The organism is Clavibacter sp. (genome assembly GCF_014802555.1).
Lineage (GTDB): Bacteria > Actinomycetota > Actinomycetes > Actinomycetales > Microbacteriaceae > Clavibacter > Clavibacter sepedonicus.
Map to the genome: position 1 here is coordinate 1 of NZ_JAAVCB010000062.1, position 56,026 is coordinate 56,026.

Sequence of the window (56,026 nt, forward strand, 5' to 3'; positions counted from 1 at the left end):
CACCGCGCCGACGCGCTTGACCCCTTCATCGAGCACTACAACACTGAACGAATCCACTCAAGCCACGGGCTCACGCCCGCGGCCCGAGTGTCACCAACGTCATGACCCAGTACAGCTAGGTGAGCGGAGGCGCCCGGATTCTTTGCTACGCTTTCCAGGTTGCTCCACGTGATCCTCGATAGCTCAATTGGCAGAGCAGCCGGCTGTTAACCGGCAGGTTGTTGGTTCGAGTCCAACTCGGGGAGCGAAGGCCTCGCGGCTCCACCCGCGGGGCCTTTTACTTTGCCCGGCGCGCGGTGCGCGCGTCCCAGCCGGCGCAGTCTCCCGTGCGCGGCCCGGTGCCCCCGCCCTCAGTCCTCGAGGTGGTCGCGCCCCGGCAGCCAGGAGTTCCCGGGCACGCCCCAGCCGCTCTTGCGGATCACCTTCGCCACCGGCTTCCGGTGCTCGTGCGCGAGCCGGTCGGTGTAGAGCAGCCCGTCGAGGTGGTCGTACTCGTGCTGCAGGATCCGCGCGAACCAGCCGGCGGCCTCGATCTCGTACGGGCGGCCGTCGAGGTCGACCGCGCGGAGGATCGCCCGGTCGGCGCGCACCAGCGGGAAGCGCTCGCCCGGGAAGGACAGGCAGCCCTCCTCCTCGGTGTCCTCGTCGGCCTCGCGCACGGCGACGGGCGTGATGAAGAGGTCGGGGTTCACGGCGACGCCCCGCAGCGGCTCGCCGTCGTCGGTCTCGTAGGAGTACACGAACACGCGGAGCGGCACACCCACCTGCGGAGCCGCGAGGCCCACCCCGGGCGCCTCGTCCATGGTCTCGTACATGTCGGCCACGAGGCTGCGCAGGTCGTCGTCGAACGCCTGCACATCGCGGGCCGGGGCGTGCAGGACGGGGTCTCCGGTGATCCGGATGGGGAGGACGGCCATGCTGCCGATGATAGGCGGGCCGCCGGGTAGGGTCGGGGCGTGCCCTTCGACGCCAGCCCCGTTCTCCAGGCCGCTTCGTTGACCCCGTACCAGGCGCTCGGCATCCCCATCGCGCTCGTGGGCGCCGTGTTCCTGTCCCTGGGCGCGCAGCTGCAGTCGCAGGGCGTCGCGAAGATGGAGGCGCGCGGGAAGAAGAGCACGTCGGGCCTCAGCCTCCGCCAGCTCGGCGCGCTGCTCGGCCGCCCGTCGTGGGTCGCCGGCACCGTGATGCTCGGCCTCGCCATCGTGTTCCAGCTCGCGAGCCTGCGCCTCGCGCCGCTCATCGTCGTCCAGCCGCTCGGCGCGGTGGCGCTCGTGGTGACGGCGATCCTCAACTCCCGCGCCACGGGCAAGCGGCTCGACCTCAAGGCCAAGCGGGCGGTCGCCCTCTGCATCGGCGGCGTGGGCCTCTTCGTGGTCTTCGCGGCCGTCTTCGCCAAGGAGACGCCCATCCGCACGCCCGAGCTCATCACCATCCTGGTGATCCTCGCGATCGTGCTCGCGCTGCTGGGCGGCCTCTTCCTCTACTTCCGCCGGCACGTGCGCGCGATCTTCTACATCATCAGCGCGGGCGTGCTCTACGGCTTCGTGGCGACGCTCGCCAAGGTCGTCATCAACCGCCTGACGACGGGCGACTTCGATGTGCTGACCGCGGTCTGCATCGTGGCCCTCGTCGCCGCGACGCTGCTCGGCGCGTACTTCGTGCAGACGGCCTACTCGTCCGGCCCGCCCGACCTCGTCATCGCGGGCCTCACGGTGGTCGACCCGCTCGTGGCCGTCTGCATCGGCGTGACCGTCCTCGGCGAGGCCGCGGACGCGCCGCTGTACGCCGGCGTGGCCTTCCTCGTCGCGGGCGCGGTCGCCGTCACCGGGGTGTTCCAGCTCGCAAAGCACCACCCGCACGCCTCCTGACCCGGCCGACGACCGAGCAGCCGGCCGCCCGGCGGCGGCTGCCGTGACCCCGGTGCGCCGTCGGCCCGCCGCCGGGCCCGTGCGATACGTTGCTCTGCGACACCCGGCCCGCGCCGCACGGATCCACGTGACGCGCGCCGGACGCCGACACCACTGGAGAGACACTTCTTGCCGAACACCTCAGGGCAGACCCCGCGCGAGCCGATGACCTCCGGTCGCCCCCTGCGCATCCTCATCGGCGCGGACACCTTCCCGCCGGACGTAAATGGGGCCGCGCGCTTCGCCGAGCGGCTCGCGGGCGGCCTCGTCCGACGCGGCCACGAGGTGCACATCGTGGCCCCGGCGGCCAGCCGCAAGCACGGCACGTGGACCGAGATCCACGACGGCCAGGAGATGACGGCGCACCGCCTCCGCAGCTACCGCTGGTACCCGCACGACTGGCTGCGCTTCGCCCAGCCCTGGTCGGTCAACCGCGACTCCGCCCGCATCCTCGACGCGGTCCAGCCCGACGTGGTGCACTTCCAGTCGCACATCCTCACGGGCCGCGGCCTCAGCATCGAGGCCGAGAAGCGCGGCATCCGCATCATCGGCACCAACCACTTCATGCCGGAGAACATGCTCCAGCACACGCTGCTGCCGGTCGCGTGGCAGGACAAGGCCATCTCCATGGCGTGGAAGGCCGCGCGTCGGACGTTCGGCCGGGCCGAGGCCGTGACTACGCCCACGCGTCGCGCCGCGCAGTTCCTGGAGAAGTACACGGGCCTCCAGGGCGTCATCGCCATCTCCTGCGGCATCGACGCCGGCAACTACACGCCCGACTTCTCGCCGCGCACCCGGAACCGCATCGTGTTCGTCGGCCGGGTGACGGGGGAGAAGCACATCGACGTGCTGCTGCGCGCCTTCGCGATCCTGCCTGCATCGCTCGATGCCGAGCTCGAGATCGTCGGCGGCGGAGACCAGAAGACGGCGCTCGAGAAGCTCGCCGTCGATCTCCGCATCGCCGACCGCACGACCTTCGCGGGATACGTCACGGACGAGGAGCTGCGCCGCGCCTACACGCGCGCGACCGTGCTCGCGATGCCGAGCATCGCCGAGCTGCAGTCCATAGTGACGATGGAGGCGATGGCCTCCGCGCTGCCCGTCGTCGCCGCCGACGCCATGGCCCTCCCGCACCTCGTGCACGACGGCGAGAACGGCTACCTCTTCCGCCCCGGCGACGTCGACGACCTCGCGACGAAGCTGCAGCGGGTGCTCGAGCTGCCCGAGGAGGAGCTCCAGCGCATGAAGCGCGAGAGCCTCGCGGTGGTCGCCACGCACGACATCGAGCGCACGATCTCGACGTTCGAGAGCCTGTATCGTGGCGAGTCCGTAGACGCGCCGGTCACGGACGAGGCACGCGGACACGCGGACGGCTCCGGCTCCGTCTAGTCCGCTCGCCGCGGGGCGGTAGCTCAGCTGGTCAGAGCAGCGGACTCATAATCCGTCGGTCATGGGTTCAAGTCCCATCCGCCCTACTCCCGCATGGTCCCGCGTCCCGCGACGGCGTCGCGGGACCACGGCACCGAGCGCACCCCTCGGACTGGGGTCCGCCGTCGCCATAGCACGACGCCGTGCGGACCGCCACGGCGATGTCCCCTCGATTACCATGGGTATCGAAATCACCCCGGTCGCGGGGGCCCCGAGGGCGACCGACGACCGCCACCGGCCACCCGCCGACGAGGCGCCAGTGCGCGCGTCGGGCCCGCCGCCACCCGCGAGGACCTGATGACGAGCACGCGACCCACACGCACGAGCCGATCCACGACCGTCGCGCCGGAGGGATCCAGCACGAAGTCGTTCCGCGGCGACATCCAGGGCCTCCGCGCCCTCGCCGTCATCTCGGTCATCCTCGACCACCTGCTCGCCTGGCCGTCCGGCGGCTTCCTCGGCGTCGACGTTTTCTTCGTGATCTCGGGCTTCATCATCACGTCGCTCCTGCTGCGCCAGCACGACAAGCTCGGCCGCATCTCGTTCGCCGACTTCTACCGCAAGCGCGTCAAGCGCATCCTGCCGGCCTCGACGGCCGTCCTCCTCGTCACGGTGCTCGCGAGCTGGATGGTCTTCCTCTCCGGCCGCGCCTCGGCGATCGCGTGGGACAGCGTCGCCGCGTTCTTCTTCGTCGCCAACTGGCGCTTCGCCGCGACGGACACCGACTACTGGGCCGCGGACAGCGCCGTCTCGCCCGTCCAGCACTACTGGTCGCTCGGCGTGGAGGAGCAGTTCTACGTCGTCTGGCCGATCCTCCTCACGCTCGGCCTCGCGCTTTCGCTGCGCTTCCGGGGGCCGGGCCGATACCGCGGGATCCTCACCGCCATCCTCCTGATCGTCACCATCGGATCGTTCGCCTGGGCCATGGCCGACACCGCGGGCAACGCCGCCATCGCCTACTTCTCCACGCTCTCCCGCGCCTGGGAGCTAGGGATCGGGGCGCTCCTCGCCGTCGCCACGCCGCTGCTGCGCCGCATCCCGGACGCCGCGCGGCCGGTCATCGCGTGGGCCGGCCTCGCCGTCATCGCCTACGGGCTCTTCGCGCTGAGCAGCGCGTCGCCCATCCCCGCGCCCGGATCCGCGATCCCCGTCGTCGGCGCCGCGCTCGTGATCGCGGGCGGCACGGGCGGCGCGCAGCGCTTCCTCTGGCCGCTGACGAACCCGGTGTCGCGCTACCTCGGCGACATCTCGTACTCGCTCTACCTCTGGCACTTCCCCGTCATCGTGATCCTCGCGGCCGTCGCCGACACCGCGGACCTCGGCTACCCGGTGATCGTGCTCGTGCTCACCCTGGGCCTCTCGGTGCTCTCGTACCACGGCCTCGAGGACCCGATCCGCCGCTCGCACTGGCTGGAGCCGGGTGCCGCCGCACGCCGGAAGAAGCGGCGCGCGCGCCGCCGCCCGGGGTTGGGCGCGTCGACGGGCACGAAGGTCGCGGCCCTCGGCACGGCCGCGCTGCTGACGGTCACCTTCATCAGCCTCGCCGTCGTCCGGCAGCAGGAGATCCAGGAGGCGTCGCGCCTCGCGCCGGGTCCCGCCGCGTCCGGCGAGGAGGACCCGACAGACCCCGCCGTGCTCGCCGCCGGCGACCTCGGCGCGCTGCAGGGCCAGATCCGCGACGCCCTCGCCGCGACGAGCTGGCCCGCGCTCGACCCCGCGATCGACGGCCTCGAGAAGTCCGCCGTCCCCGTGGAGGACGGCCAGGGCTGCGGCCGCACCGACGTGGACAACCCCCGCTCCTGCTCCTTCGGCGACAGCCGGAAGCCCACGATCATGGTGCTCGGCGACTCGACGAGCATCACGCTGCTGCCCACCGTGCGCGCCATGTTCGAGGCGACGCACCACATCCGCGGCCTCACCTTCGCGGGCTGCGCCGTCATGGACGTCGAGTGGGACTTCCCGGACGCCTCCACCAAGAGCGGATGCCTGGACTTCCGCACGCAGGCCATCGCCGCCATCCAGGAGGAGAAGCCCGAGATCCTGTTCGTGAGCAACAGCTACGGACAGATCCTCAAGCTCGCGTCGAAGGCGACCGGCGACGACGCCGTGGCGGAGTGGTCCGAGGGCGTGCAGAGCACGGTCGGCCAGGTGCGCGACAGCGTCGGCAAGGTCGTGCTCGTCTCCTCTCCGCCCACCGGCCAGCCGCTCGAGACCTGCGCCACGAAGGTCTCGACGCCCGCCGACTGCCAGGCGTCGATCCCCGGCGCCTGGAAGGTGGGGGACCGCGCGCAGCAGGACGCGGCCACCGCGCTCGGCATCGCCTACCTCGACACCTCGTCTCTGTTCTGTTGGGAGGAGACCTGCCCGTCGTTCGTCGGCAGCACGCCGACGAAGCGCGACAGCGTGCACACCACCCCGCAGTACGCGGCCGTCATCACGCCGGCGTTCCGGCAGATGCTCGACGAGGCGCTGGCGGGCGTCCCGGCCTGATCCGCGACCGCCCGCGGGACGCATCCGCGGGACGCATCCGCGAGGCGGCGCACGACGACGGCCGCCGCGCGGATGCGCGACGGCCGTCGGTCCGAGCGGGAGCGCCTACTCCCGGAGCGTCTCGATGTGCTCCCGGTACCACGCGACCGTGGAGCGCAGGCCCTCGTCGAGGCCGATGGACGACGTCCACCCGGCGTCGGCGAGCTTCGACACGTCGAGCAGCTTCTGCGGCGTCCCGTCCGGCTTCGAGGTGTCCCACTCGGTGCGGCCCTCGTAGCCGACGACGCGCGCGATGGTCTCCGCGATCTCGCGGATCGTCACGTCGGTGCCCGTGCCCACGTTGACCTGCTCGGGCCCGTCGTAGTGCTCCAGCAGGTGGAGGCACGCGGCGGCCATGTCGTCGACGTGCAGGAACTCGCGGCGCGGCGTGCCCGTGCCCCAGTTCGTCACCGACTCCGCGCCGGACGCGCGCGCTTCGTCGTAGCGGCGGATGAGCGCCGGCAGCACGTGCGAGCCCTGCGGCGAGAAGTTGTCGCCCGGGCCGTACAGGTTCGTCGGCATGGCCGAGAGCCACGGCAGCCCGTACTGGCGCCGCACGGCCTGGATCTGCATGATGCCCGCGATCTTCGCGATCGCGTAGGCGTCGTTGGTGGGCTCGAGGTGACCCGTGAGCAGGCTGTCCTCGGTGATCGGCTGCGGCGCGAGCTTCGGGTAGATGCACGAGGAGCCGAGGAACAGCAGGCGGTCCACGCCGTGCGCGAGCGCGGCGTCGAGCACGTTGACCTGGATCCTCAGGTTGTCGCTGAGGAAGTCGACCGGGTAGGTGCTGTTGGCGAGGATCCCACCCACCTTCGCGGCCGCGAGCACCACGTGCACGGGCTCCTCGGCGGCGAAGAACGCGAACACGGCGTCGCGGTCCTTGAGGTCGAGCTCGGCCGAGGTGCGGCCGACGACGTCGGTGAAGCCCTCCGCCTCCAGCCTGCGGACGATCGCCGAGCCGACGAGGCCGCGGTGGCCGGCCACGTAGACGCGCGCCGATCGGTCGAGCGGCGCGGGCGTGAACGCGACGGCGTCGCGTTCGTCGGCGGCAGACGCGGGGGCCGCGCTCACGCCTCGACCGCGGTCGCGTCGGCCGTGCCCCAGCTCGCGAGCCGCACGGTGTCGATCCACGGACGCCCCTCGGCCTCGAGCGCGGCGATGTCCGCGTCGACCATGATCCGGGCGAGCATCGTGGTGTCGACCGTGGCCTTCCAGCCCAGCTTCTCGTGCGCCTTCGTGGCGTCGCCGACGAGCGCGTCCACCTCGGTGGGGCGGAGGTACCGCGGGTCGAACCGCACGTGGTCGGACCAGTCGAGGCCCGCGTGCGAGAACGCGGTCTCGAGGAAGTCGCGGACGGTGAAGTTGCCGCCGGTGGCGAGCACGAAGTCGTCGGGCTCGTCGGCCTGCAGCATCCGCCACATGCCCTCGACGTACTCGGCCGCGTAGCCCCAGTCGCGGATGCTGTCGAGGTTGCCGAGGTAGACGTGGTCCTGCTTGCCCGCCTTGATGGCGGCGACCGCGCGCGTGATCTTGCGCGTCACGAACGTCTCGCCGCGGCGCGGGGACTCGTGGTTGAACAGGATCCCGTTGACGGCGAACATGTCGTACGCCTCGCGGTAGTTCTTCGTGATCCAGAAGCTGTAGAGCTTCGCGGCGCCGTACGGCGAGCGCGGGTAGAACGGCGTGGTCTCGCTCTGCGGCGGGGGAGTGGCCCCGTACAGCTCGCTCGAGGAGGCCTGGTAGAAGCGGGTCTCGATGCCCGACAGGCGCACGGCCTCGAGCAGGCGGATCGTGCCGGTGCCTGTCGTGTCGGCGGTGTGCTCGGGCTCGTCGAACGAGACGCGCACGTGCGACTGGGCGGCGAGGTTGTAGACCTCGTCGGGCTGGATCTGCATCATCAGCGTCGTGAGGCGCGAGCCGTCGCTCAGGTCGCCGTAGTGGAGGAAGAGCTTCGCGCCGTCCTCGTGCGGGTCCTGGTACAGGTGGTCGATGCGCGACGTGTTGAACGTCGACGAGCGGCGGATGAGGCCGTGGACCTCGTAGCCCTTGGCGAGCAGAAGCTCCGCCAGGTACGAGCCGTCCTGCCCGGTGATGCCGGTGATGAAAGCCTTCTTGGCCATGGATCCCCCCAGATTCTCATGCGATGCGACGCGATGGCGGCGGGGCAGTCGCCCGGCGCGGCCGTCCGTCCGGTCGAATCTAACGTGACCGCGGCTCCCGGAGGCAATCGGGGTACGACGCCGCGCGGTCCGTTAACGACATCGAAACCTCGAGGCACCAGAATGGGCCCATGGGGGAATTGAGCACGACCGACGCTGCGCGCACGCAGACGGCGGACCTGGGGGGCCTCACGGTCTGCCTGGTCGGCATCAACTACTGGCCGGAGACCACGGGCATCGCGCCGTACACGACCGCGATGGCCGAGGCGCTCACCGACGCGGGGGCGTCGGTGCACGTGGTCACCGGGATACCGCACTACCCGCAGTGGAAGCTGCAGGACGAGCGGTACGCCGAGGGCAGGCGCTGGGAGGAGATGCGCGACGGCGTCCGCATCACCCGCGTCCGCCACACCATCCCGGAGACGCCGGACCTCGCGGGCCGGGCCAAGCTCGAGGCGAGCTTCCTGCGGGGCGCCCTCCGCGAGGTGCGCCGGGACACGAGCGAGGTCGTCATCGCGGTCACGCCGTCGCTCGCGGGGCTCGCCGCCGGCGCGCTCGGGCGGGGCCGCCGTCCGTTCGGCGTGCTGGTGCAGGACCTCACGGGCAACGCCGCGGGCGAGTCCGGAACAACAGGAGGCCGCGCCTCGCGCCTGATCGCGACGGGGGAGTACGCGCTCCTCCGCCGGGCCGACCGCATCGGCGTCATCACGCCCCGCTTCGGCGACCTGCTGATCCAGCAAGGCCTGCCCGACGCGGCCATCTCCGGGCTCCCGAACTTCACGCACATCAGGCCGGTGGACGTCTCCACCGCAGCGGCCCGCACCCGGCTCGGCTGGACGCGGGACGCGTTCACCGTCGTCCACACCGGCAACATGGGCATGAAGCAGGGGCTGGAGTCGGTCGTCGAGGCCGCCCGCCTCTCGGACGCGCGCGACCTCGGCATCGAGTTCGTGCTCGTGGGCGACGGCAACCAGCGGGCCGCCCTCGAGGCGCAGGGCGCGGGGATCCGCTCGCTCCGCTTCGTCCCGCCGCTCGACGGCGACGACTACCCGTACGCCCTGGCCGCGGCCGACGCGCTGCTGCTCAACGAGAAGCCCGGCGTGCGCGAGATGAGCATGCCGTCGAAGCTCACGTCGTACACGAGCAGCCGGCGCCCGATCATCGCCGCGGTGGAGGACGGCGGCATCACGGAGAGCGTCGTGCGCGAGCACGGGGCGGCCGCCATCATCCCGCCGGGCGATCCGGAGCGGCTGCTGCAGGCGGCGCAGGACCTCCGCTGCGACACCGACGCCGCCGAGGTCCTCACCACGGCTGCCCAGCGGATGTACCAGAACCGCTACTCGCCCGTCAGCGCCCACGCGAGGTACGTCCGCTTCGCGCAGTCGCTCTCCACCCTGGGGGCCGGGGTGCGCGCGTGACGGCGGCACCCGATCACTCGACCGACGTCCCGGTGATCGACCTGTCCCTCGCCCCCGGCGAGCACCAGGCGTGGGACCGCCCGAAGCGCACCGTCTACCTCTGGGCCGTGGTCGAGCTGCTCCTCGTCACGAACCCGTGGCAGATCAGCTCGTCGCTGCGCGTCCGCGCGCTCCGGGCGTTCGGCGCCGAGATCGGCGACGGCGTGGTGTTCCGGCCGCGCACGCGGGTGAAGTTCCCGTGGAAGCTGCGCATCGGCGACCGCTCCTGGATCGGCGAGGGCGTCTGGTTCCACAACCAGGACCACATCACGGTGGGCCACGACGTCGTCCTCTCGCAGGAGACGATGCTTACAACGGGCAGCCACGCGCACCGGCGCGACATGGCCCTCATCACGCGCCCCATCGTCATCGAGCCGGGCGCGTGGATCACGTCGCGCTGCCTGGTCCTCGGCGGCGCGCACGTGGGCCGCTCGGCGCTCGCCCGGCCGATGACCGTGGTCGCGGGTGACGTCCCCGCCGACGCGATCGTCTCGGGCGCGGACTGCGCCGTCGTCGGCTCGCGGTTCCGCGCATCGTGACCCGCCGACTGCGCATCGCCCACGTACTTCCCTTCGTCTCGGAGGACGGCGCGTTCGGCGGCCCGGTGGCCGTGGCCGTGGAGCAGTGCCGGGAGCTCGCGCGCCAGGGGCACGGTGTCGTGCTCGTCGTGGGGTGGGACGGCGAGGTGGACCTCGGGGTGGACGGCGTGGACGTTCGCCTCTTCCGCGCGCACGCGATCCCCGGCCTCGGGTTCAGCGGGCTGGTCTCCCCGGCGATGATCGCCGGGCTGCGCCGCCACGTACGTGAGTTCGACGTCGTCCACATCCACCTCGGCCGGCACCTGCTGGCCCTCGCCGCCGCCGAGGTCTGTCGACGCGCGGGCGTCCCCTACGTGCTGCAGACGCACGGAATGGTGACGGCCGACGCTCGCCCGAAGTCGCGGATCCTGGACGCCGTCGCGGTCCGCCGTGTGCTCGCGGGGGCTCGGGCCGTGCTGGCCCTCACGGATGCCGAGGAGGAGGCGCTCGGCGTCGTATCCCGGTCCGGCGCGCACGTCGTGCGGATCCGCAACGGCGTGGCGCCGGTGTCGGTCGAGCGGCATCGCGACCCCGACGCTGTCCCCGAGGTCTTGTTCCTCGCGCGGCTGCATCCCCGGAAGCGCGTGCTCGCGTTCGCCGAGATGGCGGCGCTCCTCCACGAACGAGGCTTGCGGGCGCGCTTCACCGTGATCGGCCCCGACGAGGGCGACCTCCCCGCGCTGACGGACTTCATCGCCGCGCGTCCTGGCCTGCCTCTGGTCCACGAGGGGAGCATCGCCCCCGGTGCCTCCAGCGAACGGCTCGCAGCGGCGGACGTCTACGTGCTCCCGAGCGTCCGCGAGGTGTTCCCGATGACGGTCCTCGAGTCCCTGGCCGTGGGGACGCCCGTCGTCCTCACCGACGACTGCGGCATATCGACGGAGCTCCGCGACGCGGGCGCGGCCCTCGTCACCGCCGGCGCACCGTCCGACCTCTCGGACGCGGTCGAGGCGATCCTCGGCGCGTCGACCCTCCGACGCTCGCTCTCCGAGGGCATGCGACGGAGCCTGGACCACGACTTCGGTATCGCGGCCGTCGTCTCGACCCTGCTGCCCGCCTATGCCGATCGGAGCACCCCATGACCGAGACGCCCTCACGTCGACCCGCCGTCGCACCTCCCCGGTCCTCCACCTCCGGGCCGATGGTGGCCGGCAGCGCGGCGTCGACGGCCAGCAGCCTCACCGCCACATTGCTGATCATCGCGTTCTGCGGCTTCGTTCCCCTCGCCGTGTTCGCCACCGTGCCGTACCCGACCGACCGTGCGGTCCCCCTCGAGGTGGCCGGGGCGCTGCTCATCCTGCTGATCAGCGGAACCCGCCTCGCGATCGTGATCGGCTCCGGTAGGCAGACGCTCTTCACCTTCGCGTTCTGGCTCTTCGCCTATGCGTTCATCGCCGTGCCCGCATTCGCGCAGATGCTCACCCGGCGTTTTCCGGGGACGACGCCGAACATCGAGGTCGAATACGACCTGACGGCGCTGGGGGTCGTCCTGGTGGGTCTCGGGGCCGCCATGTTCGGCGCGCTCATCGCGCGGAGGGTGCGTCCGCACCGGAGCGACCAGCAGATGCGCGCGGCCGCATTGCCACGATGGTCCTTATCCCGGAACCGCATCGTCATCCTTGCCGTGATCGGTTTCGCTGCCTGGGCATACTTCGTCGGACGGCTCGGCCCCGCGACGTTCTTCTCGAGCAGAGACGAGATGGCCGCAGCACGCAGCATGGCGTTCTCCGACCCGGCGACGTCCACCATCGTCGCCTCGGTCGCCACGCTTCCGCTCCTCGTCTGCGTGCACGCCATGACGCGCTTCCGTCGGGCTCAGCCTCGTGCGACGGGCACGGCCCGCGACTTCACCCTCATGCTGCCTGCTGCCCTCCTCGCGGTGCTCTTCGCCATCAACGTCGTCACATCATCGAGGTACCTGTTCGGAACGATGGCCTTCAGCCTGCTGGTCCTCTTCGGGGGCTTCGCCACCCGTCGGCGCGCGAGGCTCTCCATGGGCGCTCTCGTGTTCCTCCTCCTTGCGGCGTTCCCCCTCTTCTCGATCTTCCGACGTGCGACCGCGAGCACCACTTCCCAGCTCGGCGCCGCCGCGTTCGTCAACAGCGGGGACTATGACTCCTTCGCCCAGATCATCAACTCCGTTAACTACGTCGCCGACGAGGGGGTCCTCTGGGGCACGCAGCTGCTCGGGCCCTTCGTGTTCTGGGTGCCGCGCGCGGTGTGGCCGGACAAGCCCATCGACACCGGCGTGATGCTCGCCCAGTTCCGCGGGTACAACTTCGAGAACCTGTCCGCTCCGTTCTGGTCGGAAGCGTTCCTGAGCGGTGGGTGGGCAGGGGTTGTCGTGCTCTTCCTGCTCCTCGGCTATGTCCTCAAACGCGCCGACGCGCGGTCGGGAGCCTCGCTCGACAAGGCGGGGGTCTTCGGCATCACCACCGCGATCCTCTCCTTCTACATGCTCATCCTCCTGCGCGGCTCGCTGCTCCAGGCGACCAGCACGCTGGCGGTGATCCTCGTGAGCATCCTCGTGGTCGCCCGGCGGGACGCGATAAAACCGACAGCGGCCAGCGGGTCGGGTACCCGTCGGCCAATTTCCTGAGGTGTGCCCCTGAAGTCGATGGGCATGTGAGGCGATTTGTCCCGGGACCCGGACTAGCCAGGCGATGACGGCCCGCGGTGACGGTGGCACCATGGCCGTCTCCGATTCCCCGAGATGCCGGGATATCCGCAGCTGTCACGTGCACGGCAAAGTTGCAGGCGCCCCAGGCGGCGTCTCGCGGACGCGATGCTCTATGTCGGGTCTTAAAGGGTTCGACTCGAGATTCTTGAATGCACCTCGCCGCCGTACGCGATGCCAGCAGTGAGGCGCCGAGTATTTGGATACCGCCGGTCGACTTGGTCAACGAACGATGACCGGTGAGTCGGCCCGTCCCTGGGAACGGACGGCATCCCCTCGTCATGACGATCAGCAGCCGACGCGAGAATGCAGCACACGGTAGCCCAACTCTCCTCTGACGCACGGGGCATCGCAGATGCCATCGGGCCCTCTCGCAGGGCGACTCCGTTGACGCGCGCCCGCCCCTCGCGGGCGCGCTACGCCGTCTTAACAGGTGAGGCGAGCACGCCCACCGAGGCAAGGCGGGCGGCGAGCACGAACGTCGATCGGGGCCCTCCCCGTGACACGACGAGGTCCGACACACCCTCGTTGAGCAACGTTCGACGCCAGCGCCAGGGCTCCAGAAGGGCGCCGAGGCGGAGCCGCAGGGACCCGCGGGAATCCGTGACGCTGAACTGCCGGTGGATGATGACCGGTTGACCGCCCAGCGCAATCACGTCCTCGTACTGCTCGGAAGTCCTCACGAGGACGATGCCGAAACGCGAGACGCGCAAGCGCTCGTCTTCGTCACGGCCCCGGTCGATGTCCCACTCGGACGGGAGCGCGCGCGCGAGCACGTCACGCCGGGACGGAGCGAGATCGACGCGGCTCATGACAGCTTCCAATCGGCGGTCCAGGCGGAGATGGCCTCGGTCGGGAGCGCGATCTCCACCACCCTCCCTGGCGTCAAGGACGCCTCGATGTCGCGGAACGAGTTTCGCGAAGGAGCATGCAGCCCCACGGATCGGCTGATCTCCCGCGCGCGGTTGTCGATGGCGAGGATGAGGCTCGGAACCCCTCGCTGCATGGCTCGGATGCCCCCGTGTAACCGGAGGCCGACATACGCCGTCCCTGGCTCGTCCAGCGCGGCGTCGAAGGCCGACAGCGACGCGTCGACGAAGGACGCACCCGGGCCGACAAGCTGTTCAATGTACCGACGGTCGCCCGGTCCCTGCGGCCAGAAGAGCACCTCGAACCGCTCCGCCAGCAGGTCCACCAGGCGCTTGTCGGCGAGAGGGTCCTGGTTGTAGTCGGTCAGCGTGACGATCACGCGCTCCTGCTCCGCAGGCAGGGTCTGGGTGTCGACGTCCCACAGCGTCGGGCAGGAGAGATGGACGGCTGAGATCCCGGCCGCCTGCAGCCGACGGGCGGAGTACTCGTCGCGTACCGCCCAGGTGCGGCCGCCCGAGAGGGCGCGCATCCACCGGGCCGAGACGGGATCGATGCCCGCGAGCTGGTACTGCCACCAGCCGGCGCCGAACACGGTGAGCTTGCCCTTCGTCAGCTGGATGTCGTCACGCGGCCACTCCCAGCTGGTGCGGAAGCGCATGTGGTCCGACAGGAGGTTGGTCCCGCAGACCACCACCTCGTCGGCCTTGCGGAGCGCGTCCCGCGACGTGTCCGTGAGTGGCCCGTGCATCGGGATGACGGTGACGTCCCCGTGGCGGTCACCGAGCCGTCCGATGAACTGCCGGTTCACGGCGTCCGAGATGATCTGATCTCCGAGATTGGTCGATGCCATCCCCGGATCCACTACGACGACTGTCATTCAATTCCCCCCTATTGATGCTTCTAATTTATTGCATGCCGTCGGTATTCGTCGACCGCGCGCCTGCCGACGGCATCCCACGTCCCGACGGACGACGCCCACGAGCGGGCCCTCCGGCCCAGCTCCCAGTCGCCGTCGACGCGCTCGAGCGCCGACGCCAGCTCGCCCTCCGCTGCCACCAGGTCGACGACGCCGAGGATCCCCTCATCCCCGAGCTCGTCAGCGGCGTGGATCGAGCGCGATATGAGACTCGGGACGCCCGCCGCCAGGGCCTCGAGCAACATGATGCTGCACGACTCCCAGCGAGACGGGTGGATGTAGGCGCGACAGGTGGTCAGCAACTCGTTCTTCTCCGTCCCCCCGACGTGGCTCCGCAGCTCGACGGACCCCGTCAGCCCCTGAGCCGCGACCGACGCCGCGATGCGCGCGCGCCCGCCCCGGAAGTCCGGTCCCGCGAGGACCAGGCGGGGGCGCGGCTCGGGGAGCCGCGCCCATGCGTCCACCAGGTTGTCGAGGCCCTTGTGCAGGACGTCGAAACGCCCGATCCACAGGAAATGGTCGCCGCCGCCGCGCCACGCCTCGCCATCGGGCACGGGATCCGCGCCGTTCGGGACGGTCACGAAGCAGGAGATGCGTGGCTCGATCGCGCGGACGACGTCCTGCTCTCCGGCGTAGAACACGTGCACGGCATCGGCCATGCGCAGGACCAGCCGGTCCAGGTGCCGGCGCAGGCCGAGCACGTCCCTCTGGTTCTCCACGATCTGACGCTCGTAGACGCCGTGCGGCATCACCACAAGGCGGGCACCACAGAGCTTCGCCACCAGCGCGGCCACGACGTTGCTCAGAACCCAGCCCTCGTGGATCACCAGCAGGTCGCCGAGCCGCAGCTCGCGGAGCAGCCCCAGGGGCACGTACGACCCACGACCGCGTCCGAGGTGGGCGATCGACCGCGTGAGCGGCGACGGTTGCCGATGGCCACGGCCAGCTGGTGGCTCCGCGCAGAGGATCCGCGCGTCCCAGCCGGCGTCCGCCGCGGCGCGGGCCCAATGGTCGATCGAGTCGGTGACGCCGGAAGGGTGCTCTAGGTATCGGGCGTAGTAGTGGTGGATGCGGGTCATGCGCACGGGTCTCCTCCGGCGGTTGGTTCGGTGGGACGACGGGTGATGGGCGGGCGGGCCGCCCTGGATCAGGAGTTCGACTCGCGTCGGATGATGAACATCAGGAGCCGGAAGAACAGCACGACAGCCTGGACGGCGTAGGACGCCGCGAGCCCCAGCGCGGCCCCCACGGCACCCATCGTCAGGGCGCCCAGCGCCACGCCCAGGAGGCAGGCGATCGTGCTGACCACCGCGGTGCCGGCGACGAAGTGCTTGCGTCCGACGGCGAGCAGCAGGGTCGAGAGCAGGCTGGCCGCGGACGCGAATACGAGGCCGACACAGGTGATCTGCAGGGCCACGATGGCACCGCTGTACTCAGGGCCGAGGAACACGGGGACGGCCCAAGGGACGACGACCGCCCCACCGCCGTACAGCAGGGCGAAGCCGGCCGTGGCCGCGACGACTAGCTTGAGGAGTCCGCCGATGTTCGACGAGTCGCGCTTGGATGCGGCCGGCAGCAAGATCGTCGCGAGCGAGTTGGGCAGGATCCGCAGGGGGTTGGTGAGACGAGCGGACGCCGCGTAGAAGCCGGCCTGTGCCTGCCCCGCCACGATGCTGGTGATCGCGACGTCGAGGTTGCGCGCCTGGCTGGCCACCGAGTCAATCCAGTACGGATACGACATCCGGACCAGTGCGCGGACCGTGGCCGGGGTCCCGGGCACGAGCCGCTTCGCGACGAACACGTGCGCGAACAGCCAGGAGAGCAAGGCGCCCACAGCGAAGCCGACTGCCAGTGCGAGCACCGGCTCCATCGGTGAGAAGCGCGTGAGCAAGACGAAGATCACGAGGCTACCCAAGCGGCGCAGTACTAGGTTCGTGACATTGATCCAGGAGTCGCCGTCGGCCAACACGACCCCGAGCCAAGCGTCGGCGTTGCGCTCCGCCGCCGCCCACACCGCGAACGGGAGCAGCAGCCAGTAGTCCGGGTCCACGGTCATGGCGAGCAGGATGCCCATCACGAGGAGTAAGAGCGACATCGCGAGCGAAAGCACGTTGTTGAGCTTGAGCGCCCTGGTGACGATCCCGTCGCGGGCGTCGCGGGCGCGCTCGCGCACGATGAGACTGGGGAGGCCCAGATCGAGGAGGGTCTGCGGGATGGTGATCACGCCGTAGGCCGCCGAGAAGAAACCGAACTCGGCGGGCGAGACCTCCCGCACGAGGAGGAGCATCGTCGCGGCTTGGATCAGCGCCGCGAGGATCTTGCCGCCGGACACCCACGCGAACTGCAAGCCGATGCGGTCCCGCCGACCGCCTCCGGGGGGCGGGGCGGCTCCCTCGTCGCCGGCGATGTGCGGGCCCCTGTCCTCGATCGTCTCGCTCCCGCTCAATACGCCCCCTCACGCTGCAGCACAGCCCGCGCCGTCTTCCACAGGATGACGAGATCCCCGACGATCGACCAGTTCTCCACGTAGTAGAGGTCGAGCCGCACGCTGTCCTCCCACGACAGGTTCGACCGGCCGCTCACCTGCCAGAGCCCCGTGATGCCCGGCTTCACGAGGAATCGACGGTGCACCTTCGTCTCGTAGGCCTCCACCTCGCGGGCGAGCGGCGGGCGCGGGCCCACGAGCGACATGCTGCCGTTGAGGACGTTCACGAGCTGCATCAGCTCGTCGAGGCTGTAGCGGCGGAGGAAGCGCCCGATCGGGGTGACCCGCGGGTCGTCCTTCATCTTGAAGAGCACCGAGTTGCCCGCGTCGCGCGACTGCTTCTCGAGCTCGAGCAGACGGGCTTCCGCGTCCGTGACCATCGTGCGGAACTTCAGCATCTGGAACGGGCGACCGTTGATCCCGACCCGCTCCTGCCGGAAGAGCACGGGCCCCGGCGTGCTGAGCCGGATGGTGATGGCGATGGCGAGGAACAGGGGGGAGGCGACGACGAGGATCAGCGTGCTCGCCACGATGTCGAACGCCCGCTTCGCGAAGAGCTTGGTGCCCTCGTAGCGGGGGGTCTCCACGTGGATGAGGGGCAGGCCCGCGACCGGGCGGGTGTGGATGCGGGGACCGCCGATGTCGGTGAGGCTCGGTGCCACCACCAGGTGCTGGCGTCCGGGTTCCAGCGACCAGCTGAGCTCGCGGATCCGCTCCGGGGACAGCTCGTCGTTGCTGGCGATGACGATGGTGTCGGCGTCGACCGCGCGCATGGCGGCCTGCAGGTCGTCGAGCTTGCCGAGCACGGGGATCCCGGTGCCGGGCAGCGTGGCCGCGATGACGCCCGAGGGGATGCACGCCCCGACCACGTGGTAGCCGGCGTAGGGCTGGCGGGCGAGCTCGCGGGCAAGGAAGCCCGTGGACGCCTCGGATCCGATCAGCAGCACGCGGGACGAGTAGCGGCCCTTGGCGCGCTGCACGTTCAGCCACTGCCGCCACATCCAGCGGCTGAGCACGAGCGTCACGAGTCCGAGCGGCAGCGCGATGATGATGTAGCCGCGCGCGAAGTCGATGCGGCCGAGGAAGGCCACGATGGCCAGCAGCCCGAACAGCCGCACGGTGGCGTCGAGGATCAGCCGGTACTCCTGCGGCCCCGTGCCCAGCACGCGGTAGCCGCGGGTGCCGTACAGCCCGAGCGCGACCATCCAGCTCGCGATGATCACGAGCGAGATGAGCGAGTAGCTCACGGCGACGCCCTCGTAGTCGCCGTTGAAGGCGACGTCGGAGGTCTCGAAGCCGAACCACGCGATCTGGACGCCGAAGACGACCCAGACGAGGACGAGGAGGTCGGTGACGACGAGGCCGATCGCGTAGGTGCGGCGCCAGTCGTGCGCCCGCAGGCCGTCCGCCTCGGTGAGCGGGCCGGCGTCCGCGCGCACCCCCTTCGCGGCCCTGTCCGTCATGCTCCGTCGCGTGCCGGTCTCCCGTGCGTCCGCGTCGTGCGTGGCCTTCTGTTCGATCATCGTCCCCCCAAGCCGATGGTGCATCCCCCTGAGGCGCCGTCGGCTCTTGGGATCGAGACTACAGGCGTTGCCGGCGATGCTCGGTGGCGCGTCCGTGATCGGCCCCGCAGGGCGACCGTCGGGGGACAGGAGGGGACCAGGCGGATCAGATCCGCGTCCAGGTGCCCCCGTCGCGGCGGGTGATGCTGGCCCGGGGGATCTCGACGAGCTCGGCGGCACGACCCCGGACCGCGCCCGCGATGCGCTCGGCCGCCGCGTCGTCGTCGGCGGTGAAGCGCACCGTGAGCCGGGGTTCGCCGCGGACGACCTGGATGTCGTTCGCCTCGAGGGTGGCGATCCGGGCGGCCTCGTCGTCGGCGGCCGGGAGGACGGCGGCGGGATGGGCGCCCGGTCGGAGCGCGCCGACGGTCATGGTGATGCGATAGGAGGGCACGGTCCATGGTCTCGCACGCGGAGGCGCGCCTTAAATGGAGAACGGCCCCGACCACATGGTCGGAGCCGTTCTCGGAAGCTCAGCGTGCTGCGCTCACCAGGGGCGAGCGGGTGGCATTAGAGCGGGCGGATGTTCTCAGCCTGGGGGCCCTTGGGGCCCTGGGCGACCTCGAACTCGACCTTCTGGTTCTCGTCGAGCGACTTGTAGCCGCCCGTCGCGATCGCGGAGTAGTGAGCGAACACATCCGCGGTTCCGTTGTCGGGAGCGATGAAGCCGAAGCCCTTTTCAGCGTTGAACCACTTGACGGTGCCTGTTGCCATGACGATATTTCCTTCAAAAAGAGATGCATCGATCCCGGGACCCGGGACCGCGGGTCGCCTACCCTCGTGACCCCTCCGGCGGACCGGGCGGATCGTGAGAACCTGACGACTTGTGTCCAACCCTAGCGGGTGAAACCGCGTGAGCGGGGGATGCAGGCAGATTCTCCTGCGGTGTTTCCCTCCGTGACGCCATTAGAGGGGGGCGGCGAGGAGCGCGGGCGGCGGCCGGACGTCGGACGCGCGCGCGATGATGAGGGCATGCACATCCTGGTCGCGCGGACGCCTTCCGGCGTGCGACTCGTCGACCTCGACGCGACCGGGACCGTCACGGCCACGCGCGACGTCCCCTCCGCCGAGTGGCCGGCGGTCGCCGCCGCGCGCGAGCGCACCGACCCGGCACCGCGCTGGGTCTGGGACGACACCGCCGTCTGGGCGCGCACGCTGATCGCCGCGGGTGTCCGCGTCGCCCGCTGCCACGACCTCCGGCTCAGCCACGCGATCCTCCGGCTCTCCACGCAGACGGCCGACAGCGCTCTCGCCCGGCTGCCGGCTGGCCCGTGGGACGCGGCCGCGCCGGCCGAGCGGGAGCCCTCGGCAAGCGCCACGCTCTTCGACGACCTCGACGCGTCCGATGGTCGCTCGCCGGACGAGCTGGTGGCCGAGCTCCGCCTGCAGCTCGAGGCGATCGCGGGCAGCGCCGAGTCCGGCCGGCTGCGCCTCCTGCTCGCGGCGGAGTCGGCAGGGGCCCTCGTGGCCGCGGAGATGTCCGCCGACGGGCTGCCGTGGGACACCGCCGTCCACGACGCGCTCCTGGTCGACCTGCTCGGCGGACGGCCCGCGCACAGCGGCGCGCCTCCCGCGCTCCTGCGGCTCGCGGCGCGGATCCGGGAGATCCTCGCCGCCCCCGACCTCAACGTGGACAGCCCGCCCGACGTCCTGCGCGCGCTGCGTCGCGCCGGCGTCGACGCCTCGAGCACCCGGCAGTGGGAGCTGCAGGAGATCGACCACCCCGTCATCGCGCCGCTGCTGGAGCACAAGAAGCTGTCGCGCCTCCTCACCGCCAACGGGTGGACGTGGATGGAGACGTGGATCCGCGACGGCCGCTTCCACCCCGAGTACGTGCCCGGTGGCGTCGTCACCGGACGCTGGGCCGCCAGCGGCGGCGGGGCCCTGCAGCTGCCCCGGCAGATCCGCTCCGCCGTCCGCGCGGATCCGGGCTGGAGGCTGGTCGTCGCCGACGCGGCGCAGCTCGAGCCGCGCGTGCTCGCCGCGCTGTCGGAGGACCGCGCCATGGCCGACGCGGGTCGCGGCACCGACCTCTACCAGGGCCTCGTCGACGCGGGCGTCGTGGACACCCGCGCGCACGCCAAGGTCGCGATGCTCGGCGCGATGTACGGCGCGACCTCCGGCGAGAGCGGCCGCCTGATGCCGCGTCTCGTCCGGGCGTACCCGCGGGCCACGGGCTACGTGGAGCGCGCGGCGCGGGCCGGCGAGAGCGGGGGCGTCGTGAGCACCCGGCTCGGCCGCTCCTCGCCGCCGCCCGGCGACGCGTGGGTCGACGTGCAGCAGATCGGCCGCGCGGGCGAGGCGTCCCCGTCGGACGCCGCCCGCGCCCGCACGTCCGCCCGCGACCAGGGCCGCTTCACCCGCAACTTCGTCGTCCAGGGCAGCGCCGCCGAGTGGGCGCTGTGCTGGCTCGCCGGGCTCCGGCGCCGACTGGCCGCGCTCGAGCGGCCGGGGTCACGCCCGCACCTGGTCTTCTTCCTGCACGACGAGGTCATGGTGCACACGCCGGACGACCGCGTCGACGAGGTGCGGGCTGCGGTCGCCGACGCCGCCGCGGAGGCCGGACGCCTGCTGTTCGGCGATGCGCCGGTCGACTTCCCCGTGACGATCGCGGTCGTCGACGACTACGCGCAGGCCAAGTGAGCCGCGCCCGGACATGACGACGCCCGGCCCCTCAGGGGACCGGGCGTCGCGGTGTCATGGGGGAGGGATCAGCCGCCGGAGGCCACGTCGCCCTTGTGGTCGTCGCCCTCGCTCGTGTTGCTGCCGGAGCCGTCGGGGGTCGACTCGTCCGAGCCGCTCTCCGTCGTGACCGAGGAGGAGGCCTCGGTGTGCTCCTCGGCGTGCGTCGTCGTGCCGTCGTCGTCGGTCGCGGTGCTCTCGTGATCTGTGCTCATGGTCCGACCGTACGCTCGCCGTGCACCACGGGGAACCCCGGTCGGCGGACACGCGGCAGACTTGGCCGGGACCCCGATGGCCGCGAGGATGGGACCATGACCGATCCCGCCACCGTCGCGCCCGCTCCCGCTCCCGCTCCCACCGATCCGGCGGAGGTCCTCGCCGTCTACCGTTCGCGGCGTGAGCAGATGGTGGTCATGCCCCAGGGCAACCTGGCCCTCGTCAACACGCAGTGGATCTCCCACGACGCCGCACCGCAGCCCGTCTACGGCATACCCGGCACGTGGTCGCCCCTCGAGCCCGGCGTCTCCGGCCTCCGGGTCCAGGCGACCGCGGCGGACGGCCTCCGCGTCGACGGCGTGCTCGTCGACGGCGAGGCGATCGTGCGCGGCCGCGACGATCCGCAGCCCTCGTCCGTCGTCGCCAGCGACACCGTCTCGGCGTTCGTGATCGCGAACGAGGAGGGCACGTACGCGCTCCGCGTCTGGGACGCCGAGTCCGACGCGATCCGCGACTTCGGCGGCATCGACGCGTTCCCGTACTCCGAGGAGTGGGTCGTGAAGGCCGACTTCACGCCCATCGAGGGGGGCCGCGCGATGGGCTTCGAGCACCTCAAGGACGACGGAGCGACGAAGGACAAGGTCGTGCCCGGCGAGATCACCTTCACGAAGGACGGCGTCGACTACGAGCTGGCCGCCTTCCGCGAGGGACGCGCCCTCCTGCTGGTCTTCTCCGACGCCACGAGCGGCGAGTCGACGTACGGCGTGGGCCGGTTCCTCATGGTCGCGCCGTCGCCCGACGGCACGATCACGCTGGACTTCAACCGCGCCTACCTGCCCCCGTGCGCCTTCAGCTACAACTTCAACTGCCCGATGCCGCCCAAGCAGAACCGCTTCGCCGTCCCCATCGAGGCGGGGGAGAAGAACGTGCTCGCTCAGGGCGGCGGCCTGCTGCACTAGGTCAGTCGGCGGATCCACCGGGAGGCCGGGCGGGACGGCCGCGACGGGGCGCCGTGCCGAGACCAACGGGCCGTGCGCCCGTCGCCCGTGCCTCGCCGATCCGGCGCTCCGCCGCGTCGAGGAACGCGAGGCGGGCACGCACCTGAGCCTCCTGCGCATCCACGGCGAGGAGCCGCGCGATCACGACGTCGTCGCCGACCGCCTCCAGCTCGGACCGCGCACGCGCGAGTTCGGCCGCCGCGGCGCGCGAGCTCTCCCGGTGGATGCGCACGACCTCGGCTGCGTCGGCCCCGGGCAGCGACAGCGCGAGGGCGACCTTGACCAGCAGCTCGTCGCGCGGCCCGACGGTGCCGACGCTCGCCGCGAGCCAGGCCTCGACCTCCGCGGTACCCGCCCGGGTGATCGTGTACGGCACGTGCCCTGCGTCGTCGGTGGCGCCCTTGACAACGAGCCCGTCGCGCTCGAGCCGGTCGAGCGTGTTGTAGATCTGGCCGACGTTGAGCGGGGCAGCGGTGCCCGTGCGTCGCGAGAACTCCGTCCGCAGCTGGTAGCCGTAGCAGGTGCCCTCCGTGAGCACGGCGAGGAGCGCGTGCCGTACCGACATGCCCGCCTCGCCTCCCGGCCCGGCGGGCCGACACCTGGAGCATAGGCATTCCCGGCATGCATCCCGGTCGGACCCGCCGTGGCCTCGGAAGCCGACGTCGCGACCTGCTGCGGCGCGTCGCGACCCGCATGTTGCCCGCGCACAGGATCACCCGTCATGATGGGACCCGTCGGCGCTCGCGCCGGCCGCACCGGCAGGTGTGGAGCTCGTCCATCGCACGCAGATCGTTGGGGAAGACGCATCTGATCGGATGGAGGAGACCCATGGAAGCACCCGTCGCCAACTCAAGACCGGCTCGAGGAGTGCTCTACGTGCACTCCTCCCCTCGCGCGCTCTGCCCCCATGTCGAATGGGCCGCCGGTCGTGCGCTCGGTCACGCCGTGAACTTCACGTGGGACCCGCAGCCGGTGCTGAACGGTGCCATGCGCGCCGAGTACTACTGGGAGGGCCCGGAGGGCTCGGGCGCTGCCATCGCCAGCGGGCTCCGCGGCTGGGAGCACCTCCGCTACGAGGTCACCGAGGACGCCGGCCCCGGCCGCGACGGCGGTCGTTGGATGCACACGCCCGACCTCGGCGTCTTCTTCGCGCAGACCGACACGGCCGGCAACACCGTCATCCCGGAGGACCGCATCCGGTACGCGCTCGACGTCGCCGGCTCCAACACGCTGGAGCTGCACCGCGAGCTGCGCCTCGCCATGGGCCAGGCCTGGGACGACGAGCTCGAGGCGTTCCGCCACGCGAGCGACTTCAGCCCGGTCGTCTGGCTGCACAAGGTCGGCTGACCCGGGAACGACGCCCGGCGCGCGGCTCCTCCCCGCACGCCGCACGACGAGAGGCCCCGACCATCATGTCGGGGCCTCTCGTCGTGCGTGCCGCTAGACGCTGCGGAACGCGATGACGGCGTTGTGCCCGCCGAAGCCGAACGAGTTGCTGATCGCGAGCAGGTCGGCGTTCCCCAGCGAGCGGGGCGACGTGACCACGTCGAGCGCGATGTCCGGGTCCTGCTCCGTGAGGTTGATCGTCGGGGGAGCGGTGCGCTCCGCCAGCGCCTTCACGGTGAAGACGGCCTCGATGGCACCCGCGCCGCCGAGGAGGTGGCCCGTGGACGCCTTCGTGGCGCTCACGGGGATGCCGTGCACGGCGGCGCCGAACACGCGCTCGAGCGCCTTGTACTCGGCGATGTCGCCGACGGGCGTGCTCGTCGCGTGCACGTTGATGTGCGAGACGTCCGAACGCGAGTAGCCGGCGCCCTCGACGCTCTGGATCATGGCGCGCGCCGCAGCCGTGCCCTCGGGGTCCGGGGCCGTGATGTGGAACGCGTCGCTGGTCACCGCGCCGCCCACGAGCTCGGCGTAGATGCGGGCACCCCGGGCCTTCGCGTGCTCCTCGGTCTCGAGGACGAGCGCCGCACCTCCCTCGCCGAGCACGAAGCCGTCGCGCGCGATGTCGTACGGGCGCGAGGCGCGCTGCGGGTCGTCGTTGCGCTTCGACAGCGCCTGCATCGCGGCGAACGACGCGATGGGGAGCGGGTGGATGGACGCCTCGGAACCGCCGGCGACGATGATGTCGGCGCGTCCCGCCTGGAGGTGCTCGTACGCGCTGGCGATGGACTCGGTGCTGGACGCGCAGGCCGAGACGACGGTCTGGATGCCGGCGCGTGCACCGAGGTCCATGCCGACCGCTGCGGCGGGCCCGTTGGGCATGAGCATGGGGACGGTCATGGGCAGGACCCGGCGAGGGCCCTTCTCGCGGAGCGTGTCCCAGGCGTCGAGGAGCGTCCAGACGCCGCCGATGCCGGTCGCCCAGTCCACGGCGAAGCGCAGCGGGTCGACCTCGGGGGATCCGGCGTCGGCCCACGCCTCACGCGCGGCCGTGAGCGCGAACTGGCTGGACGGGTCGAGGCGCTTGGTCTCGATCCGCTGCATCACCTTGGAGGACGGCACCTTGGCCTGCCCGGCGAAGGTGACGGGGATCTCCCACTTGGCGACCCAGTCCTGCTCGAGCGTGCTGATGCCCGACTCGCCGCGGAGGAGCGCCTGCCAGGTGTCCTCGGCTGTGCCGCCGAGCGGAGACGTCGCACCGATGCCGGTGACGACGATCTTCTTGGGGGTGGTCATGCGTGGCGTCTCCTCGACGTCGGGAACAGGGGAGGGAGATGGCCGGCCCCGTGAGCGGGACCGGCCATGCTCCGCGCGGTCAGGACTGCGCGTTGGTGATGAAGGTGACCGCGTCGCCGACGGTCTTGAGGTTCTTGACTTCCTCGTCGGGGATCTTGACGTCGAACTTCTCCTCGGCGTTGACGACGATCGTCATCATCGAGATCGAGTCGATGTCCAGGTCGTCGGTGAACGACTTGTCCATCTCGACGGTGTCGGTGGCGATCCCGGTCTCGTCGTTGACGAGCTCGGCCAGGCCGGCCAGGACTTCTTCGGTGGACAGTGCCATGTGTATCTCCTCGTGGTTCGTGATGACCGGAACAGCTTATGGGGCGGTGGGGCTCAGGGCAGGACGACGACCTGCGCGCCGAAGACGAGTCCCGCGCCGAACCCGATCTGGAGGGCGAGGCCGCCGGAGAGCGACGGGTCCTCCTCGAGCAGGCGGTGGGTGGCGAGCGGGATCGACGCGGCGGAGGTGTTGCCCGTGGTGGCGATGTCGCGCGCGATGGCGACGGACTCGGGGAGGCCCAACTGCTTCGCGAACTCGTCGACGATGCGCATGTTGGCCTGGTGCGGGATGAAGGCGGCGAGCTGCTCCGGGGCGACGCCGGCACGGTCGAGCGCCTCCTTGGCGACCTTGACCATCTCCCAGACGGCCCACCGGAAGACCTTCTGACCGTCCTGGCGGAGCGTCGGCCACGCAGATCCGTCGCGCATGCTCTTCAGGGTGCCGGTCATGCCGACGGCGTCCCAGTTCGAGCCGTCGGATCCCCAGACCGTCGGCGAGATGCCGGGGGTGTCGCTCGGGCCGACGATCGCGGCGCCGGCGCCGTCGCCGAGCAGGAACGAGATGGAGCGGTCGGTCGGATCGACGATGTCGGACAGCTTCTCGGCGCCGACCACGAGGACGTATTCCGCGAGGCCCGACCGGATGAAGGAGTCGGCCTGCGCGATGCCGTAGGTGTATCCGGCGCACGCGGCCGAGATGTCGTAGGCGGGCGCGGGGTTCGCGCCGATGCGGTCGGCGAGGAGCGCCGCCATCGACGGCGTCTGCACGGTGTTGCTCACGGTGCTGACGAGGACGATGCCGATCTGCTCCGGACGGATGCCCGCCTTCGCGATGGCCTCGAGCGACGCCGTGGTCGCGAGGTCGACCGCGTCGACGTCCGCGCCGGCGCGCTTGCGCGTGATGATGCCGGTGCGCTGGCGGATCCACTCGTCCGAGGAGTCGATCGGGCCGACGAGGTCGTCGTTCGGGACGTCGAGCTCGCCGCGCGCGGCACCGAGCCCCCAGATGCGGGTGAAGCGCTCGACCACGGGCGCGGTCTGGATGGTGGGGCGGGGCTGGTCGGTCATGGGTGCCTGTTCGGTGTCGGTGAGGCGGGATCAGGCGTGCGCATCGAGCATGTCGATGGCCGCCGGGAGGTCGTCAGGGGTGGAGAGCGCGAGCGTCGGAAGGCCCTTGAGCCCGCGCTTGGCGAGGCCGGTGAGCGCGCCGGCGGGAGCCACCTCGATGAGGCCGGTGACGCCCGCGGCGGCGAACGCCTCCATGCAGAGGTCCCAGCGGACCGGGCTCGCCACCTGGCCCACGACGAGGTCGAGGTACGCGGCACCGGACTCGACGCGGCTGCCGTCGCGGTTGGTCCAGAAGGGGAAGCGCGGGTCACGGGGCGCGAGCGGGGCGACGGCCGCGCGCAGGGCGTCGACCGCGGGAGCCATGTGGTGCGTGTGGAACGCGCCCGCGACCTGGAGGGGGATGACGCGCGTGCCGCGGAGGGGCTCGGCCTGGAGCGCGGCGAGGGCCTCGGGAGCGCCGGCGACGACGATCTGGCCACCGCCGTTGAAGTTGGCCGGCTCGAGGTCCAGCTCGGCGAGGCGCGCGAGGACGGCGTCCTGGTCGCCGCCGACGACGGCGCTCATGCCCGTTCGGGTGATCGCGGCGGCCTCGGCCATCGCGTCGCCGCGGGTGCGCACGACGCGCATCGCCTCGTCGTCCGTCAGGATCCCCGCGCCAGCCGCAGCCGTGATCTCGCCGACCGAGTGGCCCGCGATGCCGGCCACGTACGCGTCCCGGCCGTCCGCGAGGAGCGCGTGCAGGGCGACGATCCCCGCCGCCACGATGAGCGGCTGCGCGACCGCGGTGTCGCGGATCGTGTCGGCGTCGGACGTGGTGCCGTGGGTGACGAGGTCGAGTCCCGCCGCCGCGCCCAGCTCGCCCAGCCGCCGCGCGTGCTCCGGGTGCTCGAGCCAGGGGGAGAGGAATCCGGGCTTCTGGGAGCCCTGGCCCGGGCAGACGACGATGATCATCCGTCCATCCTCCCGTCCTGAGGAGGGCGGGCCGGAGTCGGCCTCCTACAGAGGATCCGCCAGGACGTTGTTCCGATGCCACACGAGATGCCCGTCACCGCGCCGCCTGGCGCTTGGGCCGCGCGCGACCGGAGGCCTGCTGCTTGGGGACCGTGGTACCGGCCTCCGCGATGCTGCCGATGATGAGCGCGGCCTGGAGGATGAGCGCCTCGCGGGCGCCCGTCGCGTCCCAGCCGATGACGTCGGAGACGCGCTTCAGCCGGTAGCGCACCGTGTTGGGGTGCACGAACAGCTCGCGCGCGGTCGCCTCGAGGGACCGGCCGGTGTCGAGGTAGCACCACAGCGTGGCCAGCAGCTCGGTCGAGTGCGCCTGGAGCGGCTTGTAGATCCGGTTGATGAGCGTCGACCGGGCCAGCGGGTCGCCGGCGAGGGCGCGCTCCGGCAGGAGGTCGTCCGCGAGCGTCAGCCGCGGGGCATTGCGCCACGACCGGGCGACGGCGAACCCGGCGAGTGCCGCCCGCGCGCTGCGCGACGCCTCCACCAGGCTCGGCACCTCGTGGCCGAGGACGAGGTGGCCCGCGCCGAACCCCGGCTCCAGCTGCGTCGCGATCTCGAGGAAGGACACGGGGGGCGCCTCCGCCGCGGCGGCCTCAGGGTCGACGACCGCGGGGGACGCCCGTCCGATGACGAGGACCAGGCGGCTGCCCTGGACCCCGATGAGCACGTCCGCCTCCAGGTGCCGCGCCGTGCGGCGCAGCTGGTCGACGTCGAGCACCGCGGGCGCCGTGCCGACGAGCACGGACACCTCACCGTGGCCGTGCCAGCCGAGCGCGGCGATCCGCGACGGCAGCTCGTCGTCGTACTCGCCGGAGAGGATGCTGTCGACGACGAGCGCCTCCAGCCGGGCGTCCCACAGGCCACGGGCCTCGGCGGCACGCGCGTAGACGTCCGCCGCGGCGAACGCGATCTCGCGGGAGTACAGCAGGATCGCGTCGCGGACCGTGCGGTGCCGGTCGCGGACGCGGTCCTCCACGACCTCCACCGTGACGCGGATGAGCTGCAGCGTCTGCTGGAGGCTCACCGAGCGCAGGAGCTCGCGGGGCGCGGCGCCGAACACGTCGGCCGCAATCCAGGGGGTCGAGTCAGGATCGTCGTACCAGTGGATGAACGACGTGATGCCGGCCTGCGCGACGAGACCGACGGCGGACCGCCGCCCCGGCGGCATGTCGCCGTACCAGGGCAGCGTGTCCTCCAGCCGCTTGAGAGTCGCGCTCGCGAGCTCCCCCGAGAGGGACCGGAGCCACGTCAGCGTCTCCGCCTTCGTCTCCCCGGTCTCCACGTCGGTGTCGTGCCTGTCGCTCGGTGTCACGTCAGGTCGGCGCAGCTCACGCCTCGCCGCCGGCCGATCCGGTGGTGCCGGCGTTCACGTCGAGCAGGCGGTACTTGTCGATCGCCCACTTCGGCGCGTCCTGGTCGACCTTCCCCTGCTTCGCGAGGCGCTGCAGCGTCTTCACGACCATCGACGGACCGTCGATCGCGAAGAAGCGGCGGGCCGCCGGACGCGTGTCCGAGAAGCCGAAGCCGTCGGCGCCGAGCGTCGAGTAGTCGCCGGGGACGAACTGGCGGATCTGGTCGGGCACCGCATGCGAGAAGTCGGTGACCGCGACGAACGGGCCCTCGGCGTGGCGCAGCTTCTCCTCCAGGTACGGGACCCGGGTCTCGGAGTGCGGGTGGAGCATGTTGTGCTCCTCCGCGGCCAGGCCGTCGCGGCGCAGCTCGCCCCACGACGTGACGGACCAGACGTCGGCGGACACGCCCCAGTCGTCGGCCAGCAGCTGCTGTGCCTCGAGGGCCCACGGGACCGCGACGCCGGACGCCATGAGCTGCGCCTTCGGGCCGTCGACCCAGCCGTCCTTGAGCTTGTAGACGCCGCGGACGATGCCGTCCACGTCGACGCCCTCGGGCTCGCTCGGGTGGATGATCGGCTCGTTGTAGACCGTCAGGTAGTACATGACGTTCGGGTCCTCGTGCTGCCCGCCGTACATGCGCTCGAGGCCAGACCGCACAACGTGGCCGATCTCGTAGGCGTACGCCGGGTCGTAGGCGACGATCGCGGGATTCGTCTGCGCGAGGACGAGCGAGTGCCCGTCCGCGTGCTGGAGGCCCTCGCCGGTGAGCGTGGTGCGTCCCGCGGTGGCGCCGATGAGGAAGCCGCGCGCCATCTGGTCGCCCGCCGCCCAGATCGCGTCGCCCGTGCGCTGGAACCCGAACATCGAGTAGAAGACGTAGATCGGGATGAGCGGCTCGCCCTGCGTCGAGTACGTGGTGCCGAGGTTGGTGAACGCCGCCAGGGCGCCCGCCTCGTTGATGCCCACGTGCACGATCTGGCCCCGCGGGCTCTCCTTGTAGGAGAGCAGCAGCTCGCGGTCGACCGACGTGTAGTGCTGGCCGTTCGGGTTGTAGATCTTCGCCGTCGGGAAGAAGGCGTCGATGCCGAACGTGCGGGCCTCGTCCGGGATGATCGGGACGACGCGGTTGCCGAAGTCCTTCGAGCGGATGAGGTCCTTCAGCAGCCGGACGAACGCCATGGTCGTGGCGATCTCCTGCGTGCCGGAGCCCTTCTTGGAGATGCGGTACGCGGAGTCGTCCGGCAGCGTGATCGCCGTGTGCTTCGTGCGGCGCTCGGGCGAGTAGCCGCCGAGCGCGCGACGGCGCTCCTGCATGTACTGGATGGCCTCGTCGTTCTGACCGGGGTGGTAGTACGGCGGCAGGTACGGGTTCTTTTCGAGCTGCGCGTCCGTGATCGGCACGCGCAGCTCGTCGCGGAACTGCTTTAGGTTGTCGAGCGTGAGCTTCTTCATCTGGTGGGTCGCGTTGCGCCCCTCGAAGCTCGGGCCGAGACCGTAGCCCTTGACGGTCTTCGCGAGGATCACCGTGGGCTGACCGGTGTGCTCGCTCGCCGCCTTGAACGCCGCGTAGACCTTGCGGTAGTCGTGGCCACCGCGCTTGAGGTTCCAGATCTGGTCGTCGGTGTAGCCCTCGACGAGCTTCGCGGTGCGCTCGTCGCGCCCGAAGAAGTTCTCGCGAATGTAGGCGCCGCTCTCGGCCTTGTAGGTCTGGTAGTCGCCGTCGGGCGTGCGGTTCATCAGGTCGAGGAGCGCCCCCTCGGTGTCGCGGGCGAGCAGGTCGTCCCACTCGCGGCCCCAGACCACCTTGATGACGTTCCAGCCGGCACCGCGGAAGAAGCTCTCGAGTTCCTGGATGATCTTGCCGTTGCCGCGGACGGGGCCGTCGAGCCGCTGCAGGTTGCAGTTGATGACGAAGTTGAGATTGTCGAGCTTCTCGTTCGCTGCGACCTGGAGCTGGCCGCGGCTCTCGACCTCGTCCATCTCGCCGTCGCCGAGGAAGGCCCAGACCTGCTGGTCTGACGCGTCCTTGATCCCGCGGTTGGTGAGGTACTTGTTCGCCTGCGCCTGGTAGATCGCGTTGATCGGTCCGAGGCCCATCGAGACCGTGGGGAACTGCCAGAACTCCGGCATGAGCCGCGGGTGCGGGTACGAGGAGAGCCCGCCGCCCTCGTGGCTCTTCTCCTGGCGGAAGCCGTCGAGCTGGTGCTCGCTCAGGCGTCCCTCGAGGAAGGCGCGGGCGTAGGTGCCGGGGGAGGCGTGACCCTGCACGAAGACCTGGTCGCCGCCGCCCGGGTGGTCCTGGCCGCGGAAGAAGTGGTTGTAGCCGACCTCGTACAGGGCGGCCGAGGACGCGTACGTGGCGATGTGCCCGCCGACCGCGATGCCGGGGCGCTGTGCCCGGTGCACCGTGACGGCCGCGTTCCACCGGATCCACGCGCGGTAGCGGCGCTCAAGGTCCTCGTCGCCGGGGAAGTCGGGCTCGTTCTCCGGGGCGATGGTGTTGATGTAGTCCGTGGTCGGGACCATCGGCACACCCAGGTGCAGCTCCTTCGAGCGCTTGAGGAGGCTGAGCATGACGTCGCGCGCGCGACCCCGGCCCTGCGTCTCGACGAGCCCGTCGAGGGACTCGTTCCATTCGGCGGTCTCTTCCGGATCCTGATCGGTGTGGTTCACCGAGTACGGATCCTGGTCGTTGACAGTCACCCTCGACCTCTTCCTGTGGTGTGCAGACATCGTCTTCGGTGCCACGGGGCTCGAAGGGTGCGAGACCGCGCGTACGCCGAGGGCCAGCCTACCCATGCCGACCGACGGTCACGGACGACGGGCACGGTGCTCTGCGCGGGCGTCTCCCGCGTCGGCGCTGGACTTCGCGGGTGCCGGGCGTAGTGTGGCTCCTCGTGCCAGACAGGGGACATCTGTCGGCACGGAAGGATCCGCACCCCATGGCCCTGGCCAACGACACACAGGCTCCCGACTTCGAGCTCGCCAACCAGTTCGGCGAGCGGGTCCGGTTGAGCGAGTACCGCGGGCACCGCGCGGTCGCCCTCGTCTTCTTCCCCCTGGCCTTCTCCGGTACGTGCACCGGCGAGATGTGCCAGCTGGAGGAGAACCTCGGCCTCTTCGCCGACAGCCGCGTGGAGCTCATCGGCATCAGCGTCGACAGCAAGCACACGCTGCGCGCGTGGGCCGAGCAGCAGGGCATCGACTTCCAGCTGCTCGCCGACTTCTGGCCCCACGGCCAGGTGGCAAAGGAGTACGGCGTCTTCCTGGAGGGGAAGGGCTTCGCGAACCGCGCGACCTTCCTCATCGACACGCGCGGCATCATCCGCGGCAGCTTCATCACGGCACCCGGCGAGGCGCGCGAGCTCGAGGCGTACCGCACCGCCATCCGCGACCTGGCGCTCGTCCCGGCCTGATCGGCCCGGCGCCGACCGGCCCGGTCAGCTGAGGATGTTGACGGCCCGGGCGATCACGAGCGCGAGGATCACGAAGCCGGCGAACGCCTCGAGCGCCATGAGCGCCTTGGCGCGGTGGGACAGCGGCATGACGTCGGTGGGGCTGTAGGCCATCGAGTTCGTGAGCGAGAAGTACGCATAGTCGACGAAGCCCGGGACCCAGTCCGCGTGCTCCGACGAGCGGCGCGCGACCTCGGACACGGCGCCCGAGTCCTCGTCCTGCGGGAAGCGGAAGTCGGCCGGCGCGAGCGCGGCGCGAGCGTGGGTCCGGCGCGCCACGGGCCCGCCTCGATCGAGCTCCCAGAAGACGAGCGCGAAGGCGAGCAGGTTCGTCGCCCACACCTGCAGGGCCGTGAGCAGCAGCTCCGGTCCCGCCTCGGAGGCGTCGACCAGCGCAACGACCAGCACGACGAGGCTCACCTGGTTGGCGACCACGAGCAGACCGCCGAGCGCGAGGCCCAGGCCGCGCGACCACGGGGTCTCGCGGACGAAGCGACGCGGGTTCAGCGCGAGCAGCGGCACGAGCAGGCCGACGGCGATCACCGCCACCGTGATGCGGAGGCCCGTCGGGACCGCGGTGGGCGCGATCGCGTAGAGGACGACGGCGACGACGAGCCCGACGGCGGCGGGCCACCGGGGCTCCGCGACGGTCCGGCGGGAGGGATGGATGGGCACGGGGGAGAGGCTACGGCGCGCGCCCGGGATGCGGCCGGGACGCGCCGATGCGGTCGGCTAGCATGGCCGGGCGCCCGGCGAGCGGGCGCTGGGGCCCTTAGCTCAGTTGGTAGAGCGCCACGTTTACACCGTGGATGTCGTCGGTTCGAGCCCGGCAGGGCCCACCGCGAACGGGCGGTCACGTCCCGGACGATGCCGGACGCTCTGCGGCACGGGATCAGAGCCGGGTGCCGAGCCCCCGGACCAGCAGGTCGATCCCGAACGCGAAGTCGCCGGTGGGATCCTCCTCGCCGTCCCGGGCGGTCAGCAGGCCGAGGCGGTCGAGCTGGACGCGCTGCTGCTCGTGCACCACATGGCCGAGCACGAAGTGCAGGATCGCCGATGCCGCGCGAGCGCAGTCGGCCTCCCCGAGACCGCCGGCGGCGACGGCCGCGGACAGCGTGTCGCGGGCCGCCGACGCGCCGAGCCCCATCGCGGTGGTGCTGGCCACGACCTCCGCGCCGTCGCGGTGGGCGAGGAGCGCCGCCCGCAGGGTCGCCGCGGCGATCCGGACCCGCTCCCGCCAGTCCGGATGCCGAGGGGACCGACCCGTCGTCGCGGCCTGGGCCTCCGCGACGATGCGGTCGGCCAGCTCCGCGAGGAGGCTCTGCTTGTCCGGGAAGTGCCAGTAGAGGGCGCTCGGCTGCACGTCGAGGGCGGCGGCGAGGCGGCGCATCGTGAAGTCGGGGAGGCCGTGCTCGTCGAGGATCCGCAGGGCCGTGCGGGCGACGTCGTCACGCGTGTGCCGCCCCGTCGCATGCGCCCGTGCCATGCGCCCAATATAGTGAACGCCGTTCAGGTGGACGTCGTCCAGGTGGACGTCGTCCACGTCGGTGCCGGCCGCATCACGCAGAAGGAAGCCCATGCCCCCCTCCCGTTCCCTGCCCCGCAGCGCCGACCGTCGCACGCCCCTCGACGCCACCGACCTCGCTCGGGTCGCCGTGCTCGCCGCGGTCGTCGCAGTCCTCGGGCTCCCCGGGAGCATCAGCGTGCTCGGGGGCGTCCCCATCACCGCCCAGACGCTCGGCGTCATGCTCGCCGGAGCCGTCCTCGGGGCCCGCCTCGGTGCGCTCGCCCTGGCCGTCCTGCTCGCGCTCGTCGCGGTGGGGCTGCCGCTCCTCTCCGGCGGGACCGGCGGTCTCGGCGTCTTCCTCGGACCCTCCGGCGGCTACCTCGTGGGCTGGGTCCTCGGGGCCGCAGCGGTCGGGTGGATCGTGCACCTCGGCGGTCGGCGGCCTACCGCCGTGCGCACCGCGGTGGCCATGGTGGTCGGCGGGATCGTCGTCATCTACGCGGTCGGGATCCCCGTGCAGAGCCTCGTGACGCGCCTGCCGCTGACCGAGACCGCGTTCACCAGCCTCGTCTTCCTCCCGGGCGACCTCGTCAAGGCGGCCATCGCCACGGCCATCGTGATGACGCTGGTGCGCGGCTACCCCCGTGCCTTCCGTCGCGCGTCCGGCTGGAGGCCGGCACGGGAGGACGCGGTCTCGGCGCCCGTACGGTGACCGCGGCCGAGGGGATCGACCCGCACCTGCGCCTCGCCGGTGTCGACGTGCGCCTCGGGGACGTCGATGCGCTCCGGGACGTCACGCTCGACGTGGGCGCGCGCACCCTCGCCGTCATCGGCGAGAACGGCTCGGGCAAGAGCACGTTCGCCCGGTTGGTCGGGGGCCTCGTCGCGCGCACGACGGGGGAGGCGCGCGTGCTGGGCATCGATCCCGACCGCGGATCCCGCGAGCTGAGACGACGCGTGGCCCTCGTCTTCAGCAACCCGGACGCCCAGATCGTCATGCCCACCGTGGCCGAGGACGTCGCCTTCTCCCTGCGGCCGGAGCGCCTGTCCCGCGCCGAGTCGGACGCGCGGGTCGCCGAGGCCCTCCGTCGACTCGGGATCCAGCACCTCGCCGACCGCTCGTCGCACGAGCTGTCCGGCGGGCAGAAGCAGCTGCTCGCCTTGGCGGGCGCCTTCGTCCGGCGACCGGAGCTGGTCGTCGCCGACGAGCCCACGGCGTACCTCGACGCCCGGAACGCCCGCCGCGTCGCCGACCACCTGTTCGAGGACGGCCACCGGCTCGTGCTCGTCACCCATGACCTCGCCGCCGCCGCCCGGTGCGACGCCGCCGTCCTCTTCGCCGGCGGCCGCCTGGTCCGCACGGGCGCACCGGCCGCCGTCATCGCCGAGTACGAGGCGATGCTCGGGTGACGCCCGCCGACCCGCGACGTCCCGGCCGCCTCGAGCGCATGCCGGCCGGACCCGAGCTGGTCCTGCTCATGGTCGTCGTGCTCGGCGTCTCGGTACTGCCCTCCACGTGGTGGGGCGCGGGCATCGCGGTCCCCGTGCCGGTCATCGCGTACGCGGCCGCGCAGCTCGGCGACGGCTGCATGGGCCTCCGACGCCTCGCAGGACAGGTGAGGGCCGTGCGGTGGGTGATGCTCTTCACGCTCGTCAGCCAGATCGTCCTGCTCGGGCCGGAGCCCGCGGTGGCGAACACCGCGCGCGTCACGGCGGCGATCACCGTGGCCGGCCTGCTCGTCCTCACGACCTCCATGACCGCTCTCCTCGACAGCATCGAGCGCGGGCTGGTCCCGCTGCGGCGGCTCGGCGTCGACACGGAGCGGATCGCGCTGCTCCTCACGGTCACCGCCGGCACCGTGCCGGTCCTCGGACGCCTGGCGGGGGACGTCCGGGAGGCCCAGCGGGCGCGGGGAGCACGCCCGGGCCTCCGCACCTTCGTCGTCCCCTTTCTCGTCGTCGCCCTCAAGCACGCGGACCAGCTCGGCGACGCGCTCACCGCCCGCGGGGTCAGATGAGAGGCCGAGCGGCAGCGGCCCGATCGCGATGTCCGCGGGCAGCGCGGGCCGGGTCGCCGCGGGCGTGTCGCGGTAGCATCCACCCATGAGCTCCGACACGGCCGACGACGCCGCCGCCTGGTCGGTCGTCGACGCCGCGACGCACGGGTCGAGCGAACGACGCGGATCGGCCCAGCGGAGCCTCTGGCCCCTCGAGCCCCTCGTCCCGTCGCCGGGCATCGCGTCCGACGTGCCGGAGGACGACGACGCCCCTCGCCGCGGCACCCGCCGACGCTGATCCGCGCGCGGCCCGTGGCGGGCCGCAGTCGCCCCTTCGTTACGATGGCCAGGTGATCCCCACCCTCGCCGACGTCGTCCGGGTCGTCGAGGACGCGTGGCCGCCCGCCGGCGCCTCCGAGTGGGACGCCTCCGGCCTCGTCTCAGGCGATCCGCGCCGATCGGTCCGCCGCATCCATCTCGCCGTCGACGCCGTGCGGGCGACGGTGGACGAGGCCGTCGCCGCCGACGCCGACCTGCTCCTCGTGCACCACCCGCTGCTCCTCCGCGGCGTCACCACCGTCGCCGAGACCGGCTACAAGGGGGCGCTCCTCGCCGACCTGATCCGGGCCGGCTGCGCCCTGCACGCATCCCACACCACGGCCGACGTCGTCGAGGACGGCACATCGGGACGTCTCGCCGCCCTCCTCGGACTCGTGCCCGGGACGATCCGACCGCTCGATCCAGCCCCGGGCGGCGTGCTGGGCATCGGCCGCGTCGGCGACCTGCCCGCGCCGACGACGCTCGGCCGACTCGCCGGGGAGCTGGCGCGGATCCTGCCGCCCACGGCGACGGGGATCCGCGTCGCCGGGCCCTACGACGCGCCGGTCACCCGCGTGGCCCTCTGCGGGGGAGCCGGGGACTCGCTGCTCGCCGCGCCCGAGGTGGTCACCGCCGACGTCTACATCACGTCCGACCTCCGGCACCACCCGGCCAGCGAGGCGCGCGAGTCCGCCGCCCTCCACGGCGGCACGCCGTACCTCATCGACACCTCCCACTGGGCGAGCGAGTGGCTGTGGCTCGACCAGGCCGCGGACACGCTGCGATCGGCGCTGCCCGAGGTCGAGGTCACCGTCAGCGACATCCGCACCGACCCCTGGGACTTCGCCGTCATGCAGTGACCGGCAGCCGCGCGGACCGGTCCGCGCATCCACGACACGCATCGCGTGCCCGCCTATGCAGGCGGAGCAGCACCACGAGAGGGAGAGCATGAAAGCCGATCCGAGCATCCAGAAGGAGCTCCTCGACCTGCAGGAGATCGACACCCGGCTCACGCACCTCACGCGCCAGCTCGCGCAGCTCCCGCAGCTGAAGGAGGTCGACGCGCTGCAGCGGGAGATGGAGCTCGTCCGCCGTCGGCTCGGGGAGCGGACCGGCGTCGTCGAGGATGCCCGGACGGAGCTCGCCCGCATCGAGTCCGACGTCGCCGTCGTGCAGGCCCGGATGGACCGCGATCGCACGCGAATCGAGGCGGGCGGCAGCTCCAAGGACGTCCAGGCGCTGGAGCGCGAGCTGGAGTCGCTGCTGCGCCGCCGCGACACGCTCGAGGAGGTGCAGCTCGAGGTCATGCAGCGGCTCGAGGAGGCCCAGGCCGCGCAGGCCGAGGTCGTGGTCGAACGCGACGCCCTCGCCGAGCGCCTCGCCGCCGTGGAGGCGGAGCGCGACGCCGCCGCCGTGGAGCTGCGGGTCCAGGCCGAGCAGGCGAAGAAGGACCGGGACGCGCTCGCCCCGCGGTTCCCCGAGGACCTCCTCGCCCTCTACGAGAAGCAGCGTGCGCGGTACGGCGTCGGCGCCGCGATGCTGCACCGCGGCATCTCCCTCGGCAGCAACATCGCCCTGCACCAGAGCGACCTGGACGCGCTGCGCAAGCGCGCGCCCGACGACGTGGTGATCGATCCCGAGAGCAACGCGATCCTCGTGCGCACGGACGAGTCCGGCCTCTAGCGGGAGCGCCGGCGGGGAGCGCCTGCCCTAGACTCGTCCCCGCGGATGGGTCGGCAAGACGGTCGCGCCGCGGAGGATCCCGAGAGGGGGAGACCGCGTCGAGGAACGTCCGGGCTCCGCAGAGCAGGGCGGTGGGTAACACCCACCCGGGGCGACCCGCGAGACAGTGCAACAGAGAGCAGACCGCCCGTCGCGGAAGCGGCGGGTGAGGGTGAAACGGCGGTGTAAGAGACCACCAGCGGCCCGAGTGATCGGGTCGGCTATGCAAACCTCGCCCGGAGCAAGGTCGAACAGGGGACGCACAGGCTGCTCGTCCAGTCCCCGGGTAGACCGCTGGAGGGCTGCGGTGACGCAGCTCCGAGATAGATGGCCGTCCATGGTGCCGCGAGGCACCGGGACAGAACCCGGCGTATCAGCCGGCCCATCCGCATCCCGCGCATCACGACGGAGCGGCCGGATCCCTTGTGGATCCGGCCGCTCGGTCGTGCGGCGTGCGCCGCCGGTCAGTCCTCGGGCTTCGTCTTGTCGACGAGGTCGAACGCCGGCGCGTGCGTGACGGCGCCCGCCGCGTGCGCGGCCAGGGCCGCCGCGCCCATGATCCCGGCGTTGTTGCGCAGCTCCGCGGGCACGATGGGCGTGCGCAGGCGCAGCAGCGGCAGGAAGTGCTTGTGGTTCTTGGAGACGCCGCCGCCGACGATGAACAGCTCCGGCCACATCAGCTTCTCGAGCTGGCCGTAGTACACCTGCAGCCGCGCGGCCCAGCGCTTCCAGTTGAGGTGCGCGCGCTCCTTGGCGGCGTACGACGCGCGGCGCTCGAAGTCGCGCCGGCCCGCGACGTCCATGTGGCCGAGCTCGGCGTTCGGGATGAGGACGCCGTCGTGGATCAGGGCCGTGCCGATGCCCGTGCCGAGCGTCGTCATGATGACGAGACCGCGCACGTCCTTGGCGGCGCCGTAGCGGGCCTCCGCGTAGCCGGCCGCATCCGCGTCGTTGACGAACGTGATCCCGAGGCCCAGGCGCTCCTCGAAGAGCTTCTCGGCCTCGAGGCCGATCCAGCTGGGGGAGACGTTGGCGGCCGACATCGTCGTCCCGTGGACGATGGCCGCGGGGAAGCACACCCCGAGCGGCGTGCCGGCGGGGACCTCGCCGAGCGCGTCGATGATCTGCTCCACGGTCGCGACGATGTCGTCCGGCTCGCCCCCCTGGGGCGTGGGCAGCTTGACGCGCTCGCTGCACAGCTCGCCGGTCGCGACGTCCACGATGGCGCCCTTGATGCCGGTCCCGCCGATGTCGATGCCGATTGCCGTCGTCGCGTCGTCGCTCATGGAAGCGACCCTACCGGCTCGCCCGACCCGACCCGGCCTCCGGGCGCGGGGCGGACGGGCCTAGCATCGGCAGCATGAGCGACAGCGACGAGCAGTACTGGTACGACGACCGCACGGGCGAGGTGGAGAAGGGGATGCTGTCCCCGGCAGCCCACCGGATCGGCCCGTTCGCCACGGCGGAGGAGGCGGCGAAGGCGCCGCAGCGGCTGCGCGAGCGCGCCGAGAAGTGGGCCGCGGAGGAACGCGACGACGACTGATCCTCCGGGTCAGTCGGAGTAGCTCTCCGCCGCTGAGGGGAAGTCGCCGGACAGGACGTCATCGCGGTAGCGGGTCGCCGCGTCCAGCAGCACGGCGCGCATGTCCGCGTAGCGACGGACGAAGCGCGGCACGCGGCCCGAGGTGAGCCCGGCGAAGTCGGTCCACACGAGGATCTGGCCGTCGGTGCCGTTCCCCGCGCCGATCCCGATGGTGGGGATGCGCAGCTCCTCGGTCACGCGCCGCGCGACCTGCTCGGGCACCATCTCGAGCACCACGGCGAAGGCGCCCGCGTCCTCGACGGCGTGCGCGTCGGCCAGAAGCGCCTCGGCGGCGTCGCCGCGTCCCTGGATGATGTGGCCGCCGAGCCCGTGCTCGCTCTGCGGCGTGAACCCGATGTGCCCCATCACCGGGATTCCCGACGAGACGACGCGCCGGATCTGCTCGGCGCTCCGCACGCCGCCCTCGAGCTTCACGGCGTGGGCGCGGGCCTCCTTCATGAAGCGCACCGAGGTGGCGAGCGCCTGGTCCGGCCCGGACTCGTAGGAGCCGAACGGCAGGTCGGCGACCACGAGGGCCCGGGCGGCAGACGACGCGACGGCGCGCGCGAGCGGGATCAGCTCGTCCACCGTGACGGGCACGGTCGTGTCGTAGCCGAGCACGGTGTTGCCGGCCGAGTCGCCGACGAGCAGGAAGTCGATGCCGGCCTCGTCGAAGACGCCGGCGGTGAGCATGTCGTAGCTGGTGAGCCCGGTGATCCTGATGCCCTGCTCCTTGGCCCGGGCGAAGTGCCGGATCCGCACCCGCTTGGGCGGACCGGCGGGCTCGGTCGAGAGGCGGGCGGGTTCGGGCGGGGTGACGGCAGCGTCGGGGCTCTGCATGCCCCGGAGTCTACGGCGGGCCCCGCGCGCGCTCGGTCCGACCCCTGGTCAGCCGGTAGGTTGGACTCCGACGAGAGGGTGGTGGATGGACAAGCAGCGTGACTTCGTCCTGCGGACGATCGAGGAGCGCGGGATCAAGTTCGTGCGCCTTTGGTTCACCGACGTGACCGGCACCCTGAAGTCGGTGGCGATCGCCCCGGCCGAGGTCGAGGGCGCGTTCGCGGAGGGCCTCGGGTTCGACGGCTCGGCCATCGAGGGCCTCACCCGCTCGTACGAGGCCGACATGCTGGCCCACCCGGATCCGACGACGTTCCAGATCCTCCCGTGGCGCGGCGAGATCGACCCGACCGCGCGCATGTTCTGCGACATCTCGACGCCCGACGGGCAGCCGGCCATCGCGGATCCCCGCAACGTCCTGAAGCGCACCCTGGAGAAGGCGGCCGACCGCGGCTTCACCTTCTACACGCACCCCGAGATCGAGTTCTACCTGCTCGAGTCCAGCGAGTTCGGCGTCGACGGTCCGGAGCCCGTGGACGCGGCCGGCTACTTCGACAACGTCCCCGGCGGCACCGCGCACGACTTCCGCCGCCGTTCCGTCCGCATGCTGGAGGACCTCGGCATCTCGGTCGAGTTCAGTCACCACGAGGCGGGCCCCGGCCAGAACGAGATCGACCTCCGGTACGCAGACGCGCTCACTACCGCGGACAACATCATGACGTTCCGCACGGTCATCAAGGAGGTGGCCATCGAGCAGGGCGTCTACGCGACGTTCATGCCGAAGCCCCTCGCGGCGCACCCCGGCAGCGGCATGCACACGCACATGTCGCTCTTCGAGGGCGACGTCAACGCGTTCTACGCGTCCGGCGCCGAGTACCAGCTGTCCACCATCGGCCGGCAGTTCATCGCGGGCCTGCTCCGGCACGCTCCCGAGATCACGGCCGTCACGAACCAGTTCGTGAACTCCTACAAGCGGCTCTGGGGCGGCGGCGAGGCGCCGAGCTTCGTCACCTGGGGCCACAACAACCGGTCCGCGCTCGTGCGCGTTCCGCTGTACAAGCCCAACAAGGGCAACAGCTCGCGCGTCGAATACCGCGCCATCGACTCCGCGGCCAACCCGTACCTCTCGTTCTCGCTCATGCTGGCCGCCGGGCTCAAGGGCATCGAGGAGGGCTACGAGCTCCCCGCCGAGGCCGAGGACAACGTCTGGACGCTGAGCGACGCCGAGCGACGCGCCCTCGGCTACGCCCCGCTCCCGTCGAGCCTCGACCACGCGATCCAGCTCATGGAGCGCTCCGAGCTCGTCGCCGAGACGCTGGGGGAGCAGGTCTTCAACTACGTCCTGCTCAACAAGCGGCAGGAGTGGCGCGACTACCGGGCGCAGGTGACGCCGTACGAGCTGCGCTCCAACCTCGAGATGCTCTGATCCGGATCCCCGGCAGGAGCACCGCGAACGACATCCGACGACGAGGCCGGGGCGAGCCATGAGACGTGGGCAGACGCTGCTCGGAGCGCTGGCGCGCGCGGGCTTCGCGCGGCTGAGCGAGGTCGGCGAGGCCCTCGAGGAGGCCGCGGAGCTGTCCGGGTGGGCGGAGGCCGAACTGGTCGAGGCGCTGCACTCGAGCGCGGATCCGGACGGCGCCCTTGACGCGCTCGTGCGACTGCTGCGTGAGGATCCCGAGCGCACGCGGGCCGTGCTGGCCGACGCCGACGCCCGTCACCGGCTGGCGCGGGTCCTCGGCTCCTCACGCGGCCTCGGGGAGTTCCTCACGCGCCACACCGACGAGCTCGACGCCTTCGCGCGTCCGCTGGAGGCGACTCCCGCGCCCGCCGATGTGCGGGATCGCATGCTGGACGCGGTGCGCGCGGTCGACGGCGTGGCGGGGCTCACCGGTCCCTCCGCGCGCTCGGCCCTGCGGGTCCGCTACCGCGCCCTCGTCGCCCGCGTGGCGGCCTGGGACCTCGTGCACCCGGATCCGCTGGCGGCCGTGCGTCCCGTGACGGCCGCCCTGGCCGACCTCGCGGGCGCGGCCCTCGAGGCCTCGCTCTCCGTCGCCCGCGCCGAGCTGTCCGCCGCCGGGACCTTCGGCCGCGCGCGACCGGACGAGATCGCCGCGACGCGCCTGGCGATCATCGGCATGGGCAAGGCCGGCGCCCGCGAGCTCAACTACGTCAGCGACGTCGACGTCATCTTCGTGGCCGAGGCCGCGACCGACGCGGAGGGAGAGCCGGTCATCGAACCGGCCCGCGCGGTCGAGCTCGCGACGCGTCTCGCCGTGCTGGCCATGCGCGGCATCGACGAGCACGAGATCGAGCCGGCCCTCTGGGAGGTCGACGCCAACCTCCGCCCGGAGGGGAAGGCCGGCGCGCTTGTCCGCACGCTCGACTCGCACCTCGCGTACTACGAGCGGTGGGCCAAGGACTGGGAGTTCCAGGCGCTGCTCAAGGCGCGGCCGCTCGCGGGCGACGCGGAGCTCGGGGGGCGCTTCGCCGACGCCGTCGCCCCGCTCGTCTGGTCGAGCGCATCCCGCGAGGGCTTCGTCGGCCAGGTGCAGCGGATGCGCACGCGCGTCACCGACAACATCCCCGCCGACCAGCTGCACCAGCAGATCAAGCTCGGGCCAGGCGGGATCCGCGACATCGAGTTCACGGTGCAGCTCCTCCAGCTCGTGCACGGGCAGGGCGACGAGGCCGTCCGGGATTGCAGCACGCTGGCCGCGCTCGTTGCCCTCGCGGACGCCGGCTACATCGGCCGCACGGAAGCTGGCGAGTTCGCGAAGGACTACAGGTACCTCCGCCTCCTGGAGCACCGCCTGCAGCTCGATCAGCTGCGTCGCACGCACCTGATGCCCACCGAGGAGGAACGGCTGCGCATCCTCGCCCGCAGCACGGGCCTCGACGGGCGCGCCGAGGAGCTCACGGCGCGCTGGACCGCCACGAAGACGGCCGTCCGGACGCTGCACGAGCGCCTCTTCTACCGGCCGCTCCTCGCCGCGGTGGCGTCGCTCCCCGAGGAGTCGCTCGCGCTCACCAGCGACCAGGCCGCCGCGCGTCTCTCCGCCATCGGCTTCGTCGACGCGCGCGGCGCCCTCGCGCACATCCGGGCGCTGACACAGGGGGTATCGCGCAGCTCCGCCATCCAGCGCCACCTGCTCCCCGTCCTGCTGCAGTGGTTCGCCGACGGCCCGGATCCCGACCACGGGCTGCTCGCGTTCCGCCGCCTCAGCGAGGCGCTGGGGCAGTCGAACTGGTTCCTCCGGATGCTCCGGGACTCGGCGGGCGCCGCGCAGCGCCTCGCGCAGGTGCTCTCGGGCTCCCGCTTCGTCTCGGAGCTGCTCGACCGCGTCCCCGAGACCGCGGCGTGGTTGGCGCGCGACGAGGACCTGCGCCCGCGCACCTGGGCGGCCCTCGAGGAGGAGGCCGTCGCCACCGTCAACCGGCACCCCACCGCCGATGCCGCAGCGGCCGCGCTGCGCACCCTCCGCCGCCGGGAGGTGCTCCGCCTCGCCATCGGCGCCATCGTGGGCGTCACGCACGTGGAGACGCTCGGGCCGTCCCTGGCCGACATCACCACGGCGACGCTCCGCGGCGTGATGCGCGCCATCCGCCGCGAGGACGGCCCCTGGCCCGAGTTCGCCGTGGTCGCCATGGGGCGCTACGGCGGTGCCGAGCTCGGCTTCGGATCCGATGCCGACGTCATGTACGTCTTCCGCCCGATCGCGGGCATGGATCCCGAGCTCGCCCAGCGGCGCGCCCAGCTCATCGTCTCCGAGCTGACGCGCCTCACGGAGGACTCACGCCTCCCGCTCGACCTCGACACCGGCCTGCGGCCCGAGGGACGCAACGGGCCCGTCGTGCGTTCGTTCGCCTCCTACCGCGCGTACTACGAGCGCTGGTCGCTCACGTGGGAGGCGCAGGCCCTGCTCCGCGCCCGTGGCGTCGTCGGCGACAGCGGCCTCATCGCCGACTTCACCTCCCTCGCCGACCGCTTCCGCTATCCGGACGGGATCGGCGATGCGGACGTGCGCGAGATCAAGCGCATCAAGGCCCGCGTCGAGAACGAGCGGCTCCCTCAGGGCGCCGATCCCACGCGGCACCTGAAGCTCGGTCGCGGTTCGCTCAGCGACGTGGAGTGGCTGGTGCAGCTCATCCAGCTGCAGCACGCGCACGAGCACCCGGCCCTGCGGACGCCGACCACGCTCGGGGCGCTGGAGGCCGCCGTCGCGTCGCACCTCGTGACGGAGGACGACGCCGCGCGCCTCCGCGACGCCTGGCTCCTCGCGTCCCGGGTCCGTTCCGCCATGACGCTCTGGACCAACCGCACGGCCGACGTCCTCCCGGCCGATCGAGCCGCGCTCGACGCGATAGCGCGGCTCCTCGAGTACCCGCCCGGGTCCGCGTGCGTGCTCGAGGAGGAGTACCTCGGCGTCACGCGACGTTCGCGCGCGGTCTTCGAGCGGCTGTTCTACGGGATCGACGACCGGCCGGACCCGCGCAGCGTCTGACCCGCGGCGTCGCCCGGCTCGCACGACGACGGGCCGCCCTCCCGGAGGAGGACGGCCCGTGCATCACGCCGCGAGGGCGCGGTGGCGATCAGACGCCGTAGTACAGCTCGAACTCGAACGGGTGCGGACGCTGCGCGAGCGGCTTGATCTCCATCTCGCGCTTGTACTCGATCCACGTCTCGATCAGGTCGGGCGTGAACACGTTGCCCGCGGTGAGGAACTCGTGGTCGGCCTCGAGCGCCTCGAGCGCGGCCCCGAGCGACGCGGGGACCTGCGGGATGTTCTTCGCCTCCTCGGGCGGGAGCTCGTAGAGGTCCTTGTCGACGGGCTCGTGCGGCTCGATGCGGTTCTTGATGCCGTCGATGCCTGCCATGAGCTGCGCCGCGAACGCGAGGTACGGGTTGCTCGACGCGTCGGGCGCGCGGAACTCGATGCGCTTCGCCTTCGGGTTCGTGCCCGTGATCGGGATGCGGATCGACGCCGAGCGGTTGCCCGCCGAGTAGACCAGGTTGACGGGCGCCTCGAAGCCGGGCACGAGACGGTGGTAGGAGTTCACCGTCGGGTTCGTGAAGGCCAGGATGGCGGGCGCGTGCTTGAGGATGCCGCCGATGTACCAGCGCGCGACGTCGGACAGACCGCCGTAGCCGGCCTCGTCGTAGAACAGCGGCTTGCCGTCGTTCCAGAGCGACTGGTGCGTGTGCATGCCCGAGCCGTTGTCGCCGAAGAGCGGCTTCGGCATGAACGTGGCCGTCTTGCCCCACTGCTCGGCCGTGTTCTTGACGATGTACTTGAACTTCAGGATGTCGTCCGCCGCGTGCACCATCGTGTCGAAGCGGTAGTTGATCTCGGCCTGGCCGCCGGTGCCCACCTCGTGGTGCGCGCGCTCGAGGATGAGGCCGGCGTCGATCAGCTTGAGGCTGATGTCGTCGCGGAGGTCGGCCTGCTTGTCGACGGGGCTGACGGGGAAGTAGCCGCCCTTGTAGGGGGTCTTGTTGCCGAGGTTGCCGCCCTCCTCCTCGCGTCCCGAGTTCCAGGCGCCCTCCTCGGAGTCGACCGAGTAGAAGCTCGTGTGCTGGTTCACCTCGTAGCGGACGTCGTCGAAGATGTAGAACTCGGCCTCGGGCGCGAAGAACGCGGTGTCGGCGATGCCGGACGCGGCGAGGAACTTCTCGGCCTTCTTGGCCACCTGGCGCGGGTCGCGGGCGTAGATCTCGCCGTTGCGGGGGTTGTAGATGTCGAAGACCATGATGAGGGTGCGCTCGATGCGGAACGGGTCGATGTACGCCGTCGTCACGTCGGGGATGAGCTGCATGTCCGACTCGTGGATGCTCGCGAAGCCGCGGATGGACGAGCCGTCGAACAGCTGGCCGACGGAGAAGAACTCCTCGTCGACCGTGGAGGCGGGGATGTTGAAGTGCTGCTGCACCCCGGGGAGGTCGGTGAACCGGATATCGAGGAACTTGACGTCGGTGTCCTTGATGAACGCGAGCACCTCGGATGAGTCTCTGAACATGTGGTGTCTCCAAAAGGGGGCCGGAGCGGATGAGACTGACGGTTTCAGCCTCTCCGACCCTAGGGGGATGGGGTTACCTCGCCATAAGCGCCGTGTTTCCGCGATGTTACGCGGGCTGTCCCGGGCGCGTCGGCGAGGCCTCCCATGGCCCGGCCATCAGGGGATCCGCGTCCGTCGCGCCTAGGATCGCAGGGTGTCCGCGACTCTCCCGAACCCCGACCTCGGCGATCCCGGCCGCAACAGATGGCCGGGGGAGCGCCTCGGGCTGCCGGAGCGCGGTCGCGGCTCGGTCGCCCGGGCCGGTCGCCGCATCGTGGGCGTCTGCATCGACTGGGCCCTCGCCGTGCTTGTCTCCTGGGCGTTCTTCGCCTACGACTCGACGGCCACGCTCGCGATCTTCGCCGTCATGCAATACGTCCTCATCGTCACGCTCGGCGGGAGCGTCGGGCACGTCGTGCTCGGCATGCGGGTGCGCCCGCTCGCCGGGGGATACGTGTCACTGTGGCGGCCGGCCCTGCGCACCGTGCTGCTCTGCCTGGTGCTGCCCGCCGTCGTGTGGAACGCCGACCAGCGGGGTCTCCACGACGTCTTCTCGGGGACGGTGCTCGTCCGCACGTCCTGAGGCTCTCGACGACCGACGGCTCCGCCTCAGCCGGGTTCGCATCCGAGGTACACGAGCTCCGGGTCGACGCCGCCCAGGACCACCCGGGCGGGGGATCCCGCGCGGACGGCACCGAGCTCCCGGCTCTCGGTCTCGCGGCCGTCGTCGGACCGCCCGGTCGTGACCTCGAAGCGGACGAGGGCGGCGCTGCAGTCCTCCGGCGCGGTCATGTCCAGGAGCGTGCACGAGCTCGTGTCCACGCACTCGCTGGCTCGGGACGCGGGATCCTCGACGGGCACGACGACCGCTCCCTGGGTCAGGTCGGCTCCGACCGTGGTGAACCTCGCGCGAGTCGAGTCCTGGAAGCTGACGACGACGACCAGCACCCCGGCCAGTGCGCAGACCGCCGCGATGGAGGGCCCGAGCCCCCGGCGGGCCCGCTCGCGTCGGGAGCGTCCGTAGTGCGACAGCCGCTCGGGTTGCGGCTGCGACCGCGGCGGGTCCGACCGCATCGGCTCGCGGCGGGGAGCCGCATGGCTTGCTGCTGCGGGTCCCGGGGAGCCGTGGGGCGTGCGCTGGCGCAGGAGCAGGACGTGTCCCGTGCCAGCGTGAGCTGGACGAACCGCTCGTGCGCGGCCCGCAGCTGCGGGGGCGTGGCACCGGCCAGGCGATCAGGATGCGTCTCCCGAGCCCGCCGGACATAGGCGCGGCTGATGGTCGTGCGGTCGGCGTCCGCGGCGACGCCGAGGAGCGCCGCAGCGGAGGCTGGATCCATGGGCTCAGTCTGCGCCGGGCACGGTGCCCGCGCAAACGCGCCGGGACGGTCGGATCAGCGTGCCCGGGAGGGGCGGACCTTGAAGGGGTCCACTCCCTTGGGGATGGGCATACTGTTTTGCCCGAGCGAGGTGAGGCGGTTGTTCACGGCCAGCACCTCCGCCTTGGTGATGGTGCGCGGGAACCGCTGGAGACGACCGGCCAGCCTGTGCAGCTCGACGGAGTCGGCGTCGGGGCCGACGAACACGAAGTGCACGGGGACGTTCGGCAGCACGCGGGCGATCTTGCGGCGCTCGTCCTCGAGCATCCGGGTAGTGCGGCTCTTCGGGCCCTCCCCGATGAGGGCGACGCCGGCGCGGCCCACGGCGCGGTACACGGCGTCCTGCGACTTGCCGTTGACGGCGACCGGCATCTCGCTGCCGACCCATCCGCGCTTCAGCGAGCTGCGGAGCACCACGCCGACGGCACCCGGCTGGCCCTTGATCTGCAGGTACGCCGCGCGCTCCGCCTTGCGTCCGAGGACGATGAGGAAGGCGAGGATGCCGGCGAATACGCCGGCGATGACGAAGAGGATGGCGGTCAGCCAGTTGCCACCGGTCGCGAAGACCGCGAGCAGGACGCCGACGACGATCGGGCCCAGCAACGCCAGGAGCATCCACCAGACCGAGCTCTTGTCGTACCGCCGGGTCATCTGGAAGACCTGCCACATCTGCTTGATGCGGCCGGGTTCCTTGGGTGCCTTCGGAGAGGCTGTCTTGCGGGCCATGGTGCCCAGGATACCGGTGTGCGGGCGGCAGCCGGAACGGCGGCGGGTCACGTCGCCTCATCCTCTCCCCTCACACGCCCGTGATGCGTGCGGGATCCCCAGGCGCGACGCTCGTCGCGCCCATCCGCGCGCCTCCCCGCACACTGCGGGAACCGGTACCGGTCCTCGGCGACGCACGCGGATGCGGCCGGCTCGAGGAGAGGACGTGAAGCGATGCATGACGGACGCGCCCAGCCGCATGTCGGTCGGCCGACGGGGAGGAGCCGAGGGGACGGGCCCCGCACCGAGGCGGCCGTCCCCGGATCGGGTGCAGCGAGCGCCCGCGCGCGACGGAGGATCGGGAACGGGGCGGCACCGGATGCGGCCGCGTCGGGGACGATGGTCGCCGGATACCGCCTCGTGCGGCTCATCGGGAAGGGCACGCGCTGCCAGGTGCACCTCGGCCGACCCACCCGCCCCGCGGATGCGCAGGACGGACCGACCAACGTCGCCGTGAAGATCGTGCCGGTGACGGAGCGCAGCCGCGGCGAGGCGGAGATCCTCGCGCTGCAGGCGGTCACGTCCGAGCACGTCGTCGCCCTGCACGACGTCGCGACCCTCGCCGACGGCAGCCTGTGCGTCGTGCAGTCGCTCGGCGCGCGCGGCACCGCGGCCGCCCTGCTCGGCCGACGCGGGAGCCTCACGCCGGGGGAGACCGTGACCCTCGTGGCCTCCATGCTGCGGGGGCTGGGAGACCTCCACGAGGCGGGCATCGCGCACGGGGCCGTCGACCTGACCCACGTCGTCATCGACGCCACCGGCCGTCCGCTGCTAGGTGGGTTGGGGTCCTCCCACGTCGTCGCGGGAGGTGCGGGCGGCGCAGGCGCGGACGGCCTCCGGGGCGCGGACCCCGTCGAACAGGACCTCGGGCGGGTCGCGCGGATCGTCGAGGCGCTGCGCGACCCGGGGGACGCGCGAGGACGCGCCTCCTTCGACCGGTGGGAGGCGTGGTCGGCGCTCCTCGACGCCTGCGTCCATGGGGAGTCCGACCTCGGCGCGCACGACCTCGCGGACCGGCTGCTCGACGTCGCGGACGCCACGCCGCTGGCCGATGCGGGGGGATCCCCGTCCGACGAGCACGTGGATCGCGACCTCTCCGAGGGAACGCCTTCGCTAGGCCTCGCCTCCGGCGCCGTCGGCCCACGTGCCGCGCGGACCACCGGGACACGCCGCCGGTTCCGGCTCTCCGGGCGCACGCACCAGGACGCTCGTCGCCGCCATCGTGCGGGTCGCGCTACGCGAGCGGATGCGATCGACGCGCGGCGCACCGCGGTGGGCGTCGCGGTGAGGAGCGAGCTCGCCTCGGTCAGCCCGCGCGTCTGGGCGCTCGGAGGCTCTGCGCTCCTGCTCCTGGTCGCCGGCGTCGTCGCCGTGCCCCTGCTCACCAGCCCCGCGAGCGGCGCGACGGGGACGCCGACGAGCACGCCCGCCCCCTCCGGGTCGCCGAGCGCCGTCCTGGACGGTCCCCCGTCACCGGCGCCGGCCGACGACGGCGACGCTGACGCCGACGCCGACGCGGTGACGTCTCCTGATCCGGCCATCGCCGCGCCTGCGCTCATCCGTCTCCGCGCGTCCTGCCTGCGCAGCGCGGATGCCACGTGCGTGAGCGGCGTCGATGAGGCCGGATCGGCCGTGGACGACGCGGATCGGAGCACCATCGCCAGGGGCGGGATCGATCCCCTCGACGTGGCCGCGCTGCACGTCGCTGACATCCTCGGCCCTGCTCAGCGGCTGGGGGACACGGCGCTCATCGAGCTGCGTCCCGAGGCCGGCCCCGGGACGGGGACCCCGGCAGCGGATGCCGGAGGGCGAGCGCCCGAACGCCGACCGGCCTCCCTCCTGATCGTCAGGGGGGAGGCCGGGTGGCGGATCAGGGACCTGATGGACGACCGGTGAGGGTCGCCGTCGGTTCCCTCAGGCGTCAGATGCCGAGGTCGGCGTCGAACGCGCCCGCCTCGAGGCGGTTCTTCACGGCGACCAGGAAGCGGGACGCGTCGGCCCCGTCGACGATGCGGTGGTCGTAGGACAGCGCCAGGTAGACGGTGGAGCGGATGGCGATGGTGTCCTGCCCGTCCGCGGTGATCACCACGGGGCGCTTGGTGACGATGCCGGTGCCGAGGATCGCGGACTGCGGGAGGAACACCACGGGGGTGTCGAACAGCGCGCCACGCGAACCGGTGTTCGTCAGCGTGAAGGTGCCGCCGGCCAGCTCATCCGGCGACAGCTTGTTGTCGCGCGTGCGGGCGGCGAGGTCGGCGATCTCCGACGCGAACTGCGCCAGGTTCTTGCCCTCGGCGTTCTTCACGACGGGGGTGAGGAGACCGCGCTCGGTGTCGACCGCGATGCTGATGTTCTCGTGGTCGGGGTAGACGATGCTGTCGCCGTCGACCGTCGCGTTCACGACCGGGTAGGCCTTGAGCGCCTCCGCGGCGGCGAGGGCGAAGAAGGGCAGGAACGAGAGCTTGACGCCGGTCTTCTCGAGGAAGTCCCCCTTCACGCGATCGCGGAAGCGGGCCACCTTCGTGACGTCGACCTCGACCACCGAGGTCAGCTGCGCGGTGGACTGCATCGACACGACCGCGCGGTCGGCGATGAGCTTGCGCATGCGCGACATCTTCGCGGTGGTCCCGCGGAGGGGCGACGTCTCGAGCGGGGCGGCGGCGGGAGCGGCGGGAGCCGATGCCGTCGGGGCGCTCTTCGAGGCGGCGGCTTCCGCTGCGGCGAGCACGTCCTCCTTGCGGATGCGTCCTCCCACGCCCGTGCCGACGACGGAGCTGACGTCGACGCCGCGCTCGTTGGCGAGCTTGCGGACGAGCGGCGTCACGTAGCCCGCGTTGCCGGAGGCGGCGGGAGCCGGAGCGGCGGCGGGCGCGGGAGCTGCTGCAGCAGGTGCCGGAGCGGGGGTCGCGGCCACGGGTGCGGGAGCGGCGGGCGCGGGAGCCGGGGTCGGCTCAGGGTCGGGCTGCTCGGCGGCGGGAGCCGGCTCGGGCTCGACGGGCGCGGGGGCCTCGGCATCGTCCTCCGCCTCGGTGGAGGGGATCACGGTGTCCTCGACGGCCTCGTCGGCCGCCGGCTCGGGCTCAGCGGCCTGCTCGGCGGCCGGCTCCTCCGCGGGAGCGTCGCCCCCACCGGAACCGTCGCCGATCCGGACCAGTACAGCGCCGACCTCGACGGTCTCGTCCTCCTGGACGAGGATCTCCTCGATCACGCCGGCGACCGGCGACGGGATCTCGGTGTCGACCTTGTCGGTCGACACCTCGAGCAGGGGCTCGTCGACCTCGACGTGGTCGCCGACGTTCTTGAGCCAGCGGGTCACCGTGCCCTCGGTGACGCTCTCGCCGAGTGCGGGGAGGTTGACGGATTCGCTCATGGGGTTGTCTCCTTCAGGCCCGACTCCGGACCCGGCTTGTGTGTCGGTGATGGGAGGGTGCTACAGGGCGTGCAGAGGGGTGCCGGCGAGGGCCAGGTGGGCCTCGCCGAGGGCCTCGTTCTGAGTGGGGTGGGCGTGCACCAGGTTGGCGACGTCCTCGGGGTAGGCCTCCCAGTTCACGATGAGCTGGCCCTCGCCGATGAGCTCGCCGACACGGACGCCGATCATGTGGATGCCGACGACGGGGCCGTCCTGGACGCGGACGACCTTGATGGATCCTGCCGTGCCGAGGATCGAGCTCTTGCCGTTGCCACCGAGGTTGTACTCGTAGCTGGAGACCTTGTCGGCGCCGAACTTCTCGACGGCCTTCGCCTCGCTGTAGCCGACGCTCGCGACCTCCGGGTCGGAGTAGGTGACCTTGGGGATGTTGATGTCCTCGACGACGACGGGCTTGTTGCCCGCGATCTCCTCGGCGACGAAGATGCCCTGCTGGAAGCCGCGGTGCGCGAGCTGAAGGCCGGGGACGATGTCGCCGACGGCGTAGACGCCGGGGACGCTCGTCTGGAGCCGCTCGTCGGTCAGGACGAAGCCGCGGTCGGTCTTCACGCCCGCCTCCTCGAACCCGAGGCCCTGGGTGGCCGGGCCGCGGCCCACGGCGACGAGGAGGAGGTCGGCGTCGTACGTGGTTCCGTCCTCGAGCGCGACCTGGACGCCCTGGTCGTGCTGCATGACCGACTTGAAGCGCACGCCGAGCGAGAACGCGATGCCGCGCTTGCGGAACGCCCGCTCGAACTGCTTGCTGATCGACTCCTCCTCGTTGGGGACGAGGTGGGGGAGGGCCTCGACGATCTGGACCTCGACGCCGAAGGAGCGCCAGACGGAGGCGAACTCGACGCCGATGACGCCGCCGCCGAGGATCGCGACCTTCTTCGGGATGTAGTCGAGCTCGAGGGCCTGCTCGCTCGTGATGACGCAGCCGCCGATCTCGAGGCCGGGGAGCGTCCGCGAATAGGAGCCCGTCGCGAGGACGACGCTCTTCCCGGTGATGGTCTGGTCGCCGACCTGCACGGTCGTGCCGGAGGTCAGGCGTCCCTCGCCCTCGATGACGGTGATGCCGCGGGCCTTGATGAGGCCCTGGAGGCCCTTGTACTTGCTGGCGACGATGGCCTCGCGGTACGCGTTGACCTTCGCGATGTCGACCCCGTCGAACGTGGCGATGACGCCGTACTTCTCCGACTCCCGCGAGACGTCGGCGACCTCGGCCGAGTGCAGGAGCGCCTTGGTGGGGATGCAGCCGCGGTGCAGGCACGTGCCGCCCAGCTTGCCCTTCTCCACGAGGCCCACGGTCTTACCCAGCTGCACCGCACGGAGGGCGGCCGCGTAGCCACCGCTCCCGCCGCCGAGCACCACCACGTCAAAGTTCTGTTCCGACACCCAGGATCTCCCTCGTATGCATCAAGGTCGTCTCACGCGACCGCCCGACCGGGCAGGCGCGGGACCCCCTCAGGAGGCCTCTCCGAGCCTACTACGCGCGTGAAAAACCGGCGGCCAGGGCCAGGAGCGTGCGCACCGCGACGCCCGTCGGACCCTTGCCCGTGAAGCCGTGTCCGCCGCTCTTGTTGTGCGACGGGCCCGCGATGTCGATGTGCGCCCACGGGATGCGCGGGGCGTCGTCCGCGTCGCCGGTCCGACCGACGAACTCCTTGAGGAACACGCCCGCGACGAGCATGCCGCCGGCCGGGTTCCCCGGCTTGACGTTGGCGATGTCCGCGATGTCGGAGTTGAGCAGCGCGCGCATCGCCTCCGGCAGCGGCATGCCCCACATGCTCTCGCCCTGCTCGTGGGCGGCGTCGAGGAGACGGCCGACGAGCGCGTCCTCGCCCATGACGGCGGAGTACCGCTCGCCGAGCGCCACGACCTGGGCGCCCGTCAGCGTCGCGATGTCGACGATGGCGTCCGGGTGCTCCTCGCTCGCGGCGGCGATGCCGTCCGCCATGACGAGCCGGCCCTCGGCGTCCGTGTTCAGGACCTCGACGGTCGTGCCGCCGCGCATGCGCAGGACGTCGTCCGGGCGGATGGCGGACCCGGACGGCATGTTCTCGGCGATGCAGAGCCACGCGGTGAGCCGGACGGGGAGCGCGAGGCGCGCGGCCGCGACGACGACCTCGAGGATCGTGGCGGCGCCGGTCATGTCGTACTTCATGCCGATCATGGGCACGGCGGGCTTGAGCGAGATGCCGCCGGTGTCGTAAGTGATGCCCTTGCCAACGAGCGCGAGGTGACGCGTCGCGCCGGCGGGGGAGTAGGCGACCTTGACCAGGCGGGGCGGACGAGTCGAGCCCTGGCCCACGCCGAGGATCCCGCCGAAGCCGTCGGCAGCGAGCGCCTCCTCGTCCCAGACGCGGACGTCCACGGGCAGCCCGGCGGTGCGCTCGCGCACGGCGTCGACGAACGTCGCGGGGTAGAGGTCGAGCGGCGGGGTGTTGACGAGGTCCTTGGTCCCCGCCACCGCGTCGGCGACCGCGGTGGCGCGTGCCACCGCCTCGTCGGCGTCCTGCGCGGTCCAGGAGTCCCCCTGCGCGACGACGGTGACCGCCGAGGCGCGCGGCTTCTGGCCGGCGAGCGAGTCCCGGCGGTACGAGTCGAACGAGTAGACCCCGAGGGCCGCGCCCTCCAGCACCGCGGTGAGCTCCTCGAGCGACGTCACCGGGACCGCCACGGCGACACGCTCCACGCCGCGCAGCTGACGGGTCGCGGAGCCGACGACGTAGCGGAGCGCGACCGCGTCCAGCGGTCCCGAGCCCGCGCCCACGAGCGCGATCGTCGTCGCGGCCGTGCCCGTCCCGGCGATGCGGACGACCTCGTCGCGACCTCCCGTGACGCCGATGGCGGACAGGCCGTCCACGTCGAGCTCGAGGCCCCCGGGCGCGTGCACCCGGATACCCTCCTTCCCGCTGGAGACGGCGACGACGAGCGCGTCGGCCTCCACGTCGACGGCACGGTCGGAGGACACGGAGAGAAGGGGGAGGGTCATGGGCGACGAGCCTACCGATGCGCGCGTGGGCGGCTGCTCGGAGGGGCGTGCGGTCGTGTTCGCTCTCGGCGGCACGGACGGCGCCCCGTCCGGGAGGGGCCGTCGGAGGCGCGGCTTAGAGTGGATCCATGGCAGATGCGGACGGACTGTACGAGATCGACACCGACATCGGCGAGGTCCCGACCGGCCTGCCCCTGGTCGCCGGGCTCACGGGCTTCTCCGACGCGGGATCCGGCGTGTCGCAGGTGAGCGAGTACCTGCTGAGCACCCTGAGCCACCGCGACGTCCTGCGCTTCGACACCGACACGCTGCTCGACTACCGCGCCCGTCGTCCCACCATCTACTTCGACCAGGACCACCTCGCCGACTACCGCCCCGCCCGGTTGGCCCTCTACCTCGCGCACGACGAGATCGGGCAGCCGTTCCTCCTGCTCACCGGCTTCGAGCCGGACTTCCGCTGGGAGGCGTTCACCGCCGCGGTCCTCGGCATCGTCGACCGCTATCGGGTCTCCACGACGACGTGGGTCCACGCCATACCCATGCCGGTGCCGCACACGCGCGACATCAACGTCACCGTGAGCGGGAACCGCACCGAGCTCATCGACGCGCTCAGCGTGTGGAAGCCGCACACCCAGGTGCCGGCGAACGCGCTGCACCTATTGGAGCATCGGCTGCACGACGCCGGCCACCCCGTCGCGGGCTTCGTCCTCCTCGTCCCGCACTACCTCGCCGACACGGAGTTCCCCCTCGCCGCGGTCGCCGCGCTGGAGAGCATCAGCGCCGCCACGGGCCTCATCTTCCCGACCGACCGGCTCCGCGAGGAGGGCCGCGACTTCGTGGGCCGCATCGACGAGCAGGTCGCGGGCAACCAGGAGCTGGCGCGCCTCGTCACGACGCTCGAGGAGCGGTACGACAGCTACATGGAGGACACGCCGCTCAAGTCTCCGCTCACCGACGAGGACGGCGCTCTGCCGACAGCGGACGAGATCGCCGCGGAGCTCGAGAAGTTCCTCGCGCGTCGCCGTCCCGGCGACGGGGACGCGGCCTGACGCCATCCGGCTGATCCGCGACCGGGCCGCGACGGCCGTCCGCGGGGAACGCGCGG

At 71.8% G+C, this 56,026-nt stretch carries 51 protein-coding genes, 3 tRNA genes, 1 other RNA gene and 1 pseudogene; 28 read left to right on the top strand and 28 right to left on the bottom strand.

What is annotated here, in order from left to right; all coding sequences use genetic code 11:
• Together HDR73_RS06765 and HDR73_RS06770 are read left to right on the top strand one after the other, a co-directional pair.
• Window positions 1–105, top strand: a pseudogene (locus HDR73_RS06765) (IS481 family transposase); the annotation flags it as partial.
• Window positions 106–172: 67 nt separating this feature from the next.
• Window positions 173–245: transfer RNA gene (locus tag HDR73_RS06770), tRNA-Asn, on the top strand.
• A 105-nt stretch (window positions 246–350) separates the two neighbouring features.
• On the opposite strand, the gene def is transcribed toward HDR73_RS06770, so the two are convergent.
• Window positions 351–917, bottom strand: coding sequence for a peptide deformylase (gene def, locus HDR73_RS06775; protein ID WP_012298945.1), 567 nt, complete (start codon window positions 915–917; stop codon window positions 351–353).
• A 39-nt stretch (window positions 918–956) separates the two neighbouring features.
• Here def and HDR73_RS06780 point away from each other — a divergent pair, with 39 nt between their 5' ends.
• From HDR73_RS06780 to HDR73_RS06795, 4 genes are all read left to right on the top strand, one after another.
• Window positions 957–1,868: a DMT family transporter gene (locus HDR73_RS06780; protein ID WP_012298946.1), complete on the top strand. Its 912-nt coding sequence runs from the start codon at window positions 957–959 to the stop codon at window positions 1,866–1,868.
• A 168-nt stretch (window positions 1,869–2,036) separates the two neighbouring features.
• Window positions 2,037–3,296 (top strand): glycosyltransferase, encoded by a 1,260-nt coding sequence (locus HDR73_RS06785; RefSeq protein ID WP_012298947.1) that lies wholly within the window; start codon window positions 2,037–2,039, stop codon window positions 3,294–3,296.
• Between the two features lie 12 nt (window positions 3,297–3,308).
• A tRNA-Ile gene (locus HDR73_RS06790) sits at window positions 3,309–3,382 on the top strand.
• Between the two features lie 250 nt (window positions 3,383–3,632).
• Window positions 3,633–5,825 carry an acyltransferase family protein gene (locus HDR73_RS06795; protein WP_041464523.1) on the top strand — a complete coding sequence of 731 codons (2,193 nt, stop codon included), beginning with the start codon at window positions 3,633–3,635 and terminating at the stop codon, window positions 5,823–5,825.
• 105 nt (window positions 5,826–5,930) lie between these two features.
• Here HDR73_RS06795 and HDR73_RS06800 read toward each other — a convergent pair whose 3' ends face one another.
• A complete protein-coding gene (locus HDR73_RS06800; protein ID WP_012298949.1) occupies window positions 5,931–6,935 on the bottom strand; it encodes a GDP-L-fucose synthase family protein in 1,005 nt (334 codons plus the stop codon).
• Complete coding sequence (gene gmd / locus HDR73_RS06805; RefSeq protein WP_012298950.1) at window positions 6,932–7,984, bottom strand: GDP-mannose 4,6-dehydratase; 1,053 nt, start codon at window positions 7,982–7,984, stop codon at window positions 6,932–6,934. Before gmd ends, HDR73_RS06800 begins: the two co-directional genes overlap by 4 nt.
• 170 nt (window positions 7,985–8,154) lie before the next feature.
• Here gmd and HDR73_RS06810 point away from each other — a divergent pair, with 170 nt between their 5' ends.
• Genes HDR73_RS06810 through HDR73_RS06825 form a run of 4 tightly spaced genes read left to right on the top strand, consistent with a single transcriptional unit; the run spans window position 8,155 to window position 12,657 of the window.
• The gene (locus HDR73_RS06810; RefSeq protein ID WP_012298951.1) at window positions 8,155–9,441 is read left to right on the top strand and encodes a glycosyltransferase family 4 protein; all 1,287 of its coding nucleotides are present in this window, start codon (window positions 8,155–8,157) and stop codon (window positions 9,439–9,441) included.
• Window positions 9,438–10,019: an LbetaH domain-containing protein gene (locus HDR73_RS06815; protein ID WP_012298952.1), complete on the top strand. Its 582-nt coding sequence runs from the start codon at window positions 9,438–9,440 to the stop codon at window positions 10,017–10,019. Before HDR73_RS06810 ends, HDR73_RS06815 begins: the two co-directional genes overlap by 4 nt.
• The gene (locus tag HDR73_RS06820) at window positions 10,016–11,140 is read left to right on the top strand and encodes a glycosyltransferase (protein WP_012298953.1); all 1,125 of its coding nucleotides are present in this window, start codon (window positions 10,016–10,018) and stop codon (window positions 11,138–11,140) included. The genes HDR73_RS06815 and HDR73_RS06820 overlap by 4 nt, the downstream gene beginning before the upstream one ends.
• Window positions 11,137–12,657 carry an O-antigen polymerase gene (locus tag HDR73_RS06825; RefSeq protein WP_012298954.1) on the top strand — a complete coding sequence of 507 codons (1,521 nt, stop codon included), beginning with the start codon at window positions 11,137–11,139 and terminating at the stop codon, window positions 12,655–12,657. The genes HDR73_RS06820 and HDR73_RS06825 overlap by 4 nt, the downstream gene beginning before the upstream one ends.
• Before the next feature lie 494 nt (window positions 12,658–13,151).
• Here the strand turns inward: HDR73_RS06825 and HDR73_RS06830 are convergent, their stop codons facing one another.
• The 7 genes from HDR73_RS06830 to HDR73_RS06860 all read right to left on the bottom strand — a co-directional run bounded on the left by HDR73_RS06830 (window position 13,152) and on the right by HDR73_RS06860 (window position 19,282).
• Window positions 13,152–13,547, bottom strand: a complete 396-nt coding sequence (locus tag HDR73_RS06830; RefSeq protein ID WP_012298955.1) for a hypothetical protein — start codon at window positions 13,545–13,547, stop codon at window positions 13,152–13,154.
• Window positions 13,544–14,455, bottom strand: coding sequence for a polysaccharide pyruvyl transferase family protein (locus HDR73_RS06835; protein ID WP_041464525.1), 912 nt, complete (start codon window positions 14,453–14,455; stop codon window positions 13,544–13,546). The genes HDR73_RS06830 and HDR73_RS06835 overlap by 4 nt, the downstream gene beginning before the upstream one ends.
• A 50-nt stretch (window positions 14,456–14,505) precedes the next feature.
• Window positions 14,506–15,600: a glycosyltransferase family 4 protein gene (locus tag HDR73_RS06840; RefSeq protein ID WP_133064080.1), complete on the bottom strand. Its 1,095-nt coding sequence runs from the start codon at window positions 15,598–15,600 to the stop codon at window positions 14,506–14,508.
• A gap of 68 nt (window positions 15,601–15,668) precedes the next feature.
• Window positions 15,669–16,967, bottom strand: a complete 1,299-nt coding sequence (locus HDR73_RS06845; RefSeq protein ID WP_041464526.1) for an oligosaccharide flippase family protein — start codon at window positions 16,965–16,967, stop codon at window positions 15,669–15,671.
• Window positions 16,964–18,529: a sugar transferase gene (locus HDR73_RS06850; RefSeq protein WP_041464527.1), complete on the bottom strand. Its 1,566-nt coding sequence runs from the start codon at window positions 18,527–18,529 to the stop codon at window positions 16,964–16,966. Before HDR73_RS06850 ends, HDR73_RS06845 begins: the two co-directional genes overlap by 4 nt.
• A gap of 145 nt (window positions 18,530–18,674) precedes the next feature.
• Complete coding sequence (locus tag HDR73_RS06855) at window positions 18,675–18,962, bottom strand: hypothetical protein (protein ID WP_012298960.1); 288 nt, start codon at window positions 18,960–18,962, stop codon at window positions 18,675–18,677.
• A gap of 116 nt (window positions 18,963–19,078) precedes the next feature.
• Window positions 19,079–19,282 (bottom strand): cold-shock protein, encoded by a 204-nt coding sequence (locus HDR73_RS06860; protein ID WP_012038298.1) that lies wholly within the window; start codon window positions 19,280–19,282, stop codon window positions 19,079–19,081.
• 258 nt (window positions 19,283–19,540) lie between these two features.
• On the opposite strand from HDR73_RS06860, the gene HDR73_RS06865 reads away from it, so the two are divergent.
• Window positions 19,541–21,211, top strand: coding sequence for a bifunctional 3'-5' exonuclease/DNA polymerase (locus HDR73_RS06865; protein WP_041464528.1), 1,671 nt, complete (start codon window positions 19,541–19,543; stop codon window positions 21,209–21,211).
• A gap of 68 nt (window positions 21,212–21,279) precedes the next feature.
• Here the strand turns inward: HDR73_RS06865 and HDR73_RS06870 are convergent, their stop codons facing one another.
• Window positions 21,280–21,465 carry a hypothetical protein gene (locus HDR73_RS06870; protein ID WP_041464529.1) on the bottom strand — a complete coding sequence of 62 codons (186 nt, stop codon included), beginning with the start codon at window positions 21,463–21,465 and terminating at the stop codon, window positions 21,280–21,282.
• A gap of 96 nt (window positions 21,466–21,561) precedes the next feature.
• Between HDR73_RS06870 and HDR73_RS06875 the strand changes: the two genes are divergently transcribed.
• The gene (locus HDR73_RS06875; protein ID WP_012298963.1) at window positions 21,562–22,425 is read left to right on the top strand and encodes a DUF1684 domain-containing protein; all 864 of its coding nucleotides are present in this window, start codon (window positions 21,562–21,564) and stop codon (window positions 22,423–22,425) included.
• 1 nt (window position 22,426) lies between these two features.
• On the opposite strand, the gene HDR73_RS06880 is transcribed toward HDR73_RS06875, so the two are convergent.
• On the bottom strand, window positions 22,427–23,029 hold the full coding sequence (locus tag HDR73_RS06880; protein ID WP_012298964.1) for a PadR family transcriptional regulator: 603 nt from the start codon (window positions 23,027–23,029) through the stop codon (window positions 22,427–22,429).
• 263 nt (window positions 23,030–23,292) lie between these two features.
• Between HDR73_RS06880 and HDR73_RS06885 the strand changes: the two genes are divergently transcribed.
• A complete protein-coding gene (locus HDR73_RS06885) occupies window positions 23,293–23,811 on the top strand; it encodes a DUF3145 domain-containing protein (RefSeq protein ID WP_041464530.1) in 519 nt (172 codons plus the stop codon).
• Window positions 23,812–23,904: 93 nt separating this feature from the next.
• Here HDR73_RS06885 and HDR73_RS06890 read toward each other — a convergent pair whose 3' ends face one another.
• The 6 genes from HDR73_RS06890 to aceE form a co-directional block, all read right to left on the bottom strand.
• On the bottom strand, window positions 23,905–25,146 hold the full coding sequence (locus HDR73_RS06890; protein WP_012298966.1) for a beta-ketoacyl-[acyl-carrier-protein] synthase family protein: 1,242 nt from the start codon (window positions 25,144–25,146) through the stop codon (window positions 23,905–23,907).
• Window positions 25,147–25,225: 79 nt separating this feature from the next.
• Window positions 25,226–25,474 carry an acyl carrier protein gene (locus HDR73_RS06895; protein ID WP_012038305.1) on the bottom strand — a complete coding sequence of 83 codons (249 nt, stop codon included), beginning with the start codon at window positions 25,472–25,474 and terminating at the stop codon, window positions 25,226–25,228.
• Window positions 25,475–25,527: 53 nt separating this feature from the next.
• Complete coding sequence (locus HDR73_RS06900; protein WP_049791911.1) at window positions 25,528–26,541, bottom strand: beta-ketoacyl-ACP synthase III; 1,014 nt, start codon at window positions 26,539–26,541, stop codon at window positions 25,528–25,530.
• A gap of 30 nt (window positions 26,542–26,571) precedes the next feature.
• Window positions 26,572–27,492: an ACP S-malonyltransferase gene (locus tag HDR73_RS06905; protein WP_012298968.1), complete on the bottom strand. Its 921-nt coding sequence runs from the start codon at window positions 27,490–27,492 to the stop codon at window positions 26,572–26,574.
• Between the two features lie 94 nt (window positions 27,493–27,586).
• Window positions 27,587–28,861: a PucR family transcriptional regulator gene (locus HDR73_RS06910; RefSeq protein ID WP_012298969.1), complete on the bottom strand. Its 1,275-nt coding sequence runs from the start codon at window positions 28,859–28,861 to the stop codon at window positions 27,587–27,589.
• A 16-nt stretch (window positions 28,862–28,877) separates the two neighbouring features.
• Window positions 28,878–31,604 carry a pyruvate dehydrogenase (acetyl-transferring), homodimeric type gene (gene aceE / locus HDR73_RS06915; RefSeq protein WP_041464531.1) on the bottom strand — a complete coding sequence of 909 codons (2,727 nt, stop codon included), beginning with the start codon at window positions 31,602–31,604 and terminating at the stop codon, window positions 28,878–28,880.
• A gap of 239 nt (window positions 31,605–31,843) precedes the next feature.
• On the opposite strand from aceE, the gene HDR73_RS06920 reads away from it, so the two are divergent.
• Window positions 31,844–32,317 carry a peroxiredoxin gene (locus HDR73_RS06920; RefSeq protein ID WP_041464532.1) on the top strand — a complete coding sequence of 158 codons (474 nt, stop codon included), beginning with the start codon at window positions 31,844–31,846 and terminating at the stop codon, window positions 32,315–32,317.
• Between the two features lie 24 nt (window positions 32,318–32,341).
• On the opposite strand, the gene HDR73_RS06925 is transcribed toward HDR73_RS06920, so the two are convergent.
• Window positions 32,342–33,031, bottom strand: a complete 690-nt coding sequence (locus tag HDR73_RS06925) for a hypothetical protein (protein ID WP_012298972.1) — start codon at window positions 33,029–33,031, stop codon at window positions 32,342–32,344.
• 91 nt (window positions 33,032–33,122) lie between these two features.
• Here HDR73_RS06925 and HDR73_RS06930 point away from each other — a divergent pair.
• Window positions 33,123–33,195: transfer RNA gene (locus HDR73_RS06930), tRNA-Val, on the top strand.
• A 53-nt stretch (window positions 33,196–33,248) separates the two neighbouring features.
• Here the strand turns inward: HDR73_RS06930 and HDR73_RS06935 are convergent.
• A complete protein-coding gene (locus tag HDR73_RS06935; RefSeq protein WP_049791912.1) occupies window positions 33,249–33,842 on the bottom strand; it encodes a TetR/AcrR family transcriptional regulator C-terminal domain-containing protein in 594 nt (197 codons plus the stop codon).
• A gap of 91 nt (window positions 33,843–33,933) precedes the next feature.
• Between HDR73_RS06935 and HDR73_RS06940 the strand changes: the two genes are divergently transcribed.
• The 7 genes from HDR73_RS06940 to rnpB all read left to right on the top strand — a co-directional run bounded on the left by HDR73_RS06940 (window position 33,934) and on the right by rnpB (window position 38,289).
• A complete protein-coding gene (locus tag HDR73_RS06940) occupies window positions 33,934–34,575 on the top strand; it encodes a biotin transporter BioY (RefSeq protein ID WP_049791913.1) in 642 nt (213 codons plus the stop codon).
• Window positions 34,572–35,273 carry an energy-coupling factor ABC transporter ATP-binding protein gene (locus tag HDR73_RS06945; protein ID WP_012298975.1) on the top strand — a complete coding sequence of 234 codons (702 nt, stop codon included), beginning with the start codon at window positions 34,572–34,574 and terminating at the stop codon, window positions 35,271–35,273. The genes HDR73_RS06940 and HDR73_RS06945 overlap by 4 nt, the downstream gene beginning before the upstream one ends.
• Entirely contained in the window at window positions 35,270–35,881 is a 612-nt protein-coding gene (locus HDR73_RS06950) for an energy-coupling factor transporter transmembrane component T family protein (RefSeq protein ID WP_012298976.1), read from the top strand. The genes HDR73_RS06945 and HDR73_RS06950 overlap by 4 nt, the downstream gene beginning before the upstream one ends.
• An 85-nt stretch (window positions 35,882–35,966) precedes the next feature.
• Entirely contained in the window at window positions 35,967–36,158 is a 192-nt protein-coding gene (locus HDR73_RS06955) for a hypothetical protein (protein WP_012298977.1), read from the top strand.
• Between the two features lie 52 nt (window positions 36,159–36,210).
• Entirely contained in the window at window positions 36,211–37,038 is an 828-nt protein-coding gene (locus tag HDR73_RS06960) for a Nif3-like dinuclear metal center hexameric protein (RefSeq protein WP_012298978.1), read from the top strand.
• Between the two features lie 88 nt (window positions 37,039–37,126).
• Window positions 37,127–37,861, top strand: a complete 735-nt coding sequence (locus HDR73_RS06965; RefSeq protein ID WP_041464955.1) for a zinc ribbon domain-containing protein — start codon at window positions 37,127–37,129, stop codon at window positions 37,859–37,861.
• A 46-nt stretch (window positions 37,862–37,907) separates the two neighbouring features.
• Window positions 37,908–38,289, top strand: an RNA gene (gene rnpB / locus HDR73_RS06970) — RNase P RNA component class A.
• A 75-nt stretch (window positions 38,290–38,364) separates the two neighbouring features.
• On the opposite strand, the gene ppgK is transcribed toward rnpB, so the two are convergent.
• Window positions 38,365–39,186 (bottom strand): polyphosphate--glucose phosphotransferase, encoded by an 822-nt coding sequence (gene ppgK / locus HDR73_RS06975; protein ID WP_012298980.1) that lies wholly within the window; start codon window positions 39,184–39,186, stop codon window positions 38,365–38,367.
• A 74-nt stretch (window positions 39,187–39,260) separates the two neighbouring features.
• On the opposite strand from ppgK, the gene HDR73_RS06980 reads away from it, so the two are divergent.
• Entirely contained in the window at window positions 39,261–39,443 is a 183-nt protein-coding gene (locus tag HDR73_RS06980; RefSeq protein WP_012298981.1) for a hypothetical protein, read from the top strand.
• Window positions 39,444–39,452: 9 nt separating this feature from the next.
• Here HDR73_RS06980 and panB read toward each other — a convergent pair whose 3' ends face one another.
• Window positions 39,453–40,322, bottom strand: coding sequence for a 3-methyl-2-oxobutanoate hydroxymethyltransferase (gene panB, locus HDR73_RS06985; protein WP_012298982.1), 870 nt, complete (start codon window positions 40,320–40,322; stop codon window positions 39,453–39,455).
• Window positions 40,323–40,407: 85 nt separating this feature from the next.
• On the opposite strand from panB, the gene HDR73_RS06990 reads away from it, so the two are divergent.
• The gene (locus tag HDR73_RS06990; protein ID WP_012298983.1) at window positions 40,408–41,745 is read left to right on the top strand and encodes a glutamine synthetase family protein; all 1,338 of its coding nucleotides are present in this window, start codon (window positions 40,408–40,410) and stop codon (window positions 41,743–41,745) included.
• Window positions 41,746–41,803: 58 nt separating this feature from the next.
• Window positions 41,804–44,824, top strand: a complete 3,021-nt coding sequence (locus tag HDR73_RS06995) for a bifunctional [glutamine synthetase] adenylyltransferase/[glutamine synthetase]-adenylyl-L-tyrosine phosphorylase (RefSeq protein WP_012298984.1) — start codon at window positions 41,804–41,806, stop codon at window positions 44,822–44,824.
• An 88-nt stretch (window positions 44,825–44,912) separates the two neighbouring features.
• On the opposite strand, the gene glnA is transcribed toward HDR73_RS06995, so the two are convergent.
• A complete protein-coding gene (glnA, locus tag HDR73_RS07000; protein ID WP_012298985.1) occupies window positions 44,913–46,337 on the bottom strand; it encodes a type I glutamate--ammonia ligase in 1,425 nt (474 codons plus the stop codon).
• A gap of 193 nt (window positions 46,338–46,530) precedes the next feature.
• Between glnA and HDR73_RS07005 the strand changes: the two genes are divergently transcribed.
• Window positions 46,531–46,959 carry an RDD family protein gene (locus HDR73_RS07005; protein ID WP_012298986.1) on the top strand — a complete coding sequence of 143 codons (429 nt, stop codon included), beginning with the start codon at window positions 46,531–46,533 and terminating at the stop codon, window positions 46,957–46,959.
• A gap of 26 nt (window positions 46,960–46,985) precedes the next feature.
• Here HDR73_RS07005 and HDR73_RS07010 read toward each other — a convergent pair whose 3' ends face one another.
• Both HDR73_RS07010 and HDR73_RS07015 read right to left on the bottom strand, forming a co-directional pair.
• On the bottom strand, window positions 46,986–47,450 hold the full coding sequence (locus tag HDR73_RS07010; protein WP_012298987.1) for a hypothetical protein: 465 nt from the start codon (window positions 47,448–47,450) through the stop codon (window positions 46,986–46,988).
• A gap of 317 nt (window positions 47,451–47,767) precedes the next feature.
• Entirely contained in the window at window positions 47,768–48,478 is a 711-nt protein-coding gene (locus HDR73_RS07015; protein WP_041464956.1) for a DUF4191 domain-containing protein, read from the bottom strand.
• Window positions 48,479–48,856: 378 nt separating this feature from the next.
• Between HDR73_RS07015 and HDR73_RS07020 the strand changes: the two genes are divergently transcribed.
• Window positions 48,857–50,413: a protein kinase gene (locus tag HDR73_RS07020; RefSeq protein ID WP_012298989.1), complete on the top strand. Its 1,557-nt coding sequence runs from the start codon at window positions 48,857–48,859 to the stop codon at window positions 50,411–50,413.
• 25 nt (window positions 50,414–50,438) lie between these two features.
• Here HDR73_RS07020 and sucB read toward each other — a convergent pair whose 3' ends face one another.
• From sucB to HDR73_RS07035, 3 genes are all read right to left on the bottom strand, one after another.
• Window positions 50,439–51,887 (bottom strand): 2-oxoglutarate dehydrogenase, E2 component, dihydrolipoamide succinyltransferase, encoded by a 1,449-nt coding sequence (sucB, locus tag HDR73_RS07025; RefSeq protein ID WP_012298990.1) that lies wholly within the window; start codon window positions 51,885–51,887, stop codon window positions 50,439–50,441.
• 60 nt (window positions 51,888–51,947) lie between these two features.
• Entirely contained in the window at window positions 51,948–53,321 is a 1,374-nt protein-coding gene (gene lpdA, locus HDR73_RS07030; protein WP_012298991.1) for a dihydrolipoyl dehydrogenase, read from the bottom strand.
• Window positions 53,322–53,412: 91 nt separating this feature from the next.
• Window positions 53,413–54,921, bottom strand: coding sequence for a leucyl aminopeptidase (locus tag HDR73_RS07035; RefSeq protein ID WP_041464534.1), 1,509 nt, complete (start codon window positions 54,919–54,921; stop codon window positions 53,413–53,415).
• A 128-nt stretch (window positions 54,922–55,049) separates the two neighbouring features.
• On the opposite strand from HDR73_RS07035, the gene HDR73_RS07040 reads away from it, so the two are divergent.
• Window positions 55,050–55,970, top strand: a complete 921-nt coding sequence (locus tag HDR73_RS07040) for a proteasome assembly chaperone family protein (RefSeq protein ID WP_041464535.1) — start codon at window positions 55,050–55,052, stop codon at window positions 55,968–55,970.
• Window positions 55,971–56,026: the final 56 nt, after the last annotated feature.

Coding starts and splice junctions, on each gene's coding strand:
- def (WP_012298945.1), bottom strand. CDS start 917: ATGGCCGTCCTCCCCATCCGGATCACCGGAGACCCCGTCCTGCACGCC.
- HDR73_RS06795 (WP_041464523.1), top strand. CDS start 3,633: ATGACGAGCACGCGACCCACACGCACGAGCCGATCCACGACCGTCGCG.
- gmd (WP_012298950.1), bottom strand. CDS start 7,984: ATGGCCAAGAAGGCTTTCATCACCGGCATCACCGGGCAGGACGGCTCG.
- HDR73_RS06810 (WP_012298951.1), top strand. CDS start 8,155: ATGGGGGAATTGAGCACGACCGACGCTGCGCGCACGCAGACGGCGGAC.
- HDR73_RS06825 (WP_012298954.1), top strand. CDS start 11,137: ATGACCGAGACGCCCTCACGTCGACCCGCCGTCGCACCTCCCCGGTCC.
- HDR73_RS06830 (WP_012298955.1), bottom strand. CDS start 13,547: ATGAGCCGCGTCGATCTCGCTCCGTCCCGGCGTGACGTGCTCGCGCGC.
- HDR73_RS06835 (WP_041464525.1), bottom strand. CDS start 14,455: ATGGCATCGACCAATCTCGGAGATCAGATCATCTCGGACGCCGTGAAC.
- HDR73_RS06840 (WP_133064080.1), bottom strand. CDS start 15,600: ATGACCCGCATCCACCACTACTACGCCCGATACCTAGAGCACCCTTCC.
- HDR73_RS06850 (WP_041464527.1), bottom strand. CDS start 18,529: ATGATCGAACAGAAGGCCACGCACGACGCGGACGCACGGGAGACCGGC.
- HDR73_RS06860 (WP_012038298.1), bottom strand. CDS start 19,282: ATGGCAACAGGCACCGTCAAGTGGTTCAACGCTGAAAAGGGCTTCGGC.
- HDR73_RS06865 (WP_041464528.1), top strand. CDS start 19,541: ATGCACATCCTGGTCGCGCGGACGCCTTCCGGCGTGCGACTCGTCGAC.
- HDR73_RS06870 (WP_041464529.1), bottom strand. CDS start 21,465: ATGAGCACAGATCACGAGAGCACCGCGACCGACGACGACGGCACGACG.
- HDR73_RS06875 (WP_012298963.1), top strand. CDS start 21,562: ATGACCGATCCCGCCACCGTCGCGCCCGCTCCCGCTCCCGCTCCCACC.
- HDR73_RS06880 (WP_012298964.1), bottom strand. CDS start 23,029: ATGTCGGTACGGCACGCGCTCCTCGCCGTGCTCACGGAGGGCACCTGC.
- HDR73_RS06885 (WP_041464530.1), top strand. CDS start 23,293: ATGGAAGCACCCGTCGCCAACTCAAGACCGGCTCGAGGAGTGCTCTAC.
- HDR73_RS06890 (WP_012298966.1), bottom strand. CDS start 25,146: ATGACCACCCCCAAGAAGATCGTCGTCACCGGCATCGGTGCGACGTCT.
- HDR73_RS06895 (WP_012038305.1), bottom strand. CDS start 25,474: ATGGCACTGTCCACCGAAGAAGTCCTGGCCGGCCTGGCCGAGCTCGTC.
- HDR73_RS06900 (WP_049791911.1), bottom strand. CDS start 26,541: ATGACCGACCAGCCCCGCCCCACCATCCAGACCGCGCCCGTGGTCGAG.
- HDR73_RS06905 (WP_012298968.1), bottom strand. CDS start 27,492: ATGATCATCGTCGTCTGCCCGGGCCAGGGCTCCCAGAAGCCCGGATTC.
- HDR73_RS06920 (WP_041464532.1), top strand. CDS start 31,844: ATGGCCCTGGCCAACGACACACAGGCTCCCGACTTCGAGCTCGCCAAC.
- HDR73_RS06935 (WP_049791912.1), bottom strand. CDS start 33,842: ATGGCACGGGCGCATGCGACGGGGCGGCACACGCGTGACGACGTCGCC.
- HDR73_RS06940 (WP_049791913.1), top strand. CDS start 33,934: ATGCCCCCCTCCCGTTCCCTGCCCCGCAGCGCCGACCGTCGCACGCCC.
- HDR73_RS06955 (WP_012298977.1), top strand. CDS start 35,967: ATGAGCTCCGACACGGCCGACGACGCCGCCGCCTGGTCGGTCGTCGAC.
- HDR73_RS06965 (WP_041464955.1), top strand. CDS start 37,127: ATGAAAGCCGATCCGAGCATCCAGAAGGAGCTCCTCGACCTGCAGGAG.
- ppgK (WP_012298980.1), bottom strand. CDS start 39,186: ATGAGCGACGACGCGACGACGGCAATCGGCATCGACATCGGCGGGACC.
- HDR73_RS06980 (WP_012298981.1), top strand. CDS start 39,261: ATGAGCGACAGCGACGAGCAGTACTGGTACGACGACCGCACGGGCGAG.
- panB (WP_012298982.1), bottom strand. CDS start 40,322: ATGCAGAGCCCCGACGCTGCCGTCACCCCGCCCGAACCCGCCCGCCTC.
- HDR73_RS06990 (WP_012298983.1), top strand. CDS start 40,408: ATGGACAAGCAGCGTGACTTCGTCCTGCGGACGATCGAGGAGCGCGGG.
- HDR73_RS06995 (WP_012298984.1), top strand. CDS start 41,804: ATGAGACGTGGGCAGACGCTGCTCGGAGCGCTGGCGCGCGCGGGCTTC.
- glnA (WP_012298985.1), bottom strand. CDS start 46,337: ATGTTCAGAGACTCATCCGAGGTGCTCGCGTTCATCAAGGACACCGAC.
- HDR73_RS07010 (WP_012298987.1), bottom strand. CDS start 47,450: ATGCGGTCGGACCCGCCGCGGTCGCAGCCGCAACCCGAGCGGCTGTCG.
- HDR73_RS07015 (WP_041464956.1), bottom strand. CDS start 48,478: ATGGCCCGCAAGACAGCCTCTCCGAAGGCACCCAAGGAACCCGGCCGC.
- HDR73_RS07020 (WP_012298989.1), top strand. CDS start 48,857: ATGGTCGCCGGATACCGCCTCGTGCGGCTCATCGGGAAGGGCACGCGC.
- sucB (WP_012298990.1), bottom strand. CDS start 51,887: ATGAGCGAATCCGTCAACCTCCCCGCACTCGGCGAGAGCGTCACCGAG.
- HDR73_RS07035 (WP_041464534.1), bottom strand. CDS start 54,921: ATGACCCTCCCCCTTCTCTCCGTGTCCTCCGACCGTGCCGTCGACGTG.
- HDR73_RS07040 (WP_041464535.1), top strand. CDS start 55,050: ATGGCAGATGCGGACGGACTGTACGAGATCGACACCGACATCGGCGAG.